The following is a 54,064-nucleotide window of genomic DNA, read 5'->3' as shown; positions in this document are numbered from 1 at the left end:
GCGGTAGTTCAGTCGGTTAGAATACCGGCCTGTCACGCCGGGGGTCGCGGGTTCGAGTCCCGTCCGCTGCGCCATATCTGCCTCAAGGCCCACTGAACGCCTTGAAGCACAAAGCAAGCCTTTGGCTACTTTGACCCGATAGCAAAGGCCCTGGTCGAAAGACCGGGGTTTTTTGTGTCTGCGATTTGGTGGTGTGTTGCTAGAGCCGGCGAGCCGGCTCCTGCGGCATTGTTAGAATCCCAGCTTGTCGCGCAAGCCGTAGTACCAAGCCCCCAGCGCCGCAAACGGCGTGCGCAACAGTTGCCCGCCCGGGAACGGGTAATGCGGCAGGTCGGCAAACGCATCAAAACGCTCTGCCTGACCTCTCAATGCCTCCGCCAGTACCTTGCCCGCCAAGTGGGTGTACGTCACGCCATGGCCGCTGCAGCCCTGTGAGTAGTAGATGTTGTCGCCAAGGCGCCCCACCTGCGGCAAGCGCGACAGGGTCAGCAGGAAGTTGCCGGTCCAGGCGTAGTCGATCTTCACATTCTTGAGTTGCGGGAAGGCCTTAAGCATCTTTGGGCGGATGATCGCTTCGATATTCGCCGGGTCGCGCGCGCCATATACCACGCCGCCGCCGAAGATCAGGCGTTTGTCGCTGGTGAGGCGGTAGTAGTCGAGGAGGTAATTGCAGTCCTCTACGCAGTAATCCTGCGGCAGAAGGGTCTTGGCCAATTCATCCCCCAGCGGTGCAGTGGTGATCACTTGCGTACCGCAGGGCATCGACTTGGCTGCAAGCTCCGGTACCAGATTGCCCAGATAGGCATTACCCGCGACGATGATGAACTTGGCCCTGACCTTGCCCTGGGCTGTATGCACGACCGGATTGGCGCCACGCTCGATACGCACTGCCGCCGATTGCTCGTAGATCGTGCCGCCCAGGGATTCTACGGCCGCGGCTTCGCCGAGTGCCAGGTTGAGCGGATGGATGTGGCCCCCGCTCATGTCCAACAGGCCGCCTACGTAGTTGTCACAGGCCACCACCTCACGGATGCGACGCTCGTCCAGCAACTCCAGCTGAGTATGGCCGTAGCGCTCCCACAGGCGCTTCTGCGATTCCAAGTGGCCCATGTGCTTGCTGTTGAGTGCGGCGAACACGCCGCCGTCCTTCAAGTCGCACTGGATCTGGTACTTGGCTACCCGCTCGCGAATGATCCTGCCGCCCTCGAACGCCATCTGCCCCAGCAACTGAGCTTGCTGAGGACCTACGCTGCGCTCGATCACATCGATGTCGCGGCTGTAGCTGTTGACGATCTGCCCGCCATTGCGGCCTGACGCGCCAAAGCCCACCTTGGCAGCTTCCAGCACGGTCACGCGAAAGCCGTTCTCTAGGAGAAACAGCGCACTTGAGAGTCCGGTATAGCCGGCACCAATGACGCACACATCGGTTTCGACTTCACCCTGCAGCATCGGGCGCGGCGGAACGGCATTCGCGGAAGCGGCGTAATACGACTGTGGGTAGGGGATGTTCGCCATCCTGGAACCTCTGTTTTATATTTTTTACGAGTGCGCCGATCCTACCTGAGTTGAAAATTGCCTGCCAGCCACCCAAAAAATGCAGGTAGGTTGGTCGCAAATAAAAAATTCGCATATTCATAGGCTTAGCTGCAAAAAAGATGTTGACACCCCTCCGGAATTCCGTAGAATGCCGCCTCACAGCAGGCACGTAGCTCAGTTGGTTAGAGCACCACCTTGACATGGTGGGGGTCGTTGGTTCGAGTCCAATCGCGCCTACCAAACAAAATCCGCTCTGCTGGGCGGTCTAGAAGGGCTCACCGAAAGGTGGGCCCTTTTTTGTTGTCTGCGATTTGAAAAGTATCATTTCGTTGCCTGCCTCTCACTAGATAGTCTTTTTCATTCCCTCATCCGTGCCAATCCAGCCAGTTCGGGCTTGGATTTCTTTTTTGCAATGCCAGCCCTTGCGCGTTCACTTTCTACAGCTGAAATCTCAAGATCTTTGACGGGGTGTCGATACTGTCGTAGTGCCATCTTTTTGGGTGAGTGATGTTAAAACAGGGAAAAGTAAAATGTCGGGTGTAGAGTGGTATTACGCGCTGAGCGGTTCGCGACAGGGACCTTTTACGTTTGAGCAAATGCAAGGTTTCTTGAGTTCGAACACTATCAGCGCGCAAACAAAAGTATGGCCGGGCGAGGGCGATTGGGTCGCTCTGAAAGACACTGACTTGGCCCAAAGCATTCCACGCCCCTCGGGCCCACCACCTCTTGCAGCAACAGAAATAGACAACCGATTTGTATGGGCGTTGGCGGGCGTCCAGTTGGCGGGTGGGTTGATCGAATACTTTTCCGGTATGAGTATTTGGTGGGTTTTTGTGATCTTCAACGTAGCCCTGTGTGTTGTCGACGAAAAGCGTTTGAAAGCAGCCGGTCATGCCGCGCCACAAAGCTGGTGGGCGTTGATTGTTCCTGTTTATCTTTGGAAGCGAGCGGCGCTTTTGAAGCAGGAAAAGCACTATTTTTACGGTTGGGTGGCGGCGTTCGTTGTATCGGTCGTGCTGGGAATGTTCGGTGGCCAGTCCGCTATCGAAGAAGCGGCATGCCCAATTGTCACCGACATCATTCATAAGCAGTTTTACCAAACGTCATCGTGCGTTGCCGTGACGATTGATGACGAGATTAAAAGTGGTCTCTATCGTGCGAGCGCCTTGCTCGATAACGGAAATGAGATCGACATCACTATCGAGGAAAAGGGCAAGCAGATCCTTGTTCGGATTCCTCGCCAGTGATCGCATTGGCGTGACCAGTAAAAGCCCAACATTGTGTTGGGCTTTTTTTTGCTGCTGCGACTAAACGTGCAAGGCTTGTCTAAAGTAATTGCCTGGCAGGCCGATGCATTCTCAAATCTCTGAACGTCGGATATTTGGCATGCTTATCAACATTAGCACTACCGTTTCCGTAGCAAGCACTGCCACGTCGACGGATACCGCCACCACCGAAAGTACACGTACCGCCAGCAGTTCCTCCGCTGGCGCGAGCGCTGAGACTAAAGGTGCGGCCGGCGCGGGCGGCGGCCAGGCCTCATCGAGCTCGCAGGAGTCCGATCGGGTCAAAGAGTTGAAAAAACAGATCGAGCAGTTGCAGCAGCAGCTTCAAGAACAGCAGCAGGCCCTTCAGAAGGCTCAGTCCAGTAGCCAGGGCGCAGACGCCAAGGCTGCCGCTATAGCCGCGGCTCAAACGCAAATTGCAGGCACTGCTGCCGCATTGCAGACGGCAACTTCGGCGCTATTGCAGGCCGTCACGGATGAGGGGGGCAGCGCGTCCGGTTCGATGGTCAGCACCACCGCCTGATCGCAGAAAAGTGTGTTGAACCGCCGTTTTTATCCGCGGTTCAGCACACTTTCTCCTGCACCCTTGGGCAATCGATACACATCCACCAGCGCCCACATCCCCAGCAACGCCACCCCGATGAACGCCACGCGGAAATCCCCCGACTGCGCCTGAACCTCATGGCCTTGCACGGTCATGGATGCGCGCAACAGCAGCGCAGCTACCGTCACGCCCATGCCCATGGCCAGTTGGAATGACAGGCTGAACAACGCCGACGCTTCGCTCATGCGTGCCTTGGGCACATCTGCGAAGCCAATCGAGTTGTAACAAGTGAACTGCATTGAACGTGACAGCCCGCCCACAAACAACACGGCCGCAATCAGCGAAAACGGCGTCTGTGCCGTGAACAGCGCGCACGCCATTATGGACACCACGCCGATTACCCCATTGACCAACAACACTCTGCGAAAGCCGTAGCGTTGCATGATGGCGGTGGTGAAGGGTTTCATCGCCAGGTTGCCGGCAAACACCGCAAGTACCAACAGCCCCGCGTCCACTGGCGACAGGCCAAATGCGACCTGAAACAGCAGGGGCAGCAGGAAAGGCAGGGCGCTGATGGCAAGGCGAAACAGTGAGCCGCCGTAGATGCTCACGCGGAAGGTGTTGATGGACAGTGTATCGAGCGGCAACAGGGGAGCGCTGTAGTGCCGACAATGGTGCACGGCCCATACCGTCAGCAGTAAACCTGCCGCAACCAGCGCTGCGCCCGGGATGAGCATTTCGCCTGCCTGGCTGCCCAGCCATTCCAGCCCGCCCAAGAGGGCCACGCAGGCGCCTGCCAGCAGTAAAAAACCCTTCGTATCGAACTTGCGCACATCCGCCTCGCGGCCTTCCGGTACCAGCCACAGTGCCGCGACCAAGGCCAGGGCGCCCAATGGAAGGTTCACGTAGAAGATCCATGGCCACGATGCATGAGTCACGATAAGTCCACCCGCCAGCGGCCCAAGAATCGGCGCCACCAAGCCGGGCCAGGTAATCACTGCGACCATCTTCACCAAGTCTTTTTTATCGGTATTGCGCAGCACCGCTAGACGCCCGACCGGCACCATCAGTGCGCCACCGATGCCTTGCAGGACGCGGGCAAATACGAACATTTCGAGGCTTTGGCTGAGCCCGCAGAGCAGCGAGGCGAGGGTGAAAACAATGATTGCGCCAGCAAATACCCGGCGTGCACCGTAGCGGTCGGCGATCCAGCTGGACAGAGGAATGAAGATCGCCACGGCAAGAATGTAGGCGGTGATGCCAATGTTCATGTCGACCGGCGTCACGCCGAATGCCGCGGCCATAGTTGGCAGCGCGGTGGCGATCACCGTGGCGTCGAGGTTCTCCATAAAAAAAGTCACGGCGACCACCAGGGCGATCAGGTGGGTTTGCGTGCTGAGGCCGGTGTCGGCTGTGGATGAGGTCACCGGTATTTCCCCTTGTTGGATGAGGGATGGCTGCTTGGCGTCGGTCTCAGCCGTTCCATATTTAAAGTTGTAATGAAGGCGCCATAAGCACGCGGCGCCACGATGCGCGAATCTGTCGCCGACTGTCTACAGGTTGTTAACGGTGTGGACTCCAGTCGCCGACAAAATTTATTGGTTCGCAGCAACAATTTTTCTTGTTGGACACCTTCCGCTTTCAGGCAGCACAGTTGCTGCCACTGACGCTCGCCCTGACGGGTCAACAATAAAAAAACCGAGCCGACTGCACGCCACTTCCTGCTGTGAACCCTTTGTTCACATCCTGCTGTAATGGCGCCGCAGCGCGCACTTAAGGACCTCTCCGCCATGCAAACTGTTGTGAACTTATGGCCGTTGATCGGCGTACTTGTGATCGTGGTTGGCTTTGTTTTACGTTTCAATCCGCTGTTGGTGGTCACCGCTGCGGCTATTGCCACCGGGCTTGCTGCCCACTTCCCGCTGGAAAAAATCCTCGCCACCATGGGTGATGGCTTCCTTCAGACCCGTGCCCTGCAATTGATCCTGTTGTTGCCCCTGGCCGTCATCGGCTTGCTGGAGCGCCATGGCTTGCGCTTGCATGCGCAGAACTGGATTGCACGGTTTGAGCGTGCCACTGTCGGGCGTCTGCTGATCATCTATCTGTTCGTGCGTGAATCCACCGCCGCCATGGGCTTGACCAGTCTGGGCGGGCACCCGCAGATGGTGCGCCCGCTGTTGGCACCGATGGCCGAAGGTGCGGCGGAAAAGCGCTACGGCAAGCTGCCGGACAAGTTGCGGCATAAAGTGCTGGCCATGTGCGCGGCGACGGACAACGTCGGGCTGTTTTTTGGCGAAGACATTTTCGTTGCGTTTGGCGCCATTGCATTGATGCACACGTTCCTGCTGGGCTCGGGGATTGATGTCGAGCCGCTGCACATCGCGGTGTGGGGTATCCCGACGGCGATCTGCGCCTTCATCATCCACGCGATCCGCTTGCATCGGTTTGATCGACGATTGACGCGTGAGATGACTCCCGTCGCCACGCCGGCAGGGGCCTCCCAATGATTATTTCCATTCAATACCTCTACTGGCTGGCTGGTGTGCTGCTGCTGATCACCGCAGGCATGATTCTGTTGGACCGAACCCATCCCAAGCGCTGGTCCAGTGCCTTGTTCTGGTTGCTGTTTGCCATACCGTTTCTGGTGGGCGAGCGCCTGCCATCGGTGGTGATCGGGGCGGGTGTGGTGGTGATGGCATTGATAGCAGGGTTCGGCGGCGTGGGCCGTGGCACCCATGTCGAGCTGCACGATAAGGCCTCGCGCGCCAGTGCTGGCCGCCTGGGCCACAAGCTGTTTATACCGGCGCTGGCCATTCCCCTGACCACGGTAATCGGCTCGGTATTGCTCAAGCACACCGAGATCGGCGGTATACCGTTGCTGGATCCGAAAAACACCACCTTCGTGTCTCTCGGTATCGGCTGTCTGATCGCTCTCGGCCTGGCCTGCTGGCTGACCCGCGATACGCCGGTGCAGGCCTTGCGCGAATCACGCCGCCTCACCGAAGCCCTGGGCTGGGCCATGGTGTTGCCGCAGATGCTGGCGATGCTCGGGCTGCTGTTCAATGAAGCGGGCGTCGGCACGGCTGTCGCCCACGTCACCACTACTTACATCAACCTGGATTTCAAGTTGGTCGCGGTGATGGTGTATGTGTTGGGCATGGCACTGTTTACGGTGATCATGGGCAATGGCTTCGCCGCTTTCCCGGTGATGACTGGCGGCGTCGGTGTGCCGGTGTTAGTGGGCATTTACGGCGGCAACCCGGCAGTGATGGCCGCCATCGGCATGTTCTCCGGTTACTGCGGGACCCTGATGACGCCAATGGCCGCCAACTTCAACATCGTGCCGGCGGCGTTGCTGGAATTGCCGGACAAGAACGCAGTGATCAAGGCCCAGTTGCCGACGGCGCTGATGATGCTGGTGGTCAATATTGTGCTGCTCTACCTGTTGATGTGAGGTCTTGTATGCGTACCGTACTGCTGACGGGCTTTGAGCCCTTTGATCAAGATTCGGTTAATCCGTCCTGGGAGGCCGCACGCCAATTGGACGGCGTGCAGCTCGCCGAGGATGTGCAGATTGTTGCGCGTCGGCTGCCCTGTGCGTTCACCACCGCCCCCGAGTGTCTGGTGCAACTGATCAATGAACTGCGTCCGGTCATGGTTATCGCCACTGGTCTGGCGCCGGGGCGCGGCGAGATTTCCATCGAGCGGGTGGCGATCAATATCAACGACGCGCGTATCCCCGACAACCTGGGGTATCAGCCCATCGATACGGCAGTTGTCGTGGATGGCCCGGCGGCCTATTTTTCGACGCTACCGATCAAGGCCATGGTCAAGGCGGTGCGTGGGGCGGGGATAGCCGCGGCGGTGTCCCAGACGGCGGGCACGTTTGTCTGCAATCAGGTGTTCTACCGTTTGCAGCACGTGCTTGCGGGCACGGATGTTCGCAGTGGTTTTATTCACGTTCCCAACCAGCCATTGATGGCGCTGTCGAGCTTGGTCGATGGGTTGCGCGTCGCAGTAGCTACGGCGTGGAACACGCCGGTAGACGTGGTGGAAGTGGGCGGTCAGGTCAGTTGACGCCGCCCCAGGGATGACACTTCGGCTTGCCGGTGACGGCAAGAGGCGATTGTTTACGCCTCGCGGCCAGGGAAAAACAATTCGAAACAGGTCACGCCGTCCTTGCTGCTGACGCTGTACCGGCCGTGATGCAACTGCATGATGGTCGCCACAATCGACAGGCCCAGGCCATTGGACTGGGCCGAACGTTCCCTTGATTCATCCACCCGATAGAACCGCTCAAACAGTCGCGATAAATGCACGGCAGGGATGGTTTCCCCCTGGTTGCTGACTCGCAGGTGGATGCCCTCGGCGTCCGCAATCGCCTGGATCAACAACTCGGAACCCGGTGCGCCGTATTTGATGGCGTTGGCGCACAGGTTCGCCAGGGCCCTGCGCAGCAGCATCGGTTCGGCCCAGATTACGCCTTCACCCTCGGCACGAATGCTGATGTCCGCATCGCCTGCCAAACCTTCAAAGTAATCGGCGATGCGGGCCACTTCATCGGCGGCGCTGAGTGCCTGGCGCTGGCGCAGGGCGCTGGCCGGGTCGGTGCGGGCCAAGAACAGCATGTTGTCGAGCATTCGCGCCAGGCGCTCAAGCTCTTCGACATTGGAGGCCAAGAGCTGCTGATAACTTTCGATGTTGCGGTTCTGTTGCAGGGCAACCTGGGTTTCCCCCAGCAGGTTGTTGATCGGCGTGCGCAGTTCGTGAGCCATGTCGGTGGATACTTGGCCCAGTTGCGCAAAACCCTTGGCCAGGCGCTCAAGCATGGTGTTGAACGACTCGATCATCGGCAGCAGTTCTTTTGGTACTCCCTGGCTGTCGATGCGTTCGGCCAGGTTGCCGACGCCTATCCCTTGAGCGTGTCGGGCCAGTCGACGTAACGGTAGCAGGCCGCGATGCACCAACAAGTAGCCCACCAGTGCGAGGAAGATCGCGGCGATGCTCGCCAGGACGTACACGCTCAACCGATAGCTGGCGAGCATGGCGGTACGCTCGGTCATCAGGCGCCCGCTGGTGACTTGCAGGCTCCCCAGGTCGCCGGAGTCTATGGATGCGGCCAAGGTGGAAAAGGGCACGCCATTTACGCCCGGCAGATGCTGCACATCGCTCAGCGTGAGGATGTGGCCTTTGGGGACCGGCTCGACTGCTGGCAGATCGATGTTGGCGGGGTTTACCAGCAGCAGCGGTTTTTGGCCGGGTGCGGCGATGCTCAGCACCGATTCGCGGTTGCCCAACATATTCTGGAACAGTTCCGGCTTGGTCTTGATCAAGTCCAGTGTGTTGCTGTCGTTAAGCAGGTTGCGTAGTTGATCCACGCGGGAAATCAATTGCACATCGTCGCGGCGGATCAGCTCGCGCTCCAACTCGCGGTACAGCGCCACGCCGACGGTAGCGAGCAGTGCAAAGGCGAGCAGGGCGAAGATCAGGGCCAGGCCCAGTGTCAGTGAATAATGGCGACGGTGGGTCATGGTTGGGTATCGAAACGGTAGCCAATGCCCCGCACGCTGTGGATCAACTTGAGCGTGAACGGGTCGTCGATTTTCAGGCGCAGGCGCCGTACGGCCACGTCCACCACGTTGGTGTCGCTGTCGAAGTTCATGTCCCATACCCGCGAGGCGATCAGCGAGCGCGACAGCACTTGGTCCTGATGGGTGGCGAACAGGTGCAACAGTGCGAACTCTTTATTGGTCAGGGTGATGCGTGTACCGGCGCGAGTGACGCGGCGTTTCAGTACGTCGATGTGCAAATCTGCGATTTGCAGGTGTTCTTCTTCCCTGATCGGGCCGCGACGGGTCAGGGTACGTAAGCGTGCTACCAGCTCGGCGAAAGAGAAGGGCTTGATCAGGTAATCATCGGCACCCAGCTCCAGGCCCTTGATGCGATCGGCAATATCGTCGCGAGCTGTCAGAAAAAGCACTGGGGTGTCGGAGTCTTTACGCAGGCGGCGCAGTACTTCCCAGCCGTCCATTTTCGGCATCATCACATCCAGCACGATCACGTCGAACGGCGTTTCCAGTGCTTGGTGCAGGCCGTCCACGCCGTCCCGTGCCAGGCTTACGGAGTAACCCAGTTCCTGCAGACCGTTGAGGAGGTAATTACCGGCCTTGGGTTCGTCTTCGACAACGAGGATGTTCATGTGAAATGCCTTGATTCAATACGTGGCGCCAGTGTAGCTCGATCAATTGTCACTGGCGCAGGCCATGGCCTGCACTGGGTAGTTGAGTCGTGCCAGTGCGCTCACGGTAACCCCGTACTTCAAACAGCCAGCCAACAGGATGATGACAAATTCGTAATGATTGGCTGGCTGTTGGGGCGTCAGCGTTTACAACCCAGTAGGTGATCCGTAGATTGCATCGGGCCGATTATTCGTTTCAGCTTACGAGGAAACCCCGCAGTGTCTATCCGAGGTTCAGCTGTATCAGCCCGCCCTTACCGCGCCTTCCTGTTCGATATGGATGGAACCCTGCTCAACTCCATTGCCGCTGCCGAACGAGTGTGGGGCATCTGGGCTGAACGCCATGGGCTGGACGTGGCGGCCTTCCTGACCACCATTCATGGTGCGCGGGCGATTGACACTATCACGCGCCAGGCATTGCCCGGCGTCGACCCGCAAGTTGAAGCGCAGTGGATTACCGAGGCTGAAATCAACGATGTGGAAGGCGTCGTGGCGATTCCCGGTGCCGTCGAGTTTCTCAATAGCGTGCCTGGTGATCAGTGGGCATTGGTCACCTCTGCGCCGAAGGCGTTGGCATTGCGTCGGTTGCAGGCAGCGGGTATCGCGCCACCGGCGGTGTTGATAACGGCCGAGGATGTGGCCATCGGCAAACCGAACCCCGCCTGTTATGAGCTGGGTGCGCAACGCCTGGGTGTGCCGGTGCAGGATTGTCTGGTGTTTGAGGATGCGACGGTGGGGATTCGTGCGGGGGAGGCGGCGGGTGCGGATGTGCTGGTCGTAACATCGACGCACCTCAAGCCCATGCTCACGGAGCATCCATCGATTGAAGGGTATGAACAGTTGCAGGTGCATCGCAGCGCTGATGGCTTGTTGTACCTGCAGAGCGCAGTGGGCTGACACAAAAAAGCCGAGTCCGTATACGGTCTCGGCTTGGTTCGCTTGGTCAGCCGCCAGTTTTATTTTCGGCCCGCCGGCACAGCTGACGCTGCAATGCTTTCTGGATAGGCTTGAGGCAGAACATGAACAGGTACGCACACAGCAGCAGTGCCAAATCAAACCAGGACTTAGGGTAGGCGGGGTCCGAACCTTCGACTTCCAGCCGCAGGCCATATTCTACGCCCACAAAGGCCAGCCCAATCAGCAGGGCAATCATCCAGGATCTGGAAAAAAATGGCTGCGCGGTAATAGGCCTCATCGACGTGCTCCTGAGTCCACACGGATGGAAGTATGTCAGTCAGGAGGTTCGGCTTTGGATAGTGGAACAAGTTCCAGACGCGAGGATAATTTCATCTTTGGGGCGCATGGACTTTGGACGACGCTGATCACTCATTCAGCCCAAGAACAGTCCAATAGGCTTTCGCCAGCCGTTACATGAACGAAAGGGCTGGCTACTGAGTGCGCCTCAAGGCGTCTGGTTTTTATCCGGAGCGGTCAGGCCGGCCTGGATGCGCTGGTAGATCTCCTCGCGATGCACGGCAACATCCTTGGGGGCGTTGATGCCGATTCTTACTTGCTGGCCGCTGACGCCCAGGATGGTGATCGTGATGTCATCACCGATGTTTATGCTTTCACCGACTTTGCGGGTGAGTATAAGCATGGACTTCTCCTTGATTGCTTTTAGGACACATGTTTCAGACAGGGCAGGTGTCGGATGTGTGTAGCTTACTGCTAAGCGCTTCCCTGTGACTGCCTCTTTTAGGACGCATAGAGGCGACATTAATTCCCATGGCGGCATCATACAGGTCTGGGATACATCATTCGCATTGTTTAAGCCAACGTTTATGACGGCCAGAATAGACAGTGAATGATAAAGTTGCCTCTTTATCCTTAGAGGAGCAGGGCAGTGCGTAAAGTAGCGATGGCAATTGCGGTGTTGGCACTGGCCGGTTGCGGTGAAGGCAAACGCGTCGACGCCCCCAAGGCCAAGCCTGCCGTGACCGAAAGCCAGCCACAAACCGGCGCGATTGCCGCCCAAGAGTGGGACCTGCGAGTAGGTCCGCCGGACCACAAACTGCAGGCGATCACCGACCTGACCGCCTGGTTGCTCGAACATGGTTTCAATTTTTATATCGTGAAGGTCGACGGCAAGGACGAAGTGCTGTTGGGGCCGTTCGCAACTAAGGCCGAAGCCGAGGCAAAGCAGACCCTGCTTAACGAAAAGATGGCTCGTGCCAAGAAAACTGACACGGTGTCTGAGATCATCGAACACCAGCCTGCGCAGTAACGGGCCGATTGGGCGGCAGTGCCGCCCATCTTCAACCGCAGGCTTTCAGGTTGACCGGGCCGACAAACTCATTGCCACGCCCCATCACACACGCCACCGTCTGGTTACGCTGGCGCTCCCAGGCTTGGACGGGGTAGGTTTTGTTCCAGGCTTCGTACAACTGACGATCCTGTTTCGACAGGCGCAAGCCGTATTGTTTGCTCATGTAGAAGTAGGTTCGCGCGATCATCCCGCGTACGGAAGGTCGCGGCATCACCTTCTTGGCCTTGAAATCCACTTGGGTCAGGCATGAACCGTACTGCCCGCGTTGCACCGGCAGCCAGCCAAAGCTGAAGTTGCTTCGGTCTCCATTGACCTCGCCGATACTCGGCACCAAATTGTGCAGGTCTGCTTCGGCACGCTTGAACACGTCATCATGGCGCGTGCAGTTCTTGCGCCCGCCATTCTGCCAGCACTGGCGCTGATGTCCGATCTGCCAGGCCGGAACAATGTGTTCCCACTCGATGCGTGCGGCGCGGTTGGCGTTTTTGCGTGGGATATATCCGCAGGCTTTCAAGTCAACGCGGTTGCCGCTGTACTTGCAGCCGCAATAGAACTCGGTGGATTGCGGGGCGTAGAGTGTCCAGGCAACTTTTTTGGCTTCACTGAAGGTTCGGGGCGCCTGAGCGTGAGCGGTAACGGCAAAAAACAGGCAACACACAGCAATAAAACGGGCACTCATTCAATCAATCTTCCTTCGGCACAACCCAGAAAATCTGCACGCCACCGTCATCCCGGTAGGCTAGGGTGACGTTGTCGTTCTCCGCAATCTCCTCCAACAAGCGCTGCCAATCGTCCTCTGGTTCCTCCGGCAAGCGGAAGATCAGGGCTGCCTTGGCTTTTTGGGCATTGGTGGAGTTGATGATTTTTTGCACGCGAATGGCCAGGCGTGTGTAGGCATCGGGCGGGGTAGGTACTGCGGAAGATGACTTTGCCACGGAGCATTCCTTAATAAGCTGTACGTGCATACAGTATTTAAGTGTGGGCAATTTCGCAACTGCTTAAAATTTAAGAGATTCGTCTGGCGGCGAGTTAAGGGGGTGGGTGTAGGGCGGGGGGGAGGGATAGGTAGGTTGTTGTGGCGAGGGAAGTTGTTCCCGCTGGTCCGCGAAGCGGCCCAAAAAAGAAGCTTTCGGGCGCTGCGTACATGAGCGGGAGCAAGCTCCCTCGCCACATACAGGGTTCAGTCAGGAATCAATATTCCCAGAAAATCCGTTGAAGTTCTTTGCTGTCTTGGGTCTTGGTCAGGGCAACCATTGCCAGAATCCGCGCTTTCTGCGGGTTCAGGTCGAGGGCAGCAACCCAGTCGTATTTGTCGTCAGGCTGTTCAGCGTTACGCAACACCATGCCGCCGGCATTCACGTGGGAGGAGCGAATGATCTGCACGCCTTGCTTGCGCAGTTCCACCAGGGCAGGTACCACTTTGGAAGATACCGAGCCATTGCCAGTACCCGCGTGGATGATTGCTTTGGCACCAGCCTGGGCCAGGGCTTTGTAGGCTGTGTCGCTTACGTTGCCGTAGCCGTAGGCGATTTCGACGTCCGGCAGGCTTTTGATGTTCTTGATGTCGAATTCCGAATCCATGGTATGGCGCTTGGCAGGCAGGCGGAACCAGTAGGATTTGCCTTCAACCACCATGCCCATTGGGCCCCATGGGCTCTTGAAGGCTTCGGTCTTGATATTGATCATCTTGCTTACGTCGCGACCCGATTGGATCTCGTCGTTCATGGTCACCAGCACCCCTTTACCGCGCGCGTCCTTGCTGCCGGCTACAGCCACGGCGTTGTAGAGGTTGAGCATGCCGTCGGCCGACATGGCGGTGCCTGGGCGCATGGAACCAACTACCACGATTGGCTTGTCAGTTTTTTCCACCAGGTTCAGGAAGTAGGCGGTCTCTTCCAGGGTGTCGGTACCGTGGGTGATCACGATGCCATCCACGTCTTTGTTGTCAGCCAGTTCGGCGACGCGGCGACCCAGTTGCAGCAGGTTTTCGTTGTTGATGCTTTCGGATGCAATTTGCATCACTTGCTCGCCACGCACATTGGCAATCTGGCTAAGTTCAGGAACACCGGCGATCAATTGCTCGATACCGACTTTGGCCGCCTGGTAGGTAGCGCTGTTGGCCGCACTGGCGCCAGCGCCGGCAATGGTGCCACCGGTGGCGAGAATTACCACGTTGGCCAGTTTGGTCTTGGATTCAACTTCCTTTGCCTGAGCGGCAACAGGGAACAGCAGCAGAAGGGCTAACGCGCCCGGAACAAAGTTCTTCAGTGCAGATTTCATTGTTTTTCTCTCTGGTTTTTGATGAGTGCTGTAGCAGGTTCATCTAGAGCGCCCGGGCGGTTCTGAATGCCACGAGGTGCTGGGTAGGAGCAGGATTTGTACCAGGCTGATTAAGTTCTTGGATATAAATTAACTAGCTGATTTATAACAATAATTGTCGTTCTTATGGCAGATCCCGCAATGCGTCTGTCCGGCTTTCCGAACACGCTGCATGATTGCGTTCGGTTGTCCGAAGATGATCATCGGGAAATACTGAGTCGCATGAAGAGGTCTGTCGTTTCAGAGAACGAAGCGTTGGGGGGAATGTTTAATAACGTCCTTTCGCCGGACGGGAGGACAGAGGCTAGAGGCCTTAGATGAAAGGCTGTGTTCTACCGTTGACAAATCTCGACAAGGTTCTCATAGTTTGATTAACGCAAACGTTTGCGAGATGTTTCACGCGGTGCTCCCTGAGTGCTCTGAAAGATCGAATCAGCCACCCTTGTGGGATGGCTGCCGAAGGACTCTTCGGTGCAAGCGTTGCTCACAATAATCATAAGATCGGAGTGAACCCATGAAGCTGCCATTCGCTGGACGTCTTCTTGCTGTCGCTGTGCTTGCTGCCGCATCCGCCGCTTTACCTCTGTCCTCTGTCTTTGCTGACGACGCCGCCGCCAAACCCAAGGTCGGCCTGGTGATGAAATCTCTCGCCAATGAATTCTTCGTCACCATGCAGGACGGTGCCAAGGCTTACCAGAAAGACCATGCCGCCGATTTCGACATGATCACCAACGGCATCAAGAACGAAACTGATACCAGCGCGCAGATCGATATCGTCAACCAAATGATCCTCGCCAAGGTTAACGCCATCGTCATCGCGCCTGCTGACTCCAAGGCACTGGTCACCGTACTGAAGAAAGCCTCCGACGCCGGTATCAAGGTCGTCAACATCGACAACCGCCTGGACCCCGGTGTACTGAAAAGCAAAAATCTCGATATTCCCTTCGTTGGCCCCGACAACCGCAAGGGCTCCAAGCTCGTGGGCGACTACCTGGCCAAGCAACTGGCAGCAGGTGACAAAGTCGGCATCATCGAAGGCGTACCGACTACCACCAACGCCCAGCAGCGCACCGCCGGCTACAAAGATGCGATGGACGCTGCCGGTATGAAGATCGTTTCCACTCAATCCGGCAACTGGGAAATCGACCAGGGCCAGAAAGTCGCCTCGGCCATGCTGAGCGAATACCCGGACCTCAAGGCCTTGTTGGCCGGTAACGATAATATGGCCCTGGGCGCTGTCTCCGCTGTGCGTGCGGCAGGCAAGGCGGGCAAGGTAATGGTCGTGGGTTACGACAATATCGAAGCGATCAAGCCGATGTTGCAGGACGGCCGCGTACTGGCTACCGCCGACCAGGCAGCTGCCCAGCAAGCGGTATTCGGTATCCAGAACGCCCTTAAGCTGGTCAAGGGTGAGAAAGTCGATGCCAAAGACGGCGTGATCGAAACCCCGGTCGAACTCGTCCTCAAGAAGTAATTCTGGCGGCACCCAACAGCGCCCGCTCGTCCTGAGCGGGCGCCTGGAGATTTTCCTATGTCATCTTCCGCCCCGAACGCTGTCCTCTCGGTCAGCGGTATCGGTAAGACCTATGCCCAACCGGTTCTGTCCGACATCACCCTCACGCTCAACCGTGGGGAAGTGCTGGCGCTGACCGGCGAGAATGGCGCAGGCAAAAGCACCCTGTCCAAGATCATCGGCGGGCTGGTCACGCCGACCACCGGGCATATGCAATTCAATGGTCAGGATTACTGTCCTGCCAGCCGTACCCAGGCTGAAGCGTTGGGTGTGCGCATGGTCATGCAGGAACTCAACCTGCTGCCGACGCTGACCGTGGCCGAAAACCTGTTCCTGGATAACCTGCCCAGCCACTGTGGCTGGATCAGCCGCAAGCAACTGCGCAAAGCCGCGATCGAGGCCATGGCCCAAGTTGGCCTGGACGCCATCGACCCTGACACGCTGGTCGGCAGCCTGGGCATCGGTCACCAGCAAATGGTTGAGATCGCCCGTAACTTGATTGGCGACTGCCATGTACTGATCCTCGACGAACCCACGGCCATGCTCACCGCGCGTGAAGTCGAGATGCTGTTTGAGCAAATCACCCGCCTTCAGGCCCGGGGCGTGGCGATTATTTACATTTCGCACCGGCTGGAAGAGTTGGCCCGTGTTGCCCAGCGCATTGCGGTATTGCGCGACGGCAAGCTGGTCTGCGTCGAACCGATGGCCAATTACAACAGTGAGCAATTGGTCACCTTGATGGTGGGGCGCGAGCTGGGTGAACACATCGACCTGGGGCCGCGCAGCATCGGCGGCCCGGCCCTAACTGTGAAAGGCCTGAGCCGCTCGGACAAAGTCCGTGACGTGTCCTTTGAAGTGCGTGCCGGCGAGATCTATGGCATTTCCGGCCTGATCGGCGCTGGCCGTACCGAATTGCTGCGTCTGATCTTTGGTGCCGATCTGGCCGACAGCGGCACCGTGGCCCTGGGCTCACCGGCTAAGGTGGTGAGTATTCGCTCTCCCGTGGATGCAGTGGGGCATGGTATCGCCCTGATCACTGAAGATCGCAAGGGTGAAGGCTTGCTGCTGACTCAGTCCATCAGTGCCAATATTGCCCTGGGCAACATGCCGGAAATCTCTGGCGGCGGCGTGGTAAACAGCCGCGATGAAACCGCGTTGGCCAAGCGCCAGATCGACGCCATGCGCATCCGCAGTTCCAGCCCGGCGCAACTGGTGTCGGAACTGTCCGGCGGCAATCAGCAGAAAGTGGTGATTGGCCGCTGGCTGGAGCGCGACTGCTCGGTGATGTTGTTCGACGAACCCACCCGCGGAATTGATGTGGGTGCCAAGTTCGACATTTATGCCTTGCTCGGCGAATTGACCCGCCAGGGCAAAGCGCTGGTGGTGGTATCGAGCGACCTGCGTGAGCTCATGCTGATCTGCGACCGCATCGGCGTGCTGTCTGCCGGGCGTCTGATCGAGACCTTTGAGCGTGACAGCTGGACCCAGGACGAATTGCTCGCCGCCGCCTTTGCCGGCTATCAGAAACGTGATGCGCTGCTCAATGACGCAGTGCTTAGGGATACCCCATGAAAACCACAACTACCTCCGGTAAAGCGGGCGGCAACTTCTACGGACTGGGCACCTACCTGGGGCTAGCGGGCGCCTTGCTCGCGATGATTGCGCTGTTTTCGGTGCTCAGTGACCACTTCCTGTCCTATGACACCTTCAGCACCCTGGCCAACCAGATCCCGGACCTGATGGTGCTGGCGGTGGGCATGACGTTCATCCTGATCATCGGCGGTATCGACTTGTCGGTGGGCTCGGTGCTGGCCCTGGCGGCGTCGGCAGTCAGCGTGGCGATTCTTGGGTGGGGCTGGAGCGTGTTGCCGGCCGCTCTGCTCGGCATGGGCTGCGCCGCGTTGGCCGGCACCATCACCGGCTCGATCACCGTGGCCTGGCGGATCCCGTCGTTTATCGTGTCCCTCGGTGTGTTGGAAATGGCGCGGGGCGTTGCGTACCAAATGACCGGTTCGCGCACCGCGTACATCGGTGATTCGTTTGCCTGGCTGTCCAACCCGATTGCGTTTGGTATCTCGCCGTCGTTCATCATTGCCTTGCTGGTGATCATCGCTGCGCAGCTAGTATTGACCCGCACCGTGTTCGGTCGTTACCTGATCGGTATCGGCACCAACGAAGAGGCCGTGCGCCTGGCCGGTATCAATCCCAAGCCTTACAAGATTCTGGTGTTCAGTCTCATGGGCCTGCTGGCCGGTGTCGCGGCGTTATTCCAGATCTCGCGTTTGGAAGCAGCGGACCCGAACGCTGGCTCCGGTCTGGAGCTGCAAGTGATCGCCGCGGTGGTGATCGGCGGCACCAGCCTGATGGGCGGGCGCGGTTCGGTAATCAGTACCTTCTTTGGCGTGTTGATTATCTCGGTATTGGCCGCTGGCCTGGCACAGATCGGCGCCACGGAGCCCACGAAGCGCATCATCACCGGTGCTGTGATCGTGATTGCCGTGGTTCTCGATACGTACCGCAGCCAACGTGCTAGTCGGCGGGGCTGAACCATGGCAACGATCAAGGATGTGGCGGCGCTTGCAGGGATTTCCTACACCACCGTGTCCCATGTGGTGAACAAGACGCGCCCAGTGAGTGAGCCGGTACGGGTCAAGGTCGAAGCGGCCATCAAGCAGCTCGACTATGTGCCCAGCGCCGTCGCGCGCTCGCTCAAGGCCAAGACCACGGCCACCATCGGTTTGCTGGTACCCAACAGCCTCAACCCGTATTTCGCGGAGCTGGCACGAGGCATCGAGGATTACTGCGAGCGTAACGGCTACTGCGTGATCCTCTGCAACTCCGACGACAATGCTGAAAAACAGCGCAGCTATTTGCGGGTGTTGTTGGAAAAGCGCATCGACGGCTTGATCGTGACCTCGGTGGGGGGTGATGACAGCGGCCTCGCCGCAGGGTTGAGCGCGGTGCGCACGCCCATGGTGATTGTCGACCGGGCGCTGGACGGCATTGATGTCGATCTGGTGCGCATCGATCATGAAGAGGGCGCCTACCTGGCGACCCGGCATTTGCTTGAGCTGGGGCATCGGGACATCGCCTGTATCGGCGGCCCGGCCCACACCCGTGTCGCGCAAATGCGCCTGGCGGGATACCAGCGCGCGCTCCGCGAGGCCGGTGTGGACGTTGCGCCCAATCGCACCCGGGAAAGCGACTTCACCAGCACCGGCGGTTATGCTGCTGCCGTGCAATTGCTGGCGCAGAACCCGCCCAGCGCGATTTTTGCCAGTAACGACATGATCGGCTTTGGCGTATTGCGTGCTGCAGCTGAGCGTAATATCCGCGTGCCCGGCGAGCTGTCGGTGATCGGATTTGATGATATTCAAATGGGCCGCTATGTGTACCCGGCCCTGACCACGGTCGGCCAGTCGATCCTGCAACTGGGCGAGACGGCCGCCGAGCTTTTACTGCGACGAATTGCAACACCCCAACTGCCGATCGATCAACGCATCGTGACGCCGAGCATCGTATTGCGCGAGTCGACGGCGCCCGTCGCCGGTGTGTTTGCGCAATACCGCTGAACCGAATTGATGAGTACTGATGTATGCCAGCAAAAGTAGTGGTAGTAGGCAGCTTGAACATGGATCTGGTCACCCGCGCCAGCCGGCTGCCCCGTGCCGGTGAGACCCTGATTGGCCAAACTTTTTCCACGGTGCCGGGCGGCAAGGGTGCCAACCAGGCCGTTGCATCGGCGCGACTGGGTGCGAGTGTGGCGATGATTGGCTGTGTCGGCACCGATGCCTACGGCACTGAGTTGCGTGACGCATTGCTGGTGGAAGGTATCGATTGCCAGGCCGTCAGTACCGTGGACGGTTCCAGTGGCGTGGCGTTGATCGTGGTGGATGACAGCAGCCAGAATGCGATTGTGATTGTTGCCGGCAGCAACGGCGAGCTGACGCCCACGTCACTGCAGGCGTCTGATGCGGTGCTGCAAGCCGCCGATGTGATCATCTGCCAGCTGGAAGTGCCGATGGCTACCGTGGCCTATGCGCTCAAGCGCGGTCGTGAACTGGGCAAGACCGTGATCCTCAACCCTGCGCCGGCCAGCGCACCGTTGCCCGCCGAGTGGTATGCCTCGGTCGATTATCTGATTCCCAACGAAAGCGAGGCCACCGCATTGAGCGGTGTGACAGTCGACTCTCTGGACAGTGCCAAAGTGGCTGCCACGCAACTGATTAAAGCCGGTGCCGGCAAAGTCATCATCACTCTGGGCGCCCAAGGTGCATTGTTTGCGGATGGCAGTGGCTTTGAGCACTTGGTGGCGCCCAAGGTCAAGGCGTTGGATACCACGGCTGCTGGCGATACCTTTGTCGGTGGTTTTGCGGCGGCCCTTGCCAGCGGTAAAAGCGAAGCCGAGGCCATACGTTTTGGTCAGGTCGCTGCAGCATTGTCAGTCACACGTGCGGGTGCGCAACCTTCCATTCCTACGCTGCATGACGTTCAAGGTTTTGTACCTTTATGAAAAAGACCCCTCTGCTCAATATCGCTCTGTCGCGGCTGATCGCTTCCCTGGGCCATGGCGACATTCTGGTGATCGGCGATGCTGGTTTGCCGGTGCCGCCCGGCGTCGAGTTGATCGACCTGGCGCTTACAAAAGGTATTCCTGATTTCATCAGCACTTTGCGTATCGTGCTCAGTGAGATGCAGGTGGAAAGCCACGTGCTGGCGGAAGAAATCCTGCTCAAGCAGCCACCTGCGCTGGCGCAGTTGAACGTGCTGAGTGAACAGGCCGCCCTCGGCGAGCGACGTCTGCTCAGTCATGAAGCGTTCAAGCAACTGAGTCGCCAGGCGCGCGCGGTTGTGCGCACCGGCGAATGCCAGCCTTACTGCAATATCGCGCTGGTGTCCGGCGTAACGTTCTAGAGTTCCCCAACGACAAGGAGTGTTTTATGCAACGTGGTCTTCCAATCCTGAGAAATCTGTTTCGGAGTGTCCTGCTTTTGTCCGCGCTCACTGCTGCAAGCGCCCACGCGGCGGAAAAAATCGACCTCATCATCGACACTGACCCAGGTGCCGACGATGTAGTGGCCTTGCTCTTCGCCATGGCTTCCCCGGACGAATTGAACATCCGTGCGCTGACCACCGTCGCCGGTAACGTGCGCCTGGACAAGACCTCGCGTAACGCGCGCCTGGCCCGCGAGTGGGCGGGGCGTGAGGACATTCCGGTCTACGCCGGTGCACCAGCGCCGATGCTGCGCAAACCGATCTATGCCGAAAACATCCATGGCAAGGAGGGCGTTTCCGGCGTCACCGTGCATGAGCCTAAAAAGGGCCTGGCCGAAGGCAATGCCGTTGATTACCTGATCAAGACCCTTCGTGCTGCCAAGCCTCACAGCATCACTATCGCCATGCTGGGTCCGCAGACCAACCTGGCGCTGGCACTGACTCAGGATCCGGAAATCACCCAGGGCATCAAAGAAGTGGTGGTGATGGGCGGCGCGCACTTCAATGGAGGCAATATCACGCCGGTTGCCGAGTTCAACCTGTTCGCCGATCCGATTGCTGCAGAGATCGTGCTCAAGAGTGGGGTCAAGCTGACTTACCTGCCGCTGGATGTGACCCACAAGGTACTGACCAGTGAGGCGCGTCTGAAAAAGATTGCCGACCTCAAGAACAACGCCAGCAAGGTCGTCGGCGATATTCTCAACGAATACGTCAAAGGCGATATGGAGCACTATGGCATCCCGGGCGGCCCGGTACATGACGCCACCGTTGTTGCGTACCTGCTCAAGCCTTCGCTGTTCAGTGGTCGCGAGGTCAATGTGGTGGTGGACAGCCGTGAAGGCCCGACATTCGGGCAGACCATCGTCGATTGGTACGACGGTCTGAAACAACCAAAGAATGCGTTCTGGGTTGAGAACGGCGACGCTCAGGGCTTCTTCGATCTGCTGACTGAGCGCCTTGCGCGGCTGAAGTAAACCGATTGCCGGTCGACGTTCGTCGGCCGGTTCTTATTCGCGCTCGGGGTTGTGTGCTCCCATGTGATCGGCCGGGTATTTCTCGAATACCTGGCCAATGAAGGCTTGTGCCGCCTGAGTGCCGAGTTCCTTGACCAGCAGGTCTATACCGATGATTGCCAGTTCCTCTGGGCTTCCGGGGCTGTAGGAGCTTTGTCCTTGGGGCCACTTGGCTTTGATGTCGGCTTGGAGCGTTACGGTGGTCATGGAGGTCTCACGAGCTGAAATACTGGGTAATGCGCTGGGGCGCGGTTTTACCGGGCGCAGTTAAGCATTTTGCGCGGCGTTTGGCACTGCTACTTAGGCATGAAGCAAGTGCTGTGCGACACTGTGCTCCTGTTTAATTGCCGGGGAATACCGCGTGCAGATCGATTTGAATGACCCCGAGAATCTCACCCTGGCCGCCGTGCGCCAATTGATCGCCAGTGCCAGTGATGACGAACATACTCAACTGCGTGTGACCAAGGCCGGTATCGCCTACCTATCATCTGGGGTAGTCGGGGGCACTGACATAGATGGCCTGTTGTTTCGTCTTGAAACCTGGGCAAAGGGCTCCGGTTACGTCGGAAATGTCGCTGCCAGCGACGAGGTCTGGGTCACACAGGTTTTCAACGCGCTGAAGCAAAACTGGCCCAAGCCACCTTTTGACTACATCGACATCTACTGATTATGTTCATATCTGGTCACGATTGATCGGGCGAATGCCTGCTGATAGTCAGGCAGACTTGCCCGACGGCGATTTACGTCTTGAAACCAATCTGCAAGACGGTTGTCGCACGATCTCTGTTCATTTTTTCAATAGGAGGCTTCATGCCTTGGAAGCTCGCATCATTCGGTACTTTGTTGGCAGCACTCGCGTTGGCGGGTTGCAGCACCCCGGGTACCTCTGAGCCAGCCAAAGACGCCGCAGTGACCGATGCAGGTCATAGCCGCTGTGAGTCAAAGGCTGCCGAGTTCACAATCGGCCAGAAAGCTTCGCCTCAGTTGCTGGAGCAAGCCCGGGCCCGTGCCGGTGCGCAGAATGCTCGCATCCTCAAGCCCAACGATATGATCACTTTGGAATACCGCTCCGACCGCTTGAACCTAAACGCTGACGACAACTTGGTGATCACTCGCGTCAATTGCGGCTGATCGCTGCTTTTGCAGCGCCCATAAAAAACCCCGCCACATGGACGGGGTTTTTTTAGCTCAGCGGAGAATTACTCGCCGCGAACCTGTGCAGCTTGCATACCCTTTTGGCCTTTCTCAGCCACGAAGGAAACGGTTTGGCCTTCTTTCAGGCTTTTGAAACCGTCGCTTTCGATAGCTTTGAAGTGTACGAACAGGTCGTCACCGCCACCTTGAGGAGTGATGAAGCCGAAGCCTTTTTCATCGTTGAACCATTTAACGGTGCCGGTTTGGCGATTAGACATGGTGTATCTCCAAGAAACATATATTTTCAGTAGTGCTGTGCTGCTCAGGCCAACTGGGCACACCGGGCTATCATAGTCGAAATGTTCGGCTTGGGAGCCCCCCCAAGGCATTGTTTGCCAATCAATAGCGTTGCATTTAGTGCTTAGGTCGGCTGAAAGCCCCGGTCTACGGGGCTTTGGCGCGAAATATCAGCTGTTAAAAAAAGCCGTAAAAGCTGCGTAATTTGTGAGAAATGGCAGTTTTCGGGCGATTTTTCCAGCAGAGCGGCCGTCTGATCTGGCGCCGATCTTACTTTTTCTTCACGACTTTGCAGGATGAAATTGCAGCCACCGCTTTGTTTTTAAGTGGTGCGCTGGCGTTCGGATTGGTCATCAATTCCTTGATTTCGGAACTGCTCAATTCGGCGTTGATCTTGTCGGCGCCACATTCGCAGTGGGCTTTGGCCGTTTTGACGTCAACGTTCTGGCTGGCGGCCGCGCTGCAGTCGTTGATGAAACTGTCACGGGCACCGGCCGGCCAATTGGAGGGCGCAGCAGCCTGCGCGCCGATGGAAAGGAGGCTCAGGGTAGCGGCGAGAGCGAGGGTAGAAGTAAAACGCATCATGGGATGCTCCTTTGGGTCGAGGACAAACAGCGATTCTCAGTGGGTTTGAGGTAGTGCGTACAGCTCAAGTTCCGTTTTGCAGCTATAAAGGCTGGAATTAGTAGTTACCTGGCCTGGCGCCGGCGCGATGACCGTTCATCTGTGCTAGCATCGCTCTCCTGGCTATTCCCGGGCGCGCCATTTGCCGCCTCGCCATGTTCTTTTTGTTCACTCCAGTCACTCTGGTTCGATTATCGGTTGGCCGAAAGGCTCCTGCCGCTGTAAGGCAGGCGTTCATCACTGAACGGCCTGGTATTGGATCTTGTACTGGCTCATCCCAACCCACGTGACCTTTGGTAGGGGTCACCACTAGGAGAGGAGGCGCCATGCCAACTATTACTCTTCCCGATGGCAGTCAACGTTCATTCGATCATGCTGTATCCGTATCCGAGGTCGCCGCATCCATTGGTGCCGGTCTGGCAAAGGCTACTGTGGCCGGCAAGGTCGACGGCAAACTGGTTGATGCCAGTGACCTGATCACCTCTGACGCCAGTCTGCAAATCATCACGCCCAAGGATCAAGAGGGGCTGGAGATCATTCGCCACTCTTGCGCGCACTTGATTGGCCATGCGGTCAAGCAGTTGTACCCAACCGCGAAGATGGTAATCGGTCCGGTTATCGAAGAAGGCTTCTATTACGACATCGCCTACGAGCGTCCTTTCACTCCGGACGACATGGCTGCCATTGAGCAGCGCATGCACGCGCTGATCGAGAAAGATTACGACGTCATCAAGAAAGTCACCCCGCGCGCCGAAGTGATCGAAGTGTTCACTTCCCGTGGTGAGGACTACAAGCTGCGTTTGGTGGAAGACATGCCGGACGAGCAGGCCATGGGCCTGTACTACCACGAAGAATACGTCGACATGTGCCGTGGTCCGCACGTGCCGAACACACGCTTCCTCAAGTCATTCAAGCTGACCAAGCTGTCCGGCGCCTACTGGCGCGGCGACGCTAAGAATGAGCAGTTGCAACGTATCTACGGCACTGCCTGGGCTGACAAGAAGCAGCTGGCCGCCTATGTCCAGCGCATCGAAGAAGCTGAAAAGCGCGATCACCGTAAGATCGGCAAGCGCCTGAATCTGTTCCACCTCCAGGAAGAAGCGCCGGGTATGGTGTTCTGGCATCCGAACGGCTGGACCCTGTATCAGGTGCTTGAGCAGTACATGCGTAAGGTGCAGCGTGATAACGGTTACCTGGAGATCAAGACCCCGCAGGTCGTTGATCGCAGCCTGTGGGAGAAATCCGGGCACTGGGCCAACTACGCCGACAATATGTTCACCACCCAGTCGGAAAACCGCGACTACGCCATTAAGCCAATGAACTGCCCATGCCATGTGCAGGTGTTCAACCAGGGCTTGAAGAGCTACCGCGAGTTGCCGATGCGCCTGGCCGAGTTCGGTGCTTGCCACCGTAACGAGCCGTCGGGTGCGCTGCACGGCATCATGCGCGTGCGCGGTTTCACTCAAGACGACGCCCACATCTTCTGCACAGAAGAGCAGATGCAGGCTGAATCCGCTGCGTTTATCAAGCTGACCATGGACGTTTATCGCGATTTCGGTTTCACCGACGTCGAGATGAAACTGTCCACTCGTCCGGAAAAGCGTGTCGGTTCCGACGAACTGTGGGATCGCGCCGAAGCGGCACTGGCCGCAGCGCTTGATAGTGCGGGGCTTGCGTACGACCTGCAGCCGGGGGAGGGCGCGTTTTACGGTCCGAAGATCGAGTTCTCGCTGAAAGATTGCCTTGGCCGCGTCTGGCAGTGTGGTACTCTGCAGCTCGATTTTAACCTGCCGATCCGTCTGGGAGCCGAATACGTCTCCGAAGACAACAGTCGTAAGCACCCGGTTATGCTGCACCGGGCGATCCTCGGCTCGTTCGAACGGTTCGTCGGGATCCTGATCGAGCACTACGAGGGTGCATTCCCCGCGTGGCTGGCTCCGACCCAGGCAGTGATCATGAATATCACTGATAAACAGGCAGAATTTGCCGCTGAAGTTGAAAAAACTCTCAACGAAAGCGGATTTCGTGCCAAGTCCGACTTGAGAAATGAAAAGATCGGCTTTAAAATCCGCGAGCATACTTTGCTCAAGGTCCCCTATCTTTTGGTTATTGGAGATCGGGAAGTCGAGATGCAGACTGTCGCTGTGCGTACTCGTGAAGGTGCTGACCTGGGCTCTATGCCCGTCGCCCAGTTCGCTGAGTTCCTCGCGCAAGCGGTTTCCCGGCGTGGTCGCCCAGATTCGGAGTAATTATTATTAAGCGTGAAATGAGACAAGATAAACGAGCTGCACCGAAAGCCCCGATCAACGAGAATATCTCGGCACGCGAGGTTCGGTTAATTGGCGCTGACGGCGAGCAGATTGGCATCGTCTCGATTGATGAAGCGCTTCGTATTGCAGAAGAGTCCAAGCTGGACTTGGTGGAAATCTCCGCCGATGCAATCCCACCTGTTTGTCGGGTGATGGACTACGGCAAGTCGATCTTCGAAAAGAAGAAGCAGGTTGCCGCGGCGAAGAAGAACCAAAAGCAGATTCAAGTAAAAGAAATCAAGTTTCGTCCAGGGACGGAGGAAGGGGATTACCAGGTAAAACTGCGCAACCTGGTACGTTTCCTGAGTGATGGGGACAGGGCCAAGGTATCCTTGCGATTCCGCGGCCGTGAGATGGCCCACCAGGAGCTGGGGATGGAACTCCTCAAGCGGGTTGAAGCTGACTTGCTTGAGTACGGTTCGGTCGAACAGCATCCTAAGATGGAAGGACGCCAACTGATCATGGTCATCGCCCCGAAAAAGAAGAAGTAATCAACAGGGCACGGCAGGCCTTCTGATTATGTTTATCAACTGAATGCGGAGTATCCGAACATGCCAAAGATGAAGACTAAAAGTGGTGCTGCTAAGCGGTTTCTGAAAACTGCTAACGGTATCAAGCATAAGCACGCTTTCAAGAGCCACATCCTGACCAAAATGTCGACCAAGCGTAAGCGTCAACTGCGCGGTAGCAGCTTGCTGCATCCGTCTGACGTGGCAAAAGTCGAGCGCATGCTGCGCCTTCGTTAATTTTGGATCAAGAATAGAGGAAGTAACTCATGGCTCGTGTAAAGCGTGGCGTCATGGCCCGTAAGCGTCACAAAAAAATTCTGAAACTTGCTAAAGGCTACTACGGCGCGCGTTCACGCGTATTCCGTGTTGCCAAACAAGCGGTAATCAAGGCAGGCCAATACGCCTACCGTGACCGTCGTCAGAAAAAACGTCAGTTCCGCGCTCTGTGGATCGCTCGTATCAACGCCGGTGCGCGTGTTAACGGTCTGTCCTACAGCCGTTTCATCGCTGGCCTGAAAAAAGCGTCCATCGAAATCGACCGTAAGGTTCTGGCTGAACTGGCCGTGAACGAAAAAGCGGTGTTTGCTGCGATTGTCGAGAAAGCTAAAGCCTCCTTGGCTTAAGTACCCCCGACAGTCACCTTGGGCTGCTCCTGTAGCCCAAGGTGGTAAACGTCATAAATAGGGGAAGAGCCTTCAAGCTCTTCCCCTATTTTGTATCTGGAGTCTGTACATGGAAAACCTGGACGCGCTCGTCGCTCAAGCTCTTGAGGCTGTGCAAAGCGCTGAAGATATCAATGCCCTGGAGCAAATCCGGGTTCACTACCTTGGCAAAAAGGGTGAATTGACTCAGGTGATGAAGACCCTGGGGAATTTGCCAGCCGAAGAGCGCCCGCAAGTCGGCGCGCTGATTAACGTTGCCAAGGAGCGCGTCACAGAGGTTCTCAATGCGCGCAAGGCGTCGATGGAGGAGGCCGATCTTGCGGCCAAACTCGCCGCCGAGTCTATTGATGTAACTTTGCCTGGCCGTGGCCAAGCCTCGGGCGGTCTACATCCGATCACCCGGACTCTGGAACGTATCGAGCAGTTCTTCACCCATATAGGCTATGGCATTGCCGAAGGCCCTGAGGTCGAAGACGACTATCACAACTTTGAGGCGCTCAACATCCCAGGCCATCACCCGGCCAGGTCGATGCACGACACCTTCTATTTCAACGCGAACATGCTGTTGCGCACCCATACCTCACCGGTACAGGTCCGCACCATGGAAGCGAACAAACCGCCGATCCGCATCGTCTGCCCAGGTCGCGTTTATCGTAGCGACTCCGATATCACCCACTCGCCGATGTTCCATCAGGTCGAAGGCCTGCTGGTTGATCGCGATATCAACTTCGCCGACCTCAAAGGCACCATCGAAGAGTTCCTGCGAGTGTTCTTCGAGAAAGAGCTGGCGGTACGTTTCCGTCCATCGTTCTTCCCGTTCACCGAGCCTTCCGCTGAAGTCGACATGGAATGCGTGATGTGCAGCGGTAAAGGCTGCCGAGTCTGCAAACAGACGGGTTGGCTGGAAGTGATGGGCTGCGGCATGGTTCACCCCAACGTGCTGCGCATGTCCGGGATCGATCCGGAAGAGTTCTCGGGCTTTGCCTTCGGCATGGGCGTTGAGCGTCTGGCCATGCTGCGTTACGGCGTGAACGACTTGCGTCTGTTCTTCGACAACGACTTGCGGTTCCTCGCGCAATTTCGCTAGTCGTAACGAATCTTTAGGAGAGCAGGATGAAATTCAGTGAACAATGGCTGCGCGGCTGGGTAAGCCCGCAGGTAGATCGCGACGCGCTGGTTGCTCGTCTGTCGATGGCCGGTCTTGAGGTTGATAGCGTAACGCCGGCCGCCGGTGTTTTCAGTGGCGTGGTTGTGGGCGAAGTGCTGAGCACCGAGCAGCACCCTGATGCCGACAAACTGCGTGTGTGCCAGGTCAGCAACGGGGCGGAAACTTTCCAGGTTGTGTGCGGAGCGCCAAACGTGCGTCCGGGTCTGAAGATTCCGTTTGCCATGATCGGTGCCGAACTGCCAGGCGACTTCAAGATCAAGAAGGCTAAGCTGCGCGGCGTTGAGTCCAACGGTATGCTGTGCTCCCAGGCGGAGCTGCAGGTAGGCGAAGGTAACGACGGCTTGATGGAGCTGCCGGCGGATGCGCCTGTTGGCCAGGACATTCGTGTCTACCTGGAACTGGAAGACGCCAGCATCGAGGTCGACCTGACCCCAAACCGTGGCGACTGCCTGTCCCTGGCTGGGCTGGCCCGTGAAGTGGGCGCGCTGTACAACGCCCCGGTTACCCGTCCAGTAGTTGCCGCCGTGCCTGCGGTACACGATGAAGTGCGTCCGATTGAGGTGCTGGCGCCAGCTGCCTGCCCACGTTACCTGGGCCGCGTAATTCGCAACGTCGACCTGTCCAAGCCAACTCCGCTGTGGATGGTTGAGCGCCTGCGCCGCGCCGACGTACGCAGCATCGACGCTGCCGTCGACATCACCAACTACGTGATGCTTGAACTGGGCCAGCCGCTGCACGCCTTCGATCTCGCCGAAATCAATGGCGGCATCCGCGTACGCATGGCTGAAGAAGGCGAGAAGCTGGTTCTGCTCGACGGCCAGGAAGTCAGCCTGCGCGCCGACACCATGGTGATCGCTGACCATTCCCGCGCTCTTGCGATCGCCGGCGTAATGGGTGGCGAGCACAGCGGTGTTTCCGCGACCACTCGCGACATCTTCCTTGAAAGCGCATTCTTTGACCAAATCGCCATCGCTGGCAAGGCCCGTTCCTATGGCTTGCACACTGATGCGTCGCACCGTTACGAGCGTGGCGTAGACTGGAAGCTCGCCCGTGAAGCCATGGAGCGCGCCACTGGCCTGCTGCTGGAAATCACCGGTGGCGAAGCCGGCCCGATCACTGAGATTGTCAGCGAACAGCATCTGCCGTGCGTTGCGCCGATCACCCTGCGCGCCAAGAGCGTTGAGCAAATGCTTGGCCTGGTCATCGCACCGACTGAAATCGAGCAACTGTTGTCGGCCCTCGGGTTGAACATCTCTGCGGGCGGGGAAGGGCAGTGGCATGTTGAAGTGCCAAGCCATCGCTTCGATATCAGCCTGGAAGTCGATCTAATCGAAGAGTTGGCTCGTCTGTACGGTTACAACCGCCTGCCGGTTCGTTATCCGCAAGCGCGCCTGGCACCGCAACCCAAGGCCGAGGCGCGTGCGCACTTGCCAGAGTTGCGTCGTCTGCTGGTTGCCCGTGGTTACCAGGAAGCGGTGACCTACAGCTTCATCGATCCGAGACAGTTCGAACTGTTCAACCCTGGTGTCCAGCCCCTGTTGCTGGCCAACCCGATCTCCAACGACATGGCCGCGATGCGCTCGTCTCTATGGCCTGGTCTGGTGAAGGCCCTTTCCCACAACTTGAACCGCCAGCAAGACCGCGTGCGCATGTTTGAAAGTGGTCTGCGTTTCGTTGGTCAGTTGGACGGTTTGAAGCAAGAGCCGATGCTGGCCGGTGTTGTCTGCGGCAGTCGCTTGCCGGAGGGCTGGGCGCAGGGCCGCGATGCTGTGGACTTCTTCGACGTCAAGGCTGACGTGGAAGCCGTCCTTGGCTTTGCTGGTGCATTGGATGCGTTCACCTTCGTTCCTGGCAGCCACCCGGCGCTGCATCCAGGGCAGACTGCACGTATTGAACGTGAAGGTCGCTTGGTAGGCTTCGTCGGTGCTATCCACCCAGAATTGTCGAAAGCCCTCGGTCTCGACCGTCCAGTATTCGTTTTCGAGTTGGTCCTGGCTGAAGTCGCCTCGGGCAAGATGCCTAAATTCAGCGAGCTGTCGCGCTTCCCAGAAGTGCGCCGCGACCTGGCACTGATCGCTGACCGTGAAGTTGCCGCCACTGCCGTTTTGGATGTTATCCGTGAAAATGCAGGGGAATGGCTGACAGACCTCAGGCTATTTGACGTCTATCAAGGTAAAGGCATTGATCCGCATAGAAAAAGCCTTGCAGTTGGCTTGACCTGGCAGCATCCATCGCGCACTCTTAATGACGATGAGGTGAATACCACGACACAAAATATCCTCACCTCGCTCGAACAAAGGTTGAACGCCACGTTAAGGAAGTGACGTATGGGGGCTTTGACGAAAGCTGAGATGGCGGAACGTCTGTACGAAGAGTTGGGTCTGAACAAGCGCGAGGCCAAGGAATTGGTCGAGCTGTTTTTTGAAGAAATCAGACACGCTCTGGAAGACAACGAACAGGTCAAATTGTCCGGTTTCGGCAACTTTGACCTGCGTGACAAACGCCAGCGGCCTGGCCGCAATCCAAAAACGGGAGAAGAAATCCCGATCACGGCTCGCCGTGTGGTCACCTTTCGTCCAGGGCAGAAGTTGAAGGCCCGAGTTGAGGCTTATGCTGGAACCAAGTCATAACGACGAGCTACCCGTCATCCCAGGCAAACGCTACTTCACCATTGGTGAAGTCAGCGAGCTCTGTGCGGTAAAACCGCATGTGTTGCGCTACTGGGAGCAGGAGTTTCCTCAACTTAACCCCGTCAAACGCACAGGGAACCGTCGGTATTATCAGCGCCAGGATGTGCTGATGATCCGACAGATCCGCGCGTTGCTGTACGACCAGGGGTTCACCATCAGCGGCGCTCGCCAGCGCATGTCCGGTGATGAGGCCAAAGACGATACCACCCAATACAAGCAAATGATTCGCCAGATGATCTCCGAACTCGAAGATGTGCTGGTGGTTTTGAAGAAGTAATACTGGCTTTTAAAATACTTCCACATTTCAAAAGCTTGCGGTATATTCCTGATCGCTTCGTTCAGAAGCGAACCCAGTAAAACGCCTAGTCGGGGCGTAGCGCAGTCCGGTAGCGCACTAGCATGGGGTGCTAGGGGTCGAGTGTTCGAATCACTCCGTCCCGACCATTATTCCTGAGTAATATCAGACACTTGAGCCGATCAGATAGATCGGCTTTTTTGTGCCTGCGCAAAACTGGCGCAAAACTACCCAGTGATTTCGCTGATATTCAGGTCCGGAATCGCCTCTGACCAGATGATTTCCTCATGGTCCCGCTGGTAGTTTTTGGTCATGCCCTCGCTCGCATGGCCAGCGATCTTTTGCCCATCCTTTCAGGCTTTCTTGTACAGGTGCAGCGACAGCGCTCGCACTTCGTGAAAGCCCGGCATTTCCTCTTCCTTCCATCCCGCGTAGCAATTCGCCGCCTCCCTGGCCTCCTTGAATGCTCGCGTCAAATACCGCTCCTCAACCTTCGTCCAGTGGTCCTTTGTCTGTGCTTGCTTCTGTTTCAGCCGATCTGGTTTACGGTGCACCAAGTAGGGCGAGGCGTGCGCAGTAGTGGTCGAATTCTTTGAGAGTTAGCGACTGATCAACGAGGAACTGAGTGATCATCCGCTGAACAATTACCGCCTCTTCCTGAGTGCTTGCAGCGTGCTTGAGGATTTCGAGCGCGTCGTCGATAAGGATGTGAGCGCTCATAGGTTGCCATCCACGTCGTCTTCGAGCTCTTCCCGTTCTGCTGCAACCGCGTCAAAGGCGTAGGGCCTGAGCAAATCCATGGCGATTCGTTCCGCGGCTTCGATGGGACGCTGTTCGCCCATCAGTTCCGCAGCGTGCTCGCGTGAATCCGCCTGACTGCCAAGGATCGAGGAAAGGAACAGTCGAGCGAACGAATCACGCTCGTCCAGGCCGTCGATCTGGCGCTGATTCAGGATGCCCTGCAGGTAAGTGCAATACCGATCAAACGTCACCACCTGCGGTTGGCCGTGGCGACGCTTCCACTTGATGTCCATGCCGCACACCAACTGTTCCGCAGAATGTTCAAGCCACTCCTGTTCCGGATTCGCGTCGCTGACCTCTGGAGGCAACTTAGCGTCGAAACGCTCCTGGCAAATCTTCAATGCTGCGTTCATGGTCGCCTCCAAGGTGGCGGGTTGTTCACCTGTATTCGTCAACACTCATGCCTCCCGCTGGTTGCCGATGGGCGCGGGGGAGGAGTGCTGACTTAATAGAGGTGGGGAAGGGGCCGGAATATCGCTTTTTGAGGGGGCTCGTCTTGTTTCAAATAAGTGGCAACGTATCTGAGGCTGTGCCAGCATCCGGCAATAAACGTTGGCAAGGAAGCTGAACAATGCTCGATGCTCTGGAAGGCACGCCACTGTGGGTTTACGGCGCATTTCTCTTGGTCTGCTACTACGGTTTGAGTGCCAGGAAAACCAGTCGTGAAAGTCAGCGGTCGCTGATCATCACACCGGTTGTTTTGGTGGTCTGGTCACTCCTTTCTCTCAGCTACGCGGACCGCGTTGAGTTGACCGTGGGCAGTTGGGTCACGGGAATGCTTTTAGGTGGCTTAGTCGCATTTGCACTATTTCCTCGACGCGGACTGACTTTGGACGAGGAGGGCAAGCACCTGATCGTTCCTGGGACATGGAAAGTTCTTGGTATCTCGCTTCTCTTTTTTGCCGTGAAATACTTCATCGGTTATCAAGCTGCCGTGCATCCAGAATTCTCGGCCACTGTGGGAATGCTCGCCCTTGCTGGTGCGGCATCAGGGTTTACGGTCGGCTTGTTCTGCGGACGCACGGGTGTCTTCTACTTGGCGTGGCATGCACTTCGAGATGTCCATGAAAGCAAACGCACTATCTGAGCTCGGTCGTTGATAGCTCGATGCGCTCTCATAGAGACGATCGGGCAGCAGCCTTGCAGTCGGCTGCCGTCATTCGATGACCGTCTTCGCACTCAACGACGCGACGGCCGTTAAAGAGCCTTTTCCGGCGCCGGTTGGTCGTTGGGTTGGGCGATGATTGTTTTGAGCTCTGCGCTCATGGGGAATTTGAGATTCAAGCCTTTGGGAGGGATGGGCTGAGTAAACCATTTATCGTAGATGGCGTTGATTTCACCCGAGACAAAAAGTGACTTGATCGAGTCATCCACGACTTTTTTGAGATCCGGATCACCCCGACGCATTGTGCAACCATAGATTTCGTTGGATTGCGGGGTGCCAGTCACCACCCAATCTTCCGGTTTCTTCGCCTTGGCCATCTCGCCCGCCAGCAATGCGTCGTCCTGCATAAACGCAATGGCGCGGCCGGACTCGAGCATTTGGTAAGACTCGCCAATGTCTTTGGCAGAGATTACGTTCATGTTCATCTTTTTCTCGGCATTCATGACCTTGAGCATCCGCTCGGCAGTGCTGCCAGCAGTAGTCACTACGTTCTTGCCGTTGAGATCTTGAAAGTCCTTGTAAACCGAATCCTTCCTGACCAACAGGCGGGTGCTGGCTTCAAAAATGCCGACCGAGAAGTCGACCTGCCGAGCTCTCTCGGCGGTATTGGTTGTGGAGCCGCACTCCAGGTCCACAGTGCCGTTTTGCACCAGTGGGATACGCGTCTGTGATGTCACCAGGTTGTACTGTACGTTCAGCTTGGGCATACCGAGTTCTTGCTTGATAGCCTCGACAATCTTTAATTGAATGTCATGGGAGTAGCCCACCGGCTGACCGGATCCGTCGGCAATATAAGAGAACGGAATGGACGAGTCTCGGTGACCCAGGGTAATGGTCCCCGAGGTCTTGATTTTCTTAAGCGTGCCGGTGGGTTCGGCAGCCATGAGGGCAGTACTACTTAAGGTCACAGTCAGGGTAACGCCCAGGATTGCAGGGAAGGCACGCATCAAAAGCTCCTCATTAGGGTGAAGCGAGAGGTCTCGCGGGGCTTGGCGACTCGCTTGTTGTTAGTGACGGTCCAGCCAGACGGTCTGTGCATTACAGAATTCGCGCACACCGAATGCGACAGTTCACGGCCAAAACCGCTTTTCTTTACGCCGCCGAAAGTGACGCGTGGATCGGTTGCGCAATAGCCATTGATGAATACGCCTCCGGTTTTCAGTTCGCCGGCCAGCTTCTGGGCAAGTTCGACATTGCTCGTGTAGATGGTCGAGGCGAGCCCGAATTCACTGTCATTGGCCAGTTCCAGAGCATGTGCGGCGTCCCGCGCAGTGATGATCGATGCCACGGATCTAAGGCTGGAAACGTTAGTCATGACACCGTCCTGTAGGATGGGAATGGATGCATAGCTTCTAAGCAACAGCGCCGGTTTTGAATCAGATCGCGCGAGCCAAAATGGATTGTGCGCGACCAATGACCGGCGCATCGACCATTTGCCCATCCAGCACGAAAACGCCTTCACCTGAACGAGCGGCTTCGATAATGCGTTGCGCCCAGTGCAATTCTTCCCGGCTTGGTTTCAGCGCCTGATGAATGATCGCGACTTGGGTTGGATGGATACACAGCGCGCCACCAAAGCCCATGTCGCGTGCAAAATGAACAGCACGTAGCAGCCCTGCGGTGTCCTGGATCGACGGAAATACCCCATCCAACGCTGGAGCGAGCGCGGCAACCCGGGTTGCAAGCAAAACGGCGTAGCGCGCATGGCTAAGGATTTCTTCAGCGGCAGGGCTGCCAGTAGACAGGTTCAGGTCCAGACCCAGATCCAGACTACCGAACGACAACCGCTCAACGCCTTGAGTGCCGGCAATTTCGTTGAGTGCTGACAAGCCCTTCGCGCTCTCGATGATTGGCCAAATCGGTTTTTCGGTACCGGCAGCTGTGGTGACCTGTTTCGCGCTTTCTGCTTTGGGCAGCAGAATTCCGATAACGCCGGCGTGGCGTCGGCAAAGATCCAGATCCGCAACATGCGCCCAGTGATCCGGGGCATTCACTCGGACCAGAATCCGTGCATCCGGGGCTTCGCTCAGGAACGCGTCGAGATTATCCCTCGCCTGCTCCTTGAGGTTTGGCGCACGACGTGCGTGGCTTATGGAGTGTTATTGGTCATTGTCGTGGCGCCGCTTTATCTCTGGGTGTTGGCGCGGGGCACGGGACCACTCATAAAAAGTCAGGCAGTGGGTGGCGAAAGTCTCTCAATCGACCGGCGGATCTACTTGTTGCTTACGCTGATTTTTGCTTTGGGTGCAGTGATCATGACGGCGATGTCGGTCCAGCTGATTTCATTGTTGCAGGGGCAAGGTTACTCGCTTGCAGTCGCCGTCGGACTGAGCGCATTGCTGGGGCCGAGCCAGGTAGGATCACGTGTTTTACAGGTGTTTTCGCGTAAGCGACACCCGATCTGGACGACGTTGATCTCCGTGATATTCGTGGCAATTGGTCTGCTGATTGTGACCATCGCACCGGCAATGACTGCCCTGGGGCTGGTGATCTATGGCGCGGGTAATGGTTTGCGGGCGATCGTTCGAGGACTGCTGCCATTGGCCCTCATGTCGCCTACCCATTATGTTTTGCTGATGGGGCGCATGGCTCGGCCTTCGCTCATAGGACAAGCCTTGCCCCCCCTTTCAGGCGGTTACCTGTTGCAGACCTGGGGCGCTGGCGGTGTGCTTGCGGGACTGAGTGTGCTGGCCGTATTGAACGTGCTCTTGGTCTTGCTGCTCATTCGACTGGTATGAAAAGAACGGCTCGGATTGCCATCCTTCCTGAGGATCCCGGCCGGCATCATTGGCGGTCAGCGACTCGAGTTCTTTAGGGTGATTTTGGCGATGAAACGGACTCCCCCTACTTTTTCCCCCACAAAAACGCCGGCTCTTGATGGACGTTACTGGACTCACTTAGAGCAGAACAGCGCTGGAGCTCAAGTAAATACTCGCTTGGAAAAATCCAGAGTAAAACTTTGGAAGCTTTCAAGAAGTATGAAAAAGGAGATGGGGTGCTAGGGGTCGAGTGTTCGAATCACTCCGTCCCGACCATATAATTCAATGACTTAGCCCAAGTAGAAACACTTGGGCTTTTTCATGCCTGGATTTCTTACTCGGCAGCAAACCTCGTCCATCACCGCTTAGCGCTATACCGAGAGCTTCGCTCAGTACGTTGTGGCGATGACCTGTGCTAATTGCATATCAGGCATGAACGGTGGGCTGTAGGTCGAGCGATAGTACCTGGAAGCCTGCTCAAACTGGGCGCCGCGGATCTCGCCCTCTGAACCGATAAACGCCAGTGCATCGGCCTTGGCGGCGCCGAAATATTTGCTGGGATGGCTTGTCGCATCACTGGCGAAGGAGCTGAAGAAGGTGGGCCCCGATGTCGTCCAGAACATGGCGCGGTCGCCGGGTTTCTTGATCTCTCCTGCCATCGCGTGAGTACCAAATAGCGCCAGGCCTGCGATGATTGCTGCCTTCCATGAGTCCATTCGTCGTCGCGCCCCTTTTGTTTAATCAGCCCAGGGTAGCAGCGCGGGCGCGGTGATTTTGCTGGGCTGGAAAAATTTCCCATATCCGGCGCATCCATCTCGGCGAAGGAGAAGCTCAATCAGGCCTAACGCGCACGTATCAAAACGTTTGCCCCATGGAAAACTGGAACACCTGCTTATCTGCATTCTCCGGCGTTCGAATCGGATACGCCAAGTTCACACTCAGCGGCCCCAAAGGGCTGTACCACGTCACGCCCACGCCTACCGAGCTGGCCATCTGGCTCAAATCCACGCTGCCACAGCCCTGGGTGGTGCTGAGGTAGCACTTGTCCGAATACACCGTGCCTACATCCCAGAACACTGAGGTCCGTACAGATTTGTTGTCTTTGATAAACGGCACCGGGAACAGGTATTCCGCCCCGCCGGTTATCAGGATATTGCCGCCCAAAGCCTCGGTGTCGCGGTCGGTGTAGTACGCCTGGCCGGCGCTGGAGTAGGCGCCGGTGGCCGGGGTGTTGCGTGGGCCGAGGGTGCCACTTTCAAAACCACGCACACTACCTTCGCCGCCTGCCGTGTAGGTTTCGTAGAAGGGCAGGCTATCGGTCGAGCCATAGCCGCCGCCGTAGCCAAGCTTGGTATGGAAGCGCAGCGACGTGCTGTTGGTGATAGGCAGGAAGGTCTGCCCCGAGTAGTCGATCTTGTAGAAGCTCAGGTCGCTGCCGGGCACTGTCACCATCATGTTGAGGTTCTGTGAGTGTCCGCGGGTGGCCAGTACACCCTTATTCAGCGTCGATTCCGACCAGCCCAGGTTGGCCTTGAAGTTGGTGAACTCCTTGCCTTCGCGGTCGACGAAGTCGTAGATCTCGTCTGCGCTGTAGGTGCCCGGTTCAATGCTGTCGTGTTGCGCCGTGAGGCCAAAACTCAGGCGAGAGGTTTCGTTGATCGGGTAGCCCAGGGTTGTGCCAAGGCCAAAGCTATTGATTGCGTAATAGGAAACGCCATCATCGTAGTAGTCGTTGTAGTCAGTCTTGCTGTAGAACGCGTTGTAGCCCAGGCTCACGCCGTCGGCAGTGAAATAGGGGTCGGTAAAACCGATGTTGTATTTGCTCTGGTACGACGAGCGGGTCAGCCCCAGGCTGGCGTAATTACCGGTGCCCAGGAAGTTGCTCTGGCTGATCGAGCCGCCGAGGATCAGGCCCGAACTTTGGGCAAAGCCGACACTGGCAGTAATCGAACCGGACGCCTGTTCTTCCACGGCGTAGTTCACGTCCAGTTGGTCATCCACACCGGCCACCGCCGGCGTTTCTACGTTCACTTCCTTGAAGAAGCCCAGACGGTCAAGGCGCACTTTGGATTGGTCGATCAAGTAGGTCGACGCCCAGCCACCTTCCATCTGGCGCATATCACGGCGCAGCACCTTATCGTCTGTCTTGGTGTTGCCACGGAAGTTGATCCGATTGACGTAAGCCCGCTTGCCGGGGTCGACGCTGAAGGTAACGTCAACCGTATGATCTTCCTCATGTACCTGCGGAACGCCGTTGACGTTGGCGAACGTATAGCCCTCGTTTCCCAGGCGACGGGTGATCAGCTCCGAAGTGGTGGTCATCAACTTGCGCGAAAACACCTGGCCCTTTTGTACCAGCAGCAGCGAATTGACCTGATCCTCAGGCACCTTCAGCTCACCACTCAGCTTCACCGAACGGACCCTGTATTTCTGGCCTTCCTGGATGTTCACGGTGATATACACGTGTTTTTTGTCCGGGGTCATGGAGACTTGGGTCGAGGCGATATCCATGTTGATATACCCACGGTCCAGGTAGTAGGAGCGCAGCCGTTCGAGGTCGCCGGAGAGTTTTTCCCGAGCGTATTTATCGTCGTTCTTGAAAAATGACAGCCAGTTGCTGGTCTTGAGCGTGAACTGGTCGATCAGTGCTTCATCCGGGAATGCTGTATTGCCCACCACATTGATGTGCTGGATCGACGCCACTTCGCCTTCATTTATCTTGATCTTCACGCCCACGCGATTGCGCGGTTGGGGCACGACCTCAGTGTCGACCGAGGCCGAGTAGCGGCCTTGGGCAACATATTGGCGCTGCAATTCGTTGCGCACGCCTTCCAGCGTGGCTCGCTGGAAAATCTCGCCCTCAGCCAGGCCGGACTGCTTCATGCCTTTCATCAGGTCTTCGGTGGAGATTGCCTTGTTACCCTCGAACTCGATACTGGCAACCGAAGGCCGCTCAACTACATTAATAATCAGCACGTCGCCTTCGCGGCTAAGTTGAATGTCCTGGAAGAACCCGGTCTTGAACAGCGCGCGGGTCGAGTCCACCAGGCGCCGGTCATCCGCTTCATCGCCTACGTTCAGCGGCAATGCCCCGAACACACTGCCAGCAGAGACCCGTTGCAGGCCGTTGATTCGGATATCCGAGATTTTGAAACCCTGGGCGAGTGCCAGTGAAGCATTGAGCAGCAGCGCAACCGAGCAGAGCAGGCGCGAAAAATTCATCAAGATCTTTTCCAGAATACAGCGCCGGCGCAGCCGGACGGGTGAACAGGCAGCTTAAGAGCGTGCGGCGTTTGGTGCGGTTAACCGAATGTCAAGTTAGGTAAAGGTTGGCCTGCAAAAACGCGCCAGGGCCAATAATGCGCGACCACCCACTGACGAGCTCGCGATGATCTCCGTACTGTTAGTCGACGATGACCAGGAACTCACTGGAATGCTGAGCCAATACCTGGCGCGCGAAGGATTTGCTGCGACCGCCGTGCACACGGGCGAGGAGGGTGAAGCAGAGGCGTTGTCGGGGCGCTACAGCATTGTGGTGCTGGACGTCATGCTGCCCCAGCGCTCGGGAATCGAGGTGCTCCGGCGCATTCGCGCCGTCAGCCAGGTGCCGGTGGTCTTGCTCACCGCCCGTGGCGACAACATCGACCGCATCACCGGCCTGGAACTAGGTGCCGATGATTATGTACCCAAGCCCAGCTCCCCCGGTGAGCTGGTCGCTCGCCTGCGCGCCATCATGCGCAGGGTGCAGCCAGCCGGCCAGCCGACCTCGGAGATGATCAAGACCGGCTCGCTGGTGTTGTGGCCGGGCAAGCGCCAGGCAATATGGAAAGGAGTTGAGCTGGGCGTGACCAGCACCGAGTTCAGCCTGCTCGAAGAGCTCGCCCGCAGTGCCGGGCAGGTGGTGAGTAAAAAGGACCTGTCGTTGAACGCCTTGGGTTGTCCGTTGACCCGCTACGACCGGCGTATCGACGTGCACATCAGCAGCATTCGGCAAAAACTCGGGCCACGCGCGGATGCCAAGGCGTGGATTCAAAGCGTGCGCGGCCTCGGCTACCTGTTGATTGCCGAATGACCAAGCCCAGCCTGCTGTTCTGGAAGCTGTTCCTGGCCTTCTGGTTGGCCACCAGCCTGACGTTCCTGGCGGGGGTCGGCGTGATTGAACTGGGCAGTTTTCGCGCGGGTGATCCGCACGTGGAAGCCATTCTTACCAGCGAAGAAAGACTGCTGGAGCAATTCGGTGTCGAAGCGGCCACCCAACTGCTTAACGTGTGGGAGCATCCCTCGGACGAGGCCATTGGGGTGTATGACAGCGCGGGTCACCTGGTGGCCGGTTCAACGGTGCTGAACCCGGTCTATGAGCGATCAATCATCAGTAAGGAAGGGCTGTCGCTGTCGGTCAAGTCCACCCATGCCCCCGACGATCACGGCAGGCCCTGGCGCCAGATTCCGCTGATTATCGGTACGCTGATGAGTGCGTTGTTCAGCGGTTATATGGCGTATTACCTGGCCTGGCCCCTGGCTCATCTTAAGCGGGCCATGAGCGACGCGGCCCAAGGGCGTTTTGAAACCCGGGTCAAGCCCGCCATGGGCAAGCGCCGAGATGAAATCGTCGACCTGGCCGAAGACTGCGACCGCATGGCCAACCAGCTGAAGGTGCTGGTGGAGGCTCAGCAGCACTTATTGCACGATATCTCCCATGAGCTGCGTTCACCCCTCACGCGCATACAGGCCGCCATCGGGTTGTTGCGCCAGGATGTGGCGCGCGTGGAAATGCTCGAACGCATCGAGCGCGAATCCGAGCGCATGGACACGCTGATCGAGGCGCTGCTCACCCTGGCTCGTCTGCAGGGGCGCCCCGAAAGCATTGAGCGTGACGCCGTGGACATCGTCGAGTTGCTGGGGATGATTGTCGAGAATGCGCAATTCGAAGCCGGCATCAAAGGCTGCCGCGTGCACCTTGGGGCATGTCCGCCATTTATTGCCTGTGTCAGCGGCGAATTGCTGTACCGCTGCTTCGAAAACGTGATCCGCAACGCTGTGCGCTACACACGGCCTGGCACCACGGTGCAGGTGTCGGCCCGGATCAGCAGCGATGGGAACCGCCTCTGCGTGCACATCACCGACCAGGGGCCGGGTGTCGAAAACCGCCGGCTGCGTAGCATTTTTAACCCGTTCGAGCGCGGTGCAGGGGACGCCAGCGTGGGCTTTGGCCTGGGCTTGGCCATTGCGGCCAGGGCAGTGCAAATGCATGGCGGCAATATTGTGGCGCGCAACGAGCCGACCGGGGGACTGACGGTGGAGGTCAACCTGCACAGCGCGCGATCTTTACACGACATTACATTGGCTTGACCGCCCTGTACGTCGCACCTCTTTAGACTGGTCACCATTGATTGAGTGGAGGTGGCGATGTTTCAGGTGCATAAAAAAGGCTTTGTGCCCGGCAGGAAAATGGTCGATGGCCTGGTCCCCTATGACTTCTTTTGTGAAGACAGCCCGGCGATCAATCTGTTTGTGTTTACCGGCGCGGCCACGCCGGATGCGACTGTGCAGGAGCAGACCTTATGGGGTTTCACCCGGCTCGAACGTTTTGAAGCAATGACCGGCGCCCTGTTGAGCAACAAGCAGCACGCCGGATGGTTTCAAAGTGTCAGCGTCCTCACCGGACCCAGCCAGAACGGAACGCAGAGCGTGAAATTCCAGCGCGTGCTGAAGATCATCAAGCACGCCAGCACCACCCGCAACGTCGACTACGAGATCCTGACTGACGAAGGCGACACCTACTTCACCCGTCAGACCGTTGCGCAGGACACCGCGCAAACCATCATCTATTCGGCCGAATCCTTCTGATTCTGCACGGGCAGGTGGCTGTTACCGGCGACCGCACTGCCCCGGCACGGGGCATTTTCTGAGCCATTTGGTAGCACATTCCTACACCGTCTTTGCGTATGCCGTCAGGCACTTGCGACCTATTTCATCCAAATCAATCACTTGGCTTACCCCATGAACGATTGGCACGCATTCTGCATTTATGTATCCGTGGATAATTGGATACAAAAATTCAAAAGGTGCAGCCGATGCAGTTCGCCCCCGCTTACGTTGACCGCCAGCCTCTCACCGCCGAGGAGGAGGCCTACAAGTTCCTCCTCGACGCCATCTGCGGTGGCCGCTACCACAAGGGCGACCGGCTGATTGCTGAGGATATCGCCAGCGAGATCGGCATGAGCCGCATGCCGGTGCGCGAGGCGTTCCGTCGCCTGGACGCCCAGGGCCTGGTGACCTTGCGTCCCAACCGTGGCGCCATCGTCAGCGGCCTGGATATCGATGAACTGCACGAAGTGTTCGAGATGCGCAGCGCCCTGGAAGGTCTGGCGGTGCGCGTCGCGGTGGGCCGTATCGGTGAGCGGCAACTCGCCGCGCTGGAGCGACTGCTCGACGAGATGGACGACTACCGCGATGAAAGCGCCGTGTGGGTCAGCCGTCATCGTGCCTTCCACGAATACCTGTGCAGCCTCAGCGGTCGCCCGCGCCTGATGAAACAAATCTCTGCGCTGTACTCGCTGGTGGAGGCGCCCATGCGCTTGTGGTTGCAACACGGCGAAAAACCCCTCAGCGCACGTCAGGAACACGCGGTGATCCTTGAGGCGATCCGCGCCGGTGATGGGGCACGCGCTGAAGCGGTGGTGCGCGAACACATCGAAGGCACCGTGCCCGCCCTGATCCAATTCCTGCAATCCGAACAATAAGAAAGCTGTCGTGTGTTGACGTTGAGTCCTGCCCCCGTTACTTAACGAACTGGAGTGTCTGGTCATGCATAAACGCCGTGCCTTGCTGATGGCTGTCTCCCTCGGCCTCTGTACCCAATGGGCTTTTGCTGCGCCCCAGGTGCCGGAGCGCCTGCAGAAAGTCGACAAACTCACCTACTGCTCGGGGATGGATTCACCGCCCCTGGTGTCCTTCGACGAAACCCAGCAACCGCGCGGGCTCACTGTCGATCTGGGGCTGGAAATAGCCAAACGCCTGGGCGATAAGCACGTGCAATGGCGGGTGATTCCGTTCTCCGGGCTGGTGCCGGCGTTGCTCGCCCAGCAGTGCGACATGATCGTTGACCAACTGTTCGACAAACCCGAGCGGCGCCAGGTGATCGACATCGTCAACTATATGTATTCCAGCCAGTCGGTGGTGGTGCCAAAGGGCAACCCCAAGGGCATCAAGACCCTGGATGACTTGTCCGGGCACAAGGTCGCGGTGCTCAACGGATCGACCATCAAGACCCTGCTCGATACCCAGAATGAAAGCCTGACCAAGGCCGGCAAGCCGCCGATGAAACTGGTGGTCTACAACACCGACACCGATGCCTTTCAGGCCCTGCGCATCAGCCAGGTCGACGCATACGGCACCACCGTGGAAACCGCCGGCTACTACGCCGCAATGGCCCCGGATCTGTTCCAGGAAGGTGTGCCCGCGTTCAGCCGCATCCTCACCGGCCTGGGCATGCGCAAGGACGACCCGCAGCTCACCGCCGCCGTACAGCAGGTGATCAGCGACATGCGCAGCGACGGCAGCTACGTGCAATTGCTTAACAAATGGCATGTCAGCAGCGACACACTCGACTGAGGCGCACCGACGATGAATTTCAATTGGGATGTGTTCTGGCAGTACCTGCTCCAGCCCAGTGGGGTGTACCTCACCGGGCTGTGGCTGACCTGCCTGATCAGCATATTGGCGATGCTGCTGGGCTGTGCGTTGGGTTTGGCGGCGGCGCTGTTGCGCCTGTCGAAGAATCCGCTGCTGCACCTGCCGGTGCGCTTTTACGTGTGGTTGATGCGCGGCACACCGTTGCTGGTGCAGATCGTGTTTTTGTACACCGCACTGGCGGCCGGCGGGATTTTCCGCTTCGAAGACATCGAGCTGTTCGGCCTGATCGTTCCCGGCAATATCCAGGCAGCCATTATTGCCCTTGGCCTCAACGAAGGTGCGTACATGGCCGAGATCATCCGCGCCGGTATCGGCGCGGTGGACAAAGGCCAATACGAAGCGGGGCGTTCCCTGGGTATGGGCTTTGCCAAACTGATGCGGCGCATCGTGCTGCCCCAGGCGTTCCGCGTGATCGTGCCGCCGTTGGGCAATGAGTTCAACGTCATGCTCAAGAACACCACCCTGGTCAGCGTGATCGGCGTGCAGGAGCTATTGCTTAGCACGCAGATGATCACCTCGGCGACCTTCCGCGTGTTCGAGCTGTACCTGGTGGTCGCCCTGTATTTCCTGACGCTGACCACCCTGTGGGGCTTCTTCCAGCGCTGGCTCGAAAATCGCTTCGGCCAGTCCGATCGACCTTCCTCGCCACCGCCGGCCGCCAGCCGTATGTTCGGTCGCAGCACCCTGAAATTGCTGAGGGGACGTTAACCATGGCGCACCAAAGTGAAGAGCTGATCATTGAGGCTTTGGATGTTCAGAAGTCGTTCGGCGAGTTGCAGATTCTCAAGGGTATCTCTCTGCAAGTGCGGCGGGGCGAAGTGGTGGTGCTGATCGGTGCCTCCGGCTCTGGCAAGACCACCTTTATCCGCTGCATCAACCTGCTCGAAGATATCCAGGGCGGACGCATTCGTGTCAACGGCCGCGCCATGGGCTATCGCGAACGCAGCGACGGCAGCCTGGTACGCGATTCGGAGCGCAACATCGCCCGTCAGCGCCGGGACATCGGCATGGTGTTCCAACGCTTCAACCTGTTCCCCCATATGACTGCGCTGGAAAATATCATCGAGGCGCCGATCCAGGTGCTCGGCACCCCGCGTGCCCAGGCGCTGGAACAGGCGCGCGGCTTGCTGGCGCGGGTCGGCCTGGCCGACAAAGCCAACCATTACCCGTCAATGCTCTCCGGCGGCCAGCAGCAAAGGGTAGCGATTGCCCGCGCGCTGGCGATGAAGCCCCAGGCCATGTTGTTCGACGAACCCACCAGTGCCCTCGACCCGGAAACCGTCGGCGAAGTCTTGCAGGTGATGAAGGAGCTGGCGGAGGAGGGCATGACCATGGTGGTGGTCACCCATGAAATGGGGTTTGCCCGTGAAGTGGCCGACCGCGTGGTGGTGCTCGATCAGGGCGAGCTCATCGAGCAGGGGCCGCCGGAACAGATCTTCAGCCACCCCAGCCATCCGCGTACCCGGGCCTTTCTCAGTCGCGTGTTATGACCCTTTTTGAAGAGCGTTTGCCATGTTGAAATTTTCTCCTCACGAGTACCCCTATCCGTCGCAACGCCAGAGCGTGTTTGCCCGTCGCGGCATGGTCGCCGCGTCGCAACCCCTGGCCGCTCAGGCCGGTATCGAAATCATGCAAAAAGGCGGCAACGCCATCGATGCCGCCATCGCTACGGCCGCCGCCCTGACGGTGGTAGAGCCCACCGGTTGCGGCCTGGGCGGCGATGCGTTTGCCCTGGTCTGGTGCAAGGGCCAGTTGCACGGCCTGAACGGCAACGGCCACGCGCCGGCGGCCTTGAGTATTGAGGCGGTCAAGGCCGCCGGGCATGAACAGATGCCCCTGTATGGCTGGACCCCAGTCACGGTACCGGGTTGCCCGTCGGCGTGGGCTGAGTTGTCGCAACGCTTCGGCAAGTTGCCGTTCGCCGAGTTGCTGCAACCGGCGATTTCCTTGGCGCGGGAAGGCTTTGCGCTGTCGCCGGTGGTCGCCCATCAATGGCAGATCTCCATGAACGAATTCAGCCCGCACCGTGACGAAGTGCTGGACGCGTGGTTCGATACCTTCCTGATCGACGGTCGCGCGCCACGCGCCGGTGAGATCTTCCGTAACACGGCCCAGGCCTGCACCCTGGAAGAACTGGCCGCTACCTGCTGCGAAAGCCTCTATCGCGGCGCGCTGGCCGAGCGCCTTGACGCCCACTCGCGCGCCAGTGGAGGCTACCTGCGCGCCAGCGACCTCAAGGATTACCGCGCGCAGTGGGTGGAGCCGATCCATATCAACTACCGTGGCGTGGATGTCTGGGAAATTCCGCCCAGCGGCCAGGGCCTGGTGGCGTTGATGGCGCTGAAAATCCTCGAAGGCTTCACCTTCGATCACCGCGACAGCCAGCAGACCTGGCATCGCCAACTGGAGGCGATGAAACTTGCCTACAGCGATGGGCTGCACTACATCACCGACCCCGCGCACATGCGCGTGGCGGTGGCCGACCTGCTCAGCGACGACTACAGCCGCCGCCGCCGTGACCAGATCAGCGAGCAGGCGCAGCCGCCCAAACCCGGCGACCCCCACGCCAGCGGCACGGTGTACCTGGCCACGGCGGACGCCGAAGGCAATATGGTCTCGTTTATCCAGAGCAACTATCACGGCTTCGGCTCCGGCGTTGTGTTGCCCGACAGCGGCATTGCGCTGCAGAACCGTGGGCAGGAATTCAGCCTCGACCCGGCCCATGCCAACCACCTGGCACCGGGCAAGAAGACCTTTCACACCATCATCCCCGGCTTCCTCACCCAGGACGGCCAGGCACTCGGCCCGTTCGGCGTGATGGGGGGGTATATGCAGCCCCAGGGTCATGTGCAGATGGTGATGAACCTGGTGGACTTCGGCCTCAACCCCCAGGCCGCGCTGGATGCGCCGCGCTGGCAATGGCTGGGTGACATGAAGGTTGGCATCGAACACGGCGCCTCGCGGGGCCTGGTCAATGCACTGGCGCGGCGTGGTCATACCGTGCAGACCGACAGCGACCTGACCGATTACGGGCGCGGGCAGATTATCCTGCGTGACCCGGTCAGCGGCGTGTTGTGTGGCGGCACCGAACCACGTGCGGATTCCCATATCGCGGTGTGGTAAGGCGCAGCATGCCCGGCCGCTGCGGGGCGACGGAACCCTTCGACATCACCGGAAACACCGGCGACAGGTGAATCAAAAACCCCATGAGACGCTCCATTTCTGCATGCTGAAGGAGTTGGGATAGTATTGAGGCCCTGGTCGTCATTGGTCTCTGAATCGAGGCTGTTTTCGATAAAATTTCTCACCCCGTCGAGCACGCACCGAATGGCCAAACCCGCTTCTTACACGCTGGACCTGGACGGCTTCGACTGGTCCATCCTGGCCCTGGTGCAGCGCGACAACGCCTTGCCCCTGCGTACTCTCGCCGAGAAGGTCAACCTCTCCACCGCCGCCGTGCAACGCCGCATCAAGCGCTTGGAAGAGGGTGGAGTGATCATCGCGAATGTGGCCCTGGTGGACCCGGTGAAGGCCGGCAAGCCGATCACCATCATTGCCGAGGTTTCCGTCGAACGTACCAGCATCGACGCGCTGTCGATGACCAAGGCCAGCTTCTCCGTGCCCCAGGTGCAGCAGTGTTATTACGTCACCGGCGAAGCGGATTTCGTGCTGGTGCTGAACGTTGCCAGCATGCAGGAATACCAGGATCTCGCCGCCCGGCTGTTCGCCGAGAACCCCAACGTGAAGTGGTTCAAGACATTGGTGGCGCTGGATCGCGTCAAGGTAGGGCTGGAAGTGCCCATTGGCTAAAAAATAACTCTCGAAGCCTGTCCCCTTTTTTCACCTCGCCTGTCATTCCAGGCAAGTGAACAAAATCGAGAGCTTCCTCCAATGTCCGCAGTCCTACCCTTGCGTTTGCGCCCGTTGCTCAAACTGAGCCTGATGCTGAGCCTCAGCGCCAGCCCATTGTTTGTGCCTACAAGCTTTGCCGAAGACGCCGCCGCGCGTCGCAGCTATCAGGTGCCTGCCGGCAGCCTGAGCGCAGCGTTGACCCGTTTTGCCGGGTTGTCGGGCGTCAACCTGTCAGTGGACCCCGCGCTGGTCAGCGGGCGCAGCAGCAGTTGTTTATCCGGCGAATACGGCGTGGAGGAGGGCTTCGCGCGCTTGCTGCAAGGCTCTGGCCTGCAACTGCAACCCATGGGCGAGCAGGCCTATATGCTGGTGCCAGCGCCGGACGGCAGCACCCTGGAACTGGCGCCGACCTCTATCCTCGGCACCACCGGCCTGTACGACGGCGATACTTACGCCGGTGGCCAAGTGGCGCGCCGTGGTTCCCAAGGTTTGCTAGGCACGCGGGACTTCATGGAAACACCGTTCAGCATGACCACCTACACCGCCGATGCGGTGAAGAATCAGCAGGCGCGCACCCTCGGCGACCTGATCAACAGCGACCCCTCGGTACGCGCCACCAACCCGGCCGGTGGGCGTTATGAGCAGTTCACCATTCGTGGCTTCAGCCTGTTCAACAGTGATGTGTCGTACAACGGCCTCTATGGCGTATTGCCGACCTACACCATCGACATGGAAATGGCCGACCGCGTCGACATCTTCAAAGGCCCGACCCAACTGATCAACGGCATCTCGCCGCGTGGCAGTGTGGGCGGCGGCATCAACGTGGTGCCTAAGCGCGCCACCGACAAGGACATCACCTCGTTTACCGGCACCTGGGCCTCGGAAAGCCAAGCCGGTGGCGCGGTGGACGTGGGCCGGCGCTTTGGCGAGGACAACAAGTTCGGCCTGCGTTTCAACGGCGTGAAGCAGTCCGGCGACACCGAATGGGATCACCAGAGTGTCGACCGCGAGATGGCCGTGCTGGGCCTGGATTTCCGGGGCGAGCGCCTGCGGTTGTCCACCGATATTGGCCGCACCGAACGGGATACCGATGCGCCCCAGGAACGTGTGCAGGTAGCGGCCGCCGCGCCGGTACCGAGCGCCAACGATGTGCGCCGCAATTACGCGCAATCCTGGAGCAAGGCCCGCACCAAGGACACCTTCGGCACTGTGAATGCCGAATATGACCTGAGCGATTCGGTGATGCTCTACGGCGGTGTAGGCGCGCGTAAAAGTAATCACGAGTTCCTGCGCCATGCGGTGTCGGTGAGCAATGCGGCCGGTGACTTCCGCGTGCAGCCCCGGGATTTCACCCGTGATGAAAACGTGCGAACGGCCACGGCGGGTGTACGCAACTGGTTCCATACCGGGCCGGTGAGCCATGAGGTCAACCTGGCACTCAGCGACTTCTACATGGACTTCACCAACGGTGGCGCGCGTTATCCAGAAGGCACGAGCAATCTCTACAACCCTGTGCAAACCCCGACGCCGTCTACGGCCACGCGCCAGGATGCGAAGGTCTACACCGAAAACCGTTTCAGCGGCGTGGCCCTGTCTGACACCCTGGGCTTCTTCGAAGACCGCTTGTTGCTGACCCTTGGCGCGCGCTGGCAGCGGGTGAAAGTCGATGACTGGAGCGATGGGGTCAAAGGCAAAACCAACTACGACGAAGAAAAACTCTCGCCATCCGGTGGCTTGCTGTTCAAGGCCACCGACAAACTGTCGCTGTACGCCAACTACATGGAAGGCTTGAGCCAAGGCAAGATCGCGCCGTCCACGTCGCGCAACGAAGACGAGATCTTCCCGCCGTTTGTCAGTCGCCAGGTGGAAGTGGGCGCCAAGTACGACGCCGGTGCCTTCGGCGTGACGGCCGCCGTGTTCCGCATCAAGCAACCGGCCTACGAGACCAACGCCACGTCGAGGCTGTTCGGGCCTAACGGCAAGCGCGAAAACTCCGGTGCGGAACTGAGTGTGTTCGGCGAGCCGCTAAAGGGTGTGCGCCTGCTCGGCGGCGTGATGTACATCGACAGCAAACTCAAGGACACCACCAATGGCACCTACGACGGCAACCGCGCGCCGGCCACGCCCAAGTACAACGTCAACGTTGGCGCCGAATGGGATGTGCCGATGCTCGAAGGCCTGACCCTGACCAGCCGTGGCATCCACTCCAGCTCGCAGTACCTGGACCAGTCCAACGTCAAGGAAATCGACGCCTGGAACCGTATCGACGTGGGTGCCCGGTATGGGTTCAAGGTCGACGACAAGCACATCACCCTGCGGGCAAATATGGAGAACGTCGCCGATAAACGCTATTGGAGCTCGGCGGGTGCGTCGGATGACAGCGAGCCGGGGCTGACCCTGTCGACACCGCGCACCTATCTGCTCTCTGCCACCGTCGACTTCTAGACGCCGATCAAATGGGGGAGGGGCAAGTCCCCTCCCACAAATGAGAATGTTTTTTGATCACGCCGCGCTGATATGGAATAGTACCCGCCGTTTTCCCCAGCCGGTCCAGCCGGGGTGTTTTAACGCCGAGGTCCCTTCATGCAACTGTTGCGCTCCATCCCCATCCTTGCTGCCTGCCTGCTGGCGTTCTCTTCAAGCCTGTTAAGTGCTGCCCCCATCGATCTCAACGACGGCCAGCACGCTGTGCATCTGCCCGATGCGCCCAAGCGTGTGGTGGTGCTGGAGTTCTCCTTTCTCGATAGCCTTGCTGCCGTTGACGTGACCCCCGTCGGTGCAGCGGATGATGGCGACGCCAACCGCGTCTTGCCCCGTGTGCGCCAGGCCATCGGCCAGTGGACGTCAGTGGGCCTGCGTTCGCAGCCGAGTATCGAGGAAATCGCCCGGCTCAAGCCGGACTTGATCGTCGCCGACCTCAATCGCCATCAAGCGCTGTACAGCGACTTGGCCAGCATCGCGCCAACCTTGTTGCTGCCTTCGCGCGGTGAGGACTATGAGGGCAGCCTCAAGTCCGCCGAGCTGATCGGTAAGGCCTTGGGCAAAAGCCCGCAGATGGAAGCGCGCATCGCCCAGAACCGCGCGAACCTGACAAAAATTGCCCAACAGATTCCCGCCGGTGCCAGCGTGCTCTTCGGTGTCGCCCGCGAAGACAGCTTTTCGGTGCACGGCCCGGATTCGTACGCTGGCAGCGTGCTCCAAGCCATCGGCCTGAAAGTGCCTTCGGTGCGCGCCAATGCCGCCCCCACCGAATTCGTCAGCCTGGAACAACTGCTGGCCCTGGACCCCGGTTGGTTGCTGGTCGGCCATTACCGTCGCCCGAGCATCGTCGACACGTGGAGCAAGCAGCCACTCTGGCAAGTGCTCGGTGCCGTGCGTAACAAGCACGTGGCCGAAGTGGATGGCGACAGCTGGGCGCGCAACCGTGGCGTGCTCGCTTCGGAGCAGATCGCCGAAGACGCCTTGGCGATTCTCAAGGGCGGCAACGCCGTACTGAGCCAATAAACATGGCGCGTAGTCTCGCGGCGGCGGGCATTGTGCTGCTCGGCGCCGTGCTGTTCTGGTTGTCGTTGTACAGCTGGTCACCGTTCACCCTGACTGCGACAGATGCCTGGAATGGCTTGGTTCATCAAGGCGCTGTCGGCGGCAATATGGCCTATATCGTTGCCCAATTGCGGGTGCCGCGTGCGGTGTGTGCGGCGCTGGTGGGTGCTTGCCTGGGCCTGGCCGGGGCACTGATGCAAGGCATCACCCGTAACCGCCTGGCCTCGCCGTCGTTATTTGGCGTGACGGCGGGAGCGGCGTTGGGGCTGGCGTTGTTTTCGACAGGATTGGTTGCACCGCCGTTTGCCGGTGGCGCCTTGCTGATGACCTGCATCGGTGGCGCGTTGGCCTGGGTCACGGTGTTCAGCCTCGGTGGCGCCTGGTCGCCGACCACGGCCCAAGGTCGCTTGGTATTGGCCGGCGTGGCGGTGGCGGCGTTGTGCGCTGCCTTGACCCGGCTCACGGTGATTCTGGTGGAGGCTCAGGCGCAAAGCGTATTGAACTGGCTGGCCGGCTCCCTCGCCAATGTGGGCGCTGCCCAAGTGCAACTGCTGTGGCCGTGCACCTTGATCGGTGGCCTGTGGGCGCTGTGGTGTGCGCCACGCCTGAACCTGATCAACCTTGGCGAAGACGCCGCCCGCTCGTTGGGCGTGGGCATCGCCAGCCTGCGCTTGCAGGTGTTCATTGCCAGCCTGTTGCTGGTGGGCGCCAGTGTCTGCGCGGTGGGGCCGATTGGTTTTGTCGGCTTGATTGCGCCGAATATCCTGCGCCAGTTTCTCGGCAATGATTACCGCTGGCTGATCCCGCTGAGTGCGGCGCTGGGCGCGGTGATCGTGCTCGGCGCCGACCTGCTCAGCCGCGCCGTGGCCTTTCCGGTGGAAACCCCGGCCGGTGTAGTCACGGCGCTGATCGGCGCACCGTTCTTTCTGTTTCTTGCCAGGCGCGCCCTATGACCCGCCCACGTTTTCGCCTGTGGTTGCTGCTCGGCCTGTTGCTGCTGGCGACCTTCGTCAGCCTCAGCGCCGGCACGTTGTGGCTCAAGCCCGCGACCGTCTTCGATCGCCTGCTGGCCCATGACGCCCTCGACTTTGAAGTATGGAACCACCGCCTGCCGCGCAGCCTGATCGCCATCCTCGCAGGCGCAGCCTTCGGCCTGGCCGGTGCGATCGTGCAAGGCGTGATCCGCAACCCGCTGGCCTCGCCGGAAATCCTCGGCGTGACCCAAGGCGCGGGGTTGGCGCTGACCGTGGCGATCATCAGTTGGCCGCACCTGCCGATTGCCTGGCTGCCGTTGGTGGCCTGCCTTGGCGGTGCCAGCGGCGCTTTGCTGCTGGCGTTGTACAACACCGGCGTGAGTTTTTCCGGTGTGCGCTTCGCGCTGTCCGGGGTGGCGATTGCGGTGACCTTGTCCAGCGTCACCGAGTTTCTGATCCTGTCCCATCCGCTGGATATCAACACCGCGCTGCTCGCGCTCACCGGCAGCCTGTGGAGCCGCAACTGGCACCATGTGGCGCTGGTGTTGCCGTTCCTGCTGCTGATCCCGTTGGGGCTATGCCTGGCCAAACCGCTGAACCTGATCGCCCTCGGTGATGAAGCGGCCCACAGCCTGGGGACCGCATTGAGTCGCACGCGCTGGCTGGCGATGGCGTGCGCGGTGCTGCTCACCAGCCTGGGCGTAGGCGTGATCGGGCCGATTGGGTTTATCGGTCTGGTGGCGCCGCACATGGCGCGGCGGCTGGTGGGCGGGCATCACCAGTACCTGCTGCCGGCGGCGATGCTGGTCGGCGCGCTGTTGCTGGTGCTGGCCGACACCCTCGGGCGCACGTTGATCGCGCCCAGCGAAATCCCCGCCGGGGTGCTGACGGCGGTGATTGGCGCACCGTATTTTCTTTGGTTGCTGGCACGGTTCAAGGGTTGATGACATGAGTATTCTCCAGGCCCGCGAGCTTGATATCGGCTACGGCGGCACACGCATCGTGCAGGGGCTTTCGTTTGTGCCACCGGTGGGAAAAGTCACCGCGCTGATCGGGCCCAACGGCTGCGGCAAGTCCACGTTGCTCAAGGCCTTTGCGCGCATTCTCAAACCTACGCAGGGTGAACTGACGCTCGACGGCCAGCCTTACAGCGCCTTGTCCGCCCGCCAGCTGGCACGGCAGATCGCGTTTCTGCCCCAGGTATTGCCGGTGCCGGAAGGCGTCAGCGTGCGCCAGTTGGTTGCCTACGGCCGCAGTCCTCACAACTCACTGTGGGGACGCCTCAGCGGCAGCGATCAATCCCAGGTAAACCAGGCCCTGCAGCGCCTGGAACTGGACAACCTGGCCGACCGCGCCCTGGCGGATCTGTCCGGTGGCCAACGCCAACGCGCGTGGCTGGCAATGGTGCTGGCGCAGAACGCGCCGGTGGTATTGCTGGATGAACCGACGACCTATCTCGACATCAGTCATCAGGTCGAACTCATGGACTTGATGTGCGAACTGGCCGCCGAAGGCAAGACCGTGATCACCGTGCTCCACGACATCAACCAGGCGTGCCGCTATGCCGATCATTTGGCGGTGATGCACGGCGGTCATCTGGTCGCCGATGGCGCGCCGGGCCAGGTGATCAGTGCGCAGTTGATGCGGGAGGTCTTTGAGGTGCAGGTGCAGATCATCAATGAGCCGGTTTCTGGTACCCCGATGTGCGTCGTCGAAAAAAGCACCCGCACTCAAGCCTGACGCGTTAAAAATGTGGGAGGGGGCTTGCTCCCGATAGCGGTGCAACAGTCAAAACATCAAGTGACTGACACACCGCCATCGGGAGCAAGCCCCCTCTCACATTTTGATCTTCAGGGGGGCAGTTACTTAGCTTTATC

General features: G+C 58.7%; 56 protein-coding genes, 2 tRNA genes and 4 pseudogenes. 42 read left to right on the top strand and 20 right to left on the bottom strand.

All coding sequences use genetic code 11. From position 1 onward, the window contains the following. Positions 1-231: 231 nt before the first annotated feature. The gene (locus ACEN2T_RS21600; RefSeq protein WP_442117501.1) at positions 232-1,515 is read right to left on the bottom strand and encodes an NAD(P)/FAD-dependent oxidoreductase; all 1,284 of its coding nucleotides are present in this window, start codon (positions 1,513-1,515) and stop codon (positions 232-234) included. A 184-nt stretch (positions 1,516-1,699) separates the two neighbouring features. Between ACEN2T_RS21600 and ACEN2T_RS21595 the strand changes: the two genes are divergently transcribed. The 3 genes from ACEN2T_RS21595 (at position 1,700) to ACEN2T_RS21585 (ending at position 3,345) form a co-directional block, all read left to right on the top strand. Further along, positions 1,700-1,776, top strand: a tRNA-Val gene (locus ACEN2T_RS21595). A gap of 290 nt (positions 1,777-2,066) precedes the next feature. Continuing rightward, positions 2,067-2,783: a DUF4339 domain-containing protein gene (locus ACEN2T_RS21590; protein WP_050442833.1), complete on the top strand. Its 717-nt coding sequence runs from the start codon at positions 2,067-2,069 to the stop codon at positions 2,781-2,783. A gap of 139 nt (positions 2,784-2,922) precedes the next feature. Then, positions 2,923-3,345 carry a hypothetical protein gene (locus ACEN2T_RS21585; RefSeq protein WP_442117500.1) on the top strand — a complete coding sequence of 141 codons (423 nt, stop codon included), beginning with the start codon at positions 2,923-2,925 and terminating at the stop codon, positions 3,343-3,345. A 29-nt stretch (positions 3,346-3,374) separates the two neighbouring features. Here the strand turns inward: ACEN2T_RS21585 and ACEN2T_RS21580 are convergent, their stop codons facing one another. Beyond that, positions 3,375-4,799, bottom strand: coding sequence for an MFS transporter (locus tag ACEN2T_RS21580; protein WP_442117503.1), 1,425 nt, complete (start codon positions 4,797-4,799; stop codon positions 3,375-3,377). A 357-nt stretch (positions 4,800-5,156) separates the two neighbouring features. Here ACEN2T_RS21580 and ACEN2T_RS21575 point away from each other — a divergent pair, with 357 nt between their 5' ends. From ACEN2T_RS21575 to pcp, 3 genes are read left to right on the top strand one after another with little or no spacing between them, the layout of a single operon-like run. Then, entirely contained in the window at positions 5,157-5,873 is a 717-nt protein-coding gene (locus tag ACEN2T_RS21575) for a DUF969 domain-containing protein (RefSeq protein WP_032887001.1), read from the top strand. Beyond that, entirely contained in the window at positions 5,870-6,820 is a 951-nt protein-coding gene (locus ACEN2T_RS21570; protein WP_032887000.1) for a DUF979 domain-containing protein, read from the top strand. Before ACEN2T_RS21575 ends, ACEN2T_RS21570 begins: the two co-directional genes overlap by 4 nt. Before the next feature lie 8 nt (positions 6,821-6,828). Further along, positions 6,829-7,443 carry a pyroglutamyl-peptidase I gene (pcp, locus tag ACEN2T_RS21565; RefSeq protein WP_032886999.1) on the top strand — a complete coding sequence of 205 codons (615 nt, stop codon included), beginning with the start codon at positions 6,829-6,831 and terminating at the stop codon, positions 7,441-7,443. Between the two features lie 53 nt (positions 7,444-7,496). Here pcp and ACEN2T_RS21560 read toward each other — a convergent pair whose 3' ends face one another. Then, positions 7,497-8,897 carry a heavy metal sensor histidine kinase gene (locus ACEN2T_RS21560; RefSeq protein ID WP_442117499.1) on the bottom strand — a complete coding sequence of 467 codons (1,401 nt, stop codon included), beginning with the start codon at positions 8,895-8,897 and terminating at the stop codon, positions 7,497-7,499. After that, positions 8,894-9,565, bottom strand: a complete 672-nt coding sequence (locus ACEN2T_RS21555) for a heavy metal response regulator transcription factor (protein WP_032886997.1) — start codon at positions 9,563-9,565, stop codon at positions 8,894-8,896. The genes ACEN2T_RS21560 and ACEN2T_RS21555 overlap by 4 nt, the downstream gene beginning before the upstream one ends. Before the next feature lie 258 nt (positions 9,566-9,823). On the opposite strand from ACEN2T_RS21555, the gene ACEN2T_RS21550 reads away from it, so the two are divergent. Continuing rightward, positions 9,824-10,501: an HAD family hydrolase gene (locus tag ACEN2T_RS21550; protein ID WP_442117498.1), complete on the top strand. Its 678-nt coding sequence runs from the start codon at positions 9,824-9,826 to the stop codon at positions 10,499-10,501. A 46-nt stretch (positions 10,502-10,547) separates the two neighbouring features. Here ACEN2T_RS21550 and ACEN2T_RS21545 read toward each other — a convergent pair whose 3' ends face one another. Together ACEN2T_RS21545 and csrA are read right to left on the bottom strand one after the other, a co-directional pair. Continuing rightward, positions 10,548-10,799: a hypothetical protein gene (locus ACEN2T_RS21545; RefSeq protein ID WP_032886995.1), complete on the bottom strand. Its 252-nt coding sequence runs from the start codon at positions 10,797-10,799 to the stop codon at positions 10,548-10,550. Between the two features lie 207 nt (positions 10,800-11,006). Continuing rightward, positions 11,007-11,201 (bottom strand): carbon storage regulator CsrA, encoded by a 195-nt coding sequence (gene csrA, locus ACEN2T_RS21540; RefSeq protein ID WP_003192511.1) that lies wholly within the window; start codon positions 11,199-11,201, stop codon positions 11,007-11,009. Between the two features lie 261 nt (positions 11,202-11,462). Between csrA and ACEN2T_RS21535 the strand changes: the two genes are divergently transcribed. After that, positions 11,463-11,828 carry a penicillin-binding protein activator LpoB gene (locus ACEN2T_RS21535; protein ID WP_081797711.1) on the top strand — a complete coding sequence of 122 codons (366 nt, stop codon included), beginning with the start codon at positions 11,463-11,465 and terminating at the stop codon, positions 11,826-11,828. Positions 11,829-11,859: 31 nt separating this feature from the next. Here the strand turns inward: ACEN2T_RS21535 and ACEN2T_RS21530 are convergent, their stop codons facing one another. The 3 genes from ACEN2T_RS21530 to ACEN2T_RS21520 all read right to left on the bottom strand — a co-directional run bounded on the left by ACEN2T_RS21530 (position 11,860) and on the right by ACEN2T_RS21520 (position 14,150). Next, positions 11,860-12,549 carry an endonuclease gene (locus tag ACEN2T_RS21530; RefSeq protein ID WP_095185574.1) on the bottom strand — a complete coding sequence of 230 codons (690 nt, stop codon included), beginning with the start codon at positions 12,547-12,549 and terminating at the stop codon, positions 11,860-11,862. Between the two features lie 4 nt (positions 12,550-12,553). Then, positions 12,554-12,805 (bottom strand): DUF1654 domain-containing protein, encoded by a 252-nt coding sequence (locus ACEN2T_RS21525; RefSeq protein WP_095185575.1) that lies wholly within the window; start codon positions 12,803-12,805, stop codon positions 12,554-12,556. Positions 12,806-13,061: 256 nt separating this feature from the next. Further along, on the bottom strand, positions 13,062-14,150 hold the full coding sequence (locus ACEN2T_RS21520; RefSeq protein ID WP_032886990.1) for an asparaginase: 1,089 nt from the start codon (positions 14,148-14,150) through the stop codon (positions 13,062-13,064). Positions 14,151-14,703: 553 nt separating this feature from the next. On the opposite strand from ACEN2T_RS21520, the gene ACEN2T_RS21515 reads away from it, so the two are divergent. The 7 genes from ACEN2T_RS21515 to ACEN2T_RS21485 are packed head-to-tail and all read left to right on the top strand — an operon-like array spanning position 14,704 to position 21,671. Further along, a complete protein-coding gene (locus tag ACEN2T_RS21515) occupies positions 14,704-15,663 on the top strand; it encodes a sugar ABC transporter substrate-binding protein (protein WP_442117497.1) in 960 nt (319 codons plus the stop codon). A 57-nt stretch (positions 15,664-15,720) separates the two neighbouring features. Continuing rightward, positions 15,721-17,274 carry a sugar ABC transporter ATP-binding protein gene (locus ACEN2T_RS21510; RefSeq protein WP_095185576.1) on the top strand — a complete coding sequence of 518 codons (1,554 nt, stop codon included), beginning with the start codon at positions 15,721-15,723 and terminating at the stop codon, positions 17,272-17,274. Then, positions 17,271-18,248, top strand: a complete 978-nt coding sequence (locus ACEN2T_RS21505; protein WP_032886985.1) for an ABC transporter permease — start codon at positions 17,271-17,273, stop codon at positions 18,246-18,248. The genes ACEN2T_RS21510 and ACEN2T_RS21505 overlap by 4 nt, the downstream gene beginning before the upstream one ends. 3 nt (positions 18,249-18,251) lie before the next feature. Then, the gene (locus tag ACEN2T_RS21500) at positions 18,252-19,274 is read left to right on the top strand and encodes a LacI family DNA-binding transcriptional regulator (RefSeq protein WP_032886984.1); all 1,023 of its coding nucleotides are present in this window, start codon (positions 18,252-18,254) and stop codon (positions 19,272-19,274) included. 23 nt (positions 19,275-19,297) lie between these two features. Next, positions 19,298-20,215, top strand: coding sequence for a ribokinase (rbsK, locus tag ACEN2T_RS21495; protein WP_122752892.1), 918 nt, complete (start codon positions 19,298-19,300; stop codon positions 20,213-20,215). Beyond that, positions 20,212-20,616, top strand: coding sequence for a D-ribose pyranase (gene rbsD / locus ACEN2T_RS21490; protein WP_032886981.1), 405 nt, complete (start codon positions 20,212-20,214; stop codon positions 20,614-20,616). The genes rbsK and rbsD overlap by 4 nt, the downstream gene beginning before the upstream one ends. A gap of 26 nt (positions 20,617-20,642) precedes the next feature. After that, positions 20,643-21,671: a nucleoside hydrolase gene (locus ACEN2T_RS21485; protein ID WP_095185579.1), complete on the top strand. Its 1,029-nt coding sequence runs from the start codon at positions 20,643-20,645 to the stop codon at positions 21,669-21,671. 33 nt (positions 21,672-21,704) lie between these two features. Here ACEN2T_RS21485 and ACEN2T_RS21480 read toward each other — a convergent pair whose 3' ends face one another. Further along, on the bottom strand, positions 21,705-21,917 hold the full coding sequence (locus tag ACEN2T_RS21480; protein ID WP_032886978.1) for a hypothetical protein: 213 nt from the start codon (positions 21,915-21,917) through the stop codon (positions 21,705-21,707). Between the two features lie 154 nt (positions 21,918-22,071). On the opposite strand from ACEN2T_RS21480, the gene ACEN2T_RS21475 reads away from it, so the two are divergent. After that, positions 22,072-22,377, top strand: a complete 306-nt coding sequence (locus ACEN2T_RS21475) for a hypothetical protein (RefSeq protein WP_032886977.1) — start codon at positions 22,072-22,074, stop codon at positions 22,375-22,377. A gap of 143 nt (positions 22,378-22,520) precedes the next feature. Next, on the top strand, positions 22,521-22,841 hold the full coding sequence (locus tag ACEN2T_RS21470) for an I78 family peptidase inhibitor (RefSeq protein ID WP_032886976.1): 321 nt from the start codon (positions 22,521-22,523) through the stop codon (positions 22,839-22,841). Between the two features lie 68 nt (positions 22,842-22,909). On the opposite strand, the gene ACEN2T_RS21465 is transcribed toward ACEN2T_RS21470, so the two are convergent. Then, the gene (locus ACEN2T_RS21465; protein ID WP_003234260.1) at positions 22,910-23,122 is read right to left on the bottom strand and encodes a cold-shock protein; all 213 of its coding nucleotides are present in this window, start codon (positions 23,120-23,122) and stop codon (positions 22,910-22,912) included. Positions 23,123-23,411: 289 nt separating this feature from the next. Next, positions 23,412-23,726, bottom strand: a complete 315-nt coding sequence (locus ACEN2T_RS21460) for a hypothetical protein (RefSeq protein WP_081797709.1) — start codon at positions 23,724-23,726, stop codon at positions 23,412-23,414. A gap of 365 nt (positions 23,727-24,091) precedes the next feature. Here ACEN2T_RS21460 and thrS point away from each other — a divergent pair, with 365 nt between their 5' ends. The 9 genes from thrS (at position 24,092) to ACEN2T_RS21415 (ending at position 31,547) form a co-directional block, all read left to right on the top strand. After that, entirely contained in the window at positions 24,092-26,014 is a 1,923-nt protein-coding gene (gene thrS, locus ACEN2T_RS21455) for a threonine--tRNA ligase (protein ID WP_095185580.1), read from the top strand. Beyond that, on the top strand, positions 26,014-26,565 hold the full coding sequence (gene infC / locus ACEN2T_RS21450; protein ID WP_015884933.1) for a translation initiation factor IF-3: 552 nt from the start codon (positions 26,014-26,016) through the stop codon (positions 26,563-26,565). The genes thrS and infC overlap by 1 nt, the downstream gene beginning before the upstream one ends. 60 nt (positions 26,566-26,625) lie before the next feature. Continuing rightward, positions 26,626-26,820: a 50S ribosomal protein L35 gene (gene rpmI, locus ACEN2T_RS21445; RefSeq protein ID WP_002553160.1), complete on the top strand. Its 195-nt coding sequence runs from the start codon at positions 26,626-26,628 to the stop codon at positions 26,818-26,820. Between the two features lie 29 nt (positions 26,821-26,849). Continuing rightward, positions 26,850-27,206, top strand: coding sequence for a 50S ribosomal protein L20 (gene rplT / locus ACEN2T_RS21440; protein WP_003192488.1), 357 nt, complete (start codon positions 26,850-26,852; stop codon positions 27,204-27,206). 109 nt (positions 27,207-27,315) lie between these two features. After that, the gene (gene pheS, locus ACEN2T_RS21435; protein WP_032886973.1) at positions 27,316-28,332 is read left to right on the top strand and encodes a phenylalanine--tRNA ligase subunit alpha; all 1,017 of its coding nucleotides are present in this window, start codon (positions 27,316-27,318) and stop codon (positions 28,330-28,332) included. A 26-nt stretch (positions 28,333-28,358) separates the two neighbouring features. Continuing rightward, positions 28,359-30,737, top strand: a complete 2,379-nt coding sequence (gene pheT / locus ACEN2T_RS21430) for a phenylalanine--tRNA ligase subunit beta (RefSeq protein ID WP_442117496.1) — start codon at positions 28,359-28,361, stop codon at positions 30,735-30,737. 3 nt (positions 30,738-30,740) lie between these two features. Continuing rightward, positions 30,741-31,043, top strand: a complete 303-nt coding sequence (gene ihfA / locus ACEN2T_RS21425; RefSeq protein ID WP_002553164.1) for an integration host factor subunit alpha — start codon at positions 30,741-30,743, stop codon at positions 31,041-31,043. Next, on the top strand, positions 31,024-31,380 hold the full coding sequence (locus tag ACEN2T_RS21420) for a MerR family transcriptional regulator (RefSeq protein ID WP_003219935.1): 357 nt from the start codon (positions 31,024-31,026) through the stop codon (positions 31,378-31,380). The genes ihfA and ACEN2T_RS21420 overlap by 20 nt, the downstream gene beginning before the upstream one ends. Before the next feature lie 90 nt (positions 31,381-31,470). After that, positions 31,471-31,547, top strand: a tRNA-Pro gene (locus ACEN2T_RS21415). Between the two features lie 78 nt (positions 31,548-31,625). Here ACEN2T_RS21415 and ACEN2T_RS21410 read toward each other — a convergent pair. The 3 genes and pseudogenes from ACEN2T_RS21410 to ACEN2T_RS21400 form a co-directional block, all read right to left on the bottom strand. After that, positions 31,626-31,967 (bottom strand): annotated as a pseudogene (locus ACEN2T_RS21410) (integrase); the annotation flags it as partial. Further along, a complete protein-coding gene (locus tag ACEN2T_RS21405; protein ID WP_095185582.1) occupies positions 31,942-32,118 on the bottom strand; it encodes a hypothetical protein in 177 nt (58 codons plus the stop codon). The pseudogene ACEN2T_RS21410 and the gene ACEN2T_RS21405, both read right to left, overlap by 26 nt. Continuing rightward, positions 32,115-32,552 (bottom strand): hypothetical protein, encoded by a 438-nt coding sequence (locus tag ACEN2T_RS21400; protein ID WP_442117495.1) that lies wholly within the window; start codon positions 32,550-32,552, stop codon positions 32,115-32,117. The genes ACEN2T_RS21405 and ACEN2T_RS21400 overlap by 4 nt, the downstream gene beginning before the upstream one ends. 218 nt (positions 32,553-32,770) lie before the next feature. Between ACEN2T_RS21400 and ACEN2T_RS21395 the strand changes: the two genes are divergently transcribed. After that, entirely contained in the window at positions 32,771-33,286 is a 516-nt protein-coding gene (locus ACEN2T_RS21395; RefSeq protein WP_095185583.1) for a hypothetical protein, read from the top strand. Positions 33,287-33,396: 110 nt separating this feature from the next. Here ACEN2T_RS21395 and ACEN2T_RS21390 read toward each other — a convergent pair whose 3' ends face one another. From ACEN2T_RS21390 to ACEN2T_RS21380, 3 genes and pseudogenes are all read right to left on the bottom strand, one after another. After that, entirely contained in the window at positions 33,397-34,311 is a 915-nt protein-coding gene (locus ACEN2T_RS21390) for a transporter substrate-binding domain-containing protein (RefSeq protein WP_099602682.1), read from the bottom strand. A 60-nt stretch (positions 34,312-34,371) separates the two neighbouring features. Continuing rightward, positions 34,372-34,652: pseudogene (locus tag ACEN2T_RS21385) on the bottom strand (aldehyde dehydrogenase family protein); the annotation flags it as partial. Positions 34,653-34,740: 88 nt separating this feature from the next. Further along, positions 34,741-35,433, bottom strand: a pseudogene (locus ACEN2T_RS21380) (HpcH/HpaI aldolase/citrate lyase family protein); the annotation flags it as partial. On the opposite strand from ACEN2T_RS21380, the pseudogene ACEN2T_RS21375 reads away from it, so the two are divergent. Then, a pseudogene (locus tag ACEN2T_RS21375) lies at positions 35,434-36,102 on the top strand (MFS transporter); the annotation flags it as partial. A 410-nt stretch (positions 36,103-36,512) separates the two neighbouring features. Here the strand turns inward: ACEN2T_RS21375 and ACEN2T_RS21370 are convergent. Then, positions 36,513-36,839, bottom strand: coding sequence for a DUF2388 domain-containing protein (locus ACEN2T_RS21370; protein ID WP_442117494.1), 327 nt, complete (start codon positions 36,837-36,839; stop codon positions 36,513-36,515). A 139-nt stretch (positions 36,840-36,978) separates the two neighbouring features. After that, entirely contained in the window at positions 36,979-39,345 is a 2,367-nt protein-coding gene (bamA, locus tag ACEN2T_RS21365; protein ID WP_442117493.1) for an outer membrane protein assembly factor BamA, read from the bottom strand. A 166-nt stretch (positions 39,346-39,511) separates the two neighbouring features. On the opposite strand from bamA, the gene ACEN2T_RS21360 reads away from it, so the two are divergent. The 14 genes from ACEN2T_RS21360 to fecE all read left to right on the top strand — a co-directional run bounded on the left by ACEN2T_RS21360 (position 39,512) and on the right by fecE (position 53,927). Next, entirely contained in the window at positions 39,512-40,195 is a 684-nt protein-coding gene (locus ACEN2T_RS21360) for a response regulator transcription factor (RefSeq protein WP_095185595.1), read from the top strand. Then, on the top strand, positions 40,192-41,472 hold the full coding sequence (locus ACEN2T_RS21355; protein ID WP_095185596.1) for a HAMP domain-containing sensor histidine kinase: 1,281 nt from the start codon (positions 40,192-40,194) through the stop codon (positions 41,470-41,472). The genes ACEN2T_RS21360 and ACEN2T_RS21355 overlap by 4 nt, the downstream gene beginning before the upstream one ends. A gap of 57 nt (positions 41,473-41,529) precedes the next feature. Further along, positions 41,530-41,970, top strand: a complete 441-nt coding sequence (locus ACEN2T_RS21350) for a hypothetical protein (protein ID WP_401380209.1) — start codon at positions 41,530-41,532, stop codon at positions 41,968-41,970. A 227-nt stretch (positions 41,971-42,197) separates the two neighbouring features. Continuing rightward, positions 42,198-42,866 (top strand): GntR family transcriptional regulator, encoded by a 669-nt coding sequence (locus ACEN2T_RS21345; protein WP_032886938.1) that lies wholly within the window; start codon positions 42,198-42,200, stop codon positions 42,864-42,866. Between the two features lie 64 nt (positions 42,867-42,930). Continuing rightward, positions 42,931-43,737, top strand: coding sequence for an ABC transporter substrate-binding protein (locus ACEN2T_RS21340; RefSeq protein ID WP_032886935.1), 807 nt, complete (start codon positions 42,931-42,933; stop codon positions 43,735-43,737). A 12-nt stretch (positions 43,738-43,749) separates the two neighbouring features. After that, on the top strand, positions 43,750-44,526 hold the full coding sequence (locus ACEN2T_RS21335; protein WP_032886933.1) for an amino acid ABC transporter permease: 777 nt from the start codon (positions 43,750-43,752) through the stop codon (positions 44,524-44,526). Positions 44,527-44,528: 2 nt separating this feature from the next. After that, positions 44,529-45,308: an amino acid ABC transporter ATP-binding protein gene (locus ACEN2T_RS21330; protein ID WP_095185598.1), complete on the top strand. Its 780-nt coding sequence runs from the start codon at positions 44,529-44,531 to the stop codon at positions 45,306-45,308. 22 nt (positions 45,309-45,330) lie between these two features. Then, positions 45,331-46,941, top strand: a complete 1,611-nt coding sequence (locus tag ACEN2T_RS21325; protein WP_442117492.1) for a gamma-glutamyltransferase family protein — start codon at positions 45,331-45,333, stop codon at positions 46,939-46,941. Positions 46,942-47,145: 204 nt separating this feature from the next. Beyond that, entirely contained in the window at positions 47,146-47,628 is a 483-nt protein-coding gene (locus ACEN2T_RS21320; protein WP_442117491.1) for an Lrp/AsnC family transcriptional regulator, read from the top strand. 81 nt (positions 47,629-47,709) lie between these two features. Further along, a complete protein-coding gene (locus ACEN2T_RS21315) occupies positions 47,710-50,115 on the top strand; it encodes a TonB-dependent siderophore receptor (RefSeq protein WP_442117490.1) in 2,406 nt (801 codons plus the stop codon). Between the two features lie 138 nt (positions 50,116-50,253). After that, on the top strand, positions 50,254-51,174 hold the full coding sequence (locus ACEN2T_RS21310) for a Fe(3+) dicitrate ABC transporter substrate-binding protein (protein ID WP_032886920.1): 921 nt from the start codon (positions 50,254-50,256) through the stop codon (positions 51,172-51,174). Between the two features lie 2 nt (positions 51,175-51,176). Beyond that, complete coding sequence (gene fecC / locus ACEN2T_RS21305; RefSeq protein ID WP_032886919.1) at positions 51,177-52,166, top strand: iron-dicitrate ABC transporter permease FecC; 990 nt, start codon at positions 51,177-51,179, stop codon at positions 52,164-52,166. Then, the gene (locus ACEN2T_RS21300; RefSeq protein ID WP_442117489.1) at positions 52,163-53,131 is read left to right on the top strand and encodes an iron chelate uptake ABC transporter family permease subunit; all 969 of its coding nucleotides are present in this window, start codon (positions 52,163-52,165) and stop codon (positions 53,129-53,131) included. Before fecC ends, ACEN2T_RS21300 begins: the two co-directional genes overlap by 4 nt. Positions 53,132-53,135: 4 nt before the next feature. Further along, the gene (gene fecE, locus ACEN2T_RS21295) at positions 53,136-53,927 is read left to right on the top strand and encodes a Fe(3+) dicitrate ABC transporter ATP-binding protein FecE (protein ID WP_099602692.1); all 792 of its coding nucleotides are present in this window, start codon (positions 53,136-53,138) and stop codon (positions 53,925-53,927) included. The last annotated feature ends 137 nt before the right edge of the window (positions 53,928-54,064 follow it).

It is taken from the genome of Pseudomonas sp. W22_MBD1_FP4 (genome assembly GCF_052113765.1).
GTDB lineage: Bacteria > Pseudomonadota > Gammaproteobacteria > Pseudomonadales > Pseudomonadaceae > Aquipseudomonas > Aquipseudomonas sivasensis.
This window is presented reverse-complemented; position numbering and strand designations above follow the sequence as displayed.

Excerpts from the sequence above, each read along its gene's own strand:
- ACEN2T_RS21600 (WP_442117501.1), bottom strand. The coding sequence starts at position 1,515 with ATGGCGAACATCCCCTACCCACAGTCGTATTACGCCGCTTCCGCGAAT.
- ACEN2T_RS21590 (WP_050442833.1), top strand. The coding sequence starts at position 2,067 with ATGTCGGGTGTAGAGTGGTATTACGCGCTGAGCGGTTCGCGACAGGGA.
- ACEN2T_RS21585 (WP_442117500.1), top strand. The coding sequence starts at position 2,923 with ATGCTTATCAACATTAGCACTACCGTTTCCGTAGCAAGCACTGCCACG.
- ACEN2T_RS21575 (WP_032887001.1), top strand. The coding sequence starts at position 5,157 with ATGCAAACTGTTGTGAACTTATGGCCGTTGATCGGCGTACTTGTGATC.
- ACEN2T_RS21570 (WP_032887000.1), top strand. The coding sequence starts at position 5,870 with ATGATTATTTCCATTCAATACCTCTACTGGCTGGCTGGTGTGCTGCTG.
- pcp (WP_032886999.1), top strand. The coding sequence starts at position 6,829 with ATGCGTACCGTACTGCTGACGGGCTTTGAGCCCTTTGATCAAGATTCG.
- ACEN2T_RS21560 (WP_442117499.1), bottom strand. The coding sequence starts at position 8,897 with ATGACCCACCGTCGCCATTATTCACTGACACTGGGCCTGGCCCTGATC.
- ACEN2T_RS21555 (WP_032886997.1), bottom strand. The coding sequence starts at position 9,565 with ATGAACATCCTCGTTGTCGAAGACGAACCCAAGGCCGGTAATTACCTC.
- ACEN2T_RS21545 (WP_032886995.1), bottom strand. The coding sequence starts at position 10,799 with ATGAGGCCTATTACCGCGCAGCCATTTTTTTCCAGATCCTGGATGATT.
- csrA (WP_003192511.1), bottom strand. The coding sequence starts at position 11,201 with ATGCTTATACTCACCCGCAAAGTCGGTGAAAGCATAAACATCGGTGAT.
- ACEN2T_RS21535 (WP_081797711.1), top strand. The coding sequence starts at position 11,463 with ATGGCAATTGCGGTGTTGGCACTGGCCGGTTGCGGTGAAGGCAAACGC.
- ACEN2T_RS21530 (WP_095185574.1), bottom strand. The coding sequence starts at position 12,549 with ATGAGTGCCCGTTTTATTGCTGTGTGTTGCCTGTTTTTTGCCGTTACC.
- ACEN2T_RS21520 (WP_032886990.1), bottom strand. The coding sequence starts at position 14,150 with ATGAAATCTGCACTGAAGAACTTTGTTCCGGGCGCGTTAGCCCTTCTG.
- ACEN2T_RS21515 (WP_442117497.1), top strand. The coding sequence starts at position 14,704 with ATGAAGCTGCCATTCGCTGGACGTCTTCTTGCTGTCGCTGTGCTTGCT.
- ACEN2T_RS21510 (WP_095185576.1), top strand. The coding sequence starts at position 15,721 with ATGTCATCTTCCGCCCCGAACGCTGTCCTCTCGGTCAGCGGTATCGGT.
- ACEN2T_RS21505 (WP_032886985.1), top strand. The coding sequence starts at position 17,271 with ATGAAAACCACAACTACCTCCGGTAAAGCGGGCGGCAACTTCTACGGA.
- ACEN2T_RS21500 (WP_032886984.1), top strand. The coding sequence starts at position 18,252 with ATGGCAACGATCAAGGATGTGGCGGCGCTTGCAGGGATTTCCTACACC.
- rbsK (WP_122752892.1), top strand. The coding sequence starts at position 19,298 with ATGCCAGCAAAAGTAGTGGTAGTAGGCAGCTTGAACATGGATCTGGTC.
- rbsD (WP_032886981.1), top strand. The coding sequence starts at position 20,212 with ATGAAAAAGACCCCTCTGCTCAATATCGCTCTGTCGCGGCTGATCGCT.
- ACEN2T_RS21485 (WP_095185579.1), top strand. The coding sequence starts at position 20,643 with ATGCAACGTGGTCTTCCAATCCTGAGAAATCTGTTTCGGAGTGTCCTG.
- ACEN2T_RS21480 (WP_032886978.1), bottom strand. The coding sequence starts at position 21,917 with ATGACCACCGTAACGCTCCAAGCCGACATCAAAGCCAAGTGGCCCCAA.
- ACEN2T_RS21470 (WP_032886976.1), top strand. The coding sequence starts at position 22,521 with ATGCCTTGGAAGCTCGCATCATTCGGTACTTTGTTGGCAGCACTCGCG.
- ACEN2T_RS21465 (WP_003234260.1), bottom strand. The coding sequence starts at position 23,122 with ATGTCTAATCGCCAAACCGGCACCGTTAAATGGTTCAACGATGAAAAA.
- ACEN2T_RS21460 (WP_081797709.1), bottom strand. The coding sequence starts at position 23,726 with ATGATGCGTTTTACTTCTACCCTCGCTCTCGCCGCTACCCTGAGCCTC.
- thrS (WP_095185580.1), top strand. The coding sequence starts at position 24,092 with ATGCCAACTATTACTCTTCCCGATGGCAGTCAACGTTCATTCGATCAT.
- rpmI (WP_002553160.1), top strand. The coding sequence starts at position 26,626 with ATGCCAAAGATGAAGACTAAAAGTGGTGCTGCTAAGCGGTTTCTGAAA.
- rplT (WP_003192488.1), top strand. The coding sequence starts at position 26,850 with ATGGCTCGTGTAAAGCGTGGCGTCATGGCCCGTAAGCGTCACAAAAAA.
- pheS (WP_032886973.1), top strand. The coding sequence starts at position 27,316 with ATGGAAAACCTGGACGCGCTCGTCGCTCAAGCTCTTGAGGCTGTGCAA.
- pheT (WP_442117496.1), top strand. The coding sequence starts at position 28,359 with ATGAAATTCAGTGAACAATGGCTGCGCGGCTGGGTAAGCCCGCAGGTA.
- ihfA (WP_002553164.1), top strand. The coding sequence starts at position 30,741 with ATGGGGGCTTTGACGAAAGCTGAGATGGCGGAACGTCTGTACGAAGAG.
- ACEN2T_RS21420 (WP_003219935.1), top strand. The coding sequence starts at position 31,024 with ATGCTGGAACCAAGTCATAACGACGAGCTACCCGTCATCCCAGGCAAA.
- ACEN2T_RS21405 (WP_095185582.1), bottom strand. The coding sequence starts at position 32,118 with ATGAGCGCTCACATCCTTATCGACGACGCGCTCGAAATCCTCAAGCAC.
- ACEN2T_RS21400 (WP_442117495.1), bottom strand. The coding sequence starts at position 32,552 with ATGAACGCAGCATTGAAGATTTGCCAGGAGCGTTTCGACGCTAAGTTG.
- ACEN2T_RS21395 (WP_095185583.1), top strand. The coding sequence starts at position 32,771 with ATGCTCGATGCTCTGGAAGGCACGCCACTGTGGGTTTACGGCGCATTT.
- ACEN2T_RS21390 (WP_099602682.1), bottom strand. The coding sequence starts at position 34,311 with ATGCGTGCCTTCCCTGCAATCCTGGGCGTTACCCTGACTGTGACCTTA.
- ACEN2T_RS21370 (WP_442117494.1), bottom strand. The coding sequence starts at position 36,839 with ATGGACTCATGGAAGGCAGCAATCATCGCAGGCCTGGCGCTATTTGGT.
- bamA (WP_442117493.1), bottom strand. The coding sequence starts at position 39,345 with ATGAATTTTTCGCGCCTGCTCTGCTCGGTTGCGCTGCTGCTCAATGCT.
- ACEN2T_RS21360 (WP_095185595.1), top strand. The coding sequence starts at position 39,512 with ATGATCTCCGTACTGTTAGTCGACGATGACCAGGAACTCACTGGAATG.
- ACEN2T_RS21355 (WP_095185596.1), top strand. The coding sequence starts at position 40,192 with ATGACCAAGCCCAGCCTGCTGTTCTGGAAGCTGTTCCTGGCCTTCTGG.
- ACEN2T_RS21350 (WP_401380209.1), top strand. The coding sequence starts at position 41,530 with ATGTTTCAGGTGCATAAAAAAGGCTTTGTGCCCGGCAGGAAAATGGTC.
- ACEN2T_RS21345 (WP_032886938.1), top strand. The coding sequence starts at position 42,198 with ATGCAGTTCGCCCCCGCTTACGTTGACCGCCAGCCTCTCACCGCCGAG.
- ACEN2T_RS21340 (WP_032886935.1), top strand. The coding sequence starts at position 42,931 with ATGCATAAACGCCGTGCCTTGCTGATGGCTGTCTCCCTCGGCCTCTGT.
- ACEN2T_RS21335 (WP_032886933.1), top strand. The coding sequence starts at position 43,750 with ATGAATTTCAATTGGGATGTGTTCTGGCAGTACCTGCTCCAGCCCAGT.
- ACEN2T_RS21330 (WP_095185598.1), top strand. The coding sequence starts at position 44,529 with ATGGCGCACCAAAGTGAAGAGCTGATCATTGAGGCTTTGGATGTTCAG.
- ACEN2T_RS21325 (WP_442117492.1), top strand. The coding sequence starts at position 45,331 with ATGTTGAAATTTTCTCCTCACGAGTACCCCTATCCGTCGCAACGCCAG.
- ACEN2T_RS21320 (WP_442117491.1), top strand. The coding sequence starts at position 47,146 with ATGGCCAAACCCGCTTCTTACACGCTGGACCTGGACGGCTTCGACTGG.
- ACEN2T_RS21315 (WP_442117490.1), top strand. The coding sequence starts at position 47,710 with ATGTCCGCAGTCCTACCCTTGCGTTTGCGCCCGTTGCTCAAACTGAGC.
- ACEN2T_RS21310 (WP_032886920.1), top strand. The coding sequence starts at position 50,254 with ATGCAACTGTTGCGCTCCATCCCCATCCTTGCTGCCTGCCTGCTGGCG.
- fecC (WP_032886919.1), top strand. The coding sequence starts at position 51,177 with ATGGCGCGTAGTCTCGCGGCGGCGGGCATTGTGCTGCTCGGCGCCGTG.
- ACEN2T_RS21300 (WP_442117489.1), top strand. The coding sequence starts at position 52,163 with ATGACCCGCCCACGTTTTCGCCTGTGGTTGCTGCTCGGCCTGTTGCTG.
- fecE (WP_099602692.1), top strand. The coding sequence starts at position 53,136 with ATGAGTATTCTCCAGGCCCGCGAGCTTGATATCGGCTACGGCGGCACA.